General features: G+C 72.9%; 55 protein-coding genes (1 of these 55 cut by a window edge). 27 read left to right on the forward strand and 28 right to left on the reverse strand.

Annotated features, from left to right (window positions below):
* Positions 1-17: 17 nt before the first annotated feature.
* Positions 18-1,256, reverse strand: a complete 1,239-nt coding sequence (locus tag D9599_RS19795) for an amidohydrolase family protein (protein ID WP_198383019.1) — start codon at positions 1,254-1,256, stop codon at positions 18-20.
* 130 nt (positions 1,257-1,386) lie between these two features.
* Here D9599_RS19795 and D9599_RS19800 point away from each other — a divergent pair, with 130 nt between their 5' ends.
* Both D9599_RS19800 and D9599_RS19805 read left to right on the forward strand, forming a co-directional pair.
* Positions 1,387-2,388, forward strand: coding sequence for a tripartite tricarboxylate transporter substrate binding protein (locus D9599_RS19800; RefSeq protein WP_198383020.1), 1,002 nt, complete (start codon positions 1,387-1,389; stop codon positions 2,386-2,388).
* A 5-nt stretch (positions 2,389-2,393) separates the two neighbouring features.
* Positions 2,394-2,801, forward strand: coding sequence for a nuclear transport factor 2 family protein (locus D9599_RS19805; protein WP_198383021.1), 408 nt, complete (start codon positions 2,394-2,396; stop codon positions 2,799-2,801).
* 71 nt (positions 2,802-2,872) lie between these two features.
* Here the strand turns inward: D9599_RS19805 and D9599_RS19810 are convergent, their stop codons facing one another.
* Both D9599_RS19810 and D9599_RS19815 read right to left on the reverse strand, forming a co-directional pair.
* Positions 2,873-3,493: a DUF992 domain-containing protein gene (locus D9599_RS19810; protein ID WP_198383022.1), complete on the reverse strand. Its 621-nt coding sequence runs from the start codon at positions 3,491-3,493 to the stop codon at positions 2,873-2,875.
* A gap of 47 nt (positions 3,494-3,540) precedes the next feature.
* Positions 3,541-4,365, reverse strand: coding sequence for a class I SAM-dependent methyltransferase (locus D9599_RS19815; protein WP_198383023.1), 825 nt, complete (start codon positions 4,363-4,365; stop codon positions 3,541-3,543).
* Between the two features lie 39 nt (positions 4,366-4,404).
* Here D9599_RS19815 and gloB point away from each other — a divergent pair, with 39 nt between their 5' ends.
* From gloB to D9599_RS19835, 4 genes are all read left to right on the forward strand, one after another.
* Positions 4,405-5,154: a hydroxyacylglutathione hydrolase gene (gene gloB, locus D9599_RS19820; protein WP_198383024.1), complete on the forward strand. Its 750-nt coding sequence runs from the start codon at positions 4,405-4,407 to the stop codon at positions 5,152-5,154.
* A gap of 4 nt (positions 5,155-5,158) precedes the next feature.
* The gene (locus tag D9599_RS19825) at positions 5,159-5,800 is read left to right on the forward strand and encodes a flavin reductase family protein (RefSeq protein ID WP_198383025.1); all 642 of its coding nucleotides are present in this window, start codon (positions 5,159-5,161) and stop codon (positions 5,798-5,800) included.
* Positions 5,797-6,246 carry a cupin domain-containing protein gene (locus D9599_RS19830; RefSeq protein ID WP_309228667.1) on the forward strand — a complete coding sequence of 150 codons (450 nt, stop codon included), beginning with the start codon at positions 5,797-5,799 and terminating at the stop codon, positions 6,244-6,246. The genes D9599_RS19825 and D9599_RS19830 overlap by 4 nt, the downstream gene beginning before the upstream one ends.
* A gap of 82 nt (positions 6,247-6,328) precedes the next feature.
* Positions 6,329-6,646: a hypothetical protein gene (locus D9599_RS19835; RefSeq protein ID WP_198383026.1), complete on the forward strand. Its 318-nt coding sequence runs from the start codon at positions 6,329-6,331 to the stop codon at positions 6,644-6,646.
* A 233-nt stretch (positions 6,647-6,879) separates the two neighbouring features.
* Here D9599_RS19835 and D9599_RS19840 read toward each other — a convergent pair whose 3' ends face one another.
* On the reverse strand, positions 6,880-7,191 hold the full coding sequence (locus D9599_RS19840; RefSeq protein WP_198383027.1) for a hypothetical protein: 312 nt from the start codon (positions 7,189-7,191) through the stop codon (positions 6,880-6,882).
* Positions 7,188-7,865 (reverse strand): AzlC family ABC transporter permease, encoded by a 678-nt coding sequence (locus tag D9599_RS19845; protein ID WP_198383028.1) that lies wholly within the window; start codon positions 7,863-7,865, stop codon positions 7,188-7,190. Before D9599_RS19845 ends, D9599_RS19840 begins: the two co-directional genes overlap by 4 nt.
* Before the next feature lie 98 nt (positions 7,866-7,963).
* Here D9599_RS19845 and D9599_RS19850 point away from each other — a divergent pair, with 98 nt between their 5' ends.
* Positions 7,964-9,268, forward strand: coding sequence for an NAD(P)/FAD-dependent oxidoreductase (locus tag D9599_RS19850; RefSeq protein ID WP_198383029.1), 1,305 nt, complete (start codon positions 7,964-7,966; stop codon positions 9,266-9,268).
* A gap of 232 nt (positions 9,269-9,500) precedes the next feature.
* On the opposite strand, the gene D9599_RS19855 is transcribed toward D9599_RS19850, so the two are convergent.
* From D9599_RS19855 to hslV, 3 genes are read right to left on the reverse strand one after another with little or no spacing between them, the layout of a single operon-like run.
* Complete coding sequence (locus D9599_RS19855) at positions 9,501-9,659, reverse strand: hypothetical protein (protein WP_198383030.1); 159 nt, start codon at positions 9,657-9,659, stop codon at positions 9,501-9,503.
* 44 nt (positions 9,660-9,703) lie between these two features.
* On the reverse strand, positions 9,704-11,041 hold the full coding sequence (hslU, locus tag D9599_RS19860; RefSeq protein WP_198383031.1) for an ATP-dependent protease ATPase subunit HslU: 1,338 nt from the start codon (positions 11,039-11,041) through the stop codon (positions 9,704-9,706).
* A gap of 2 nt (positions 11,042-11,043) precedes the next feature.
* Entirely contained in the window at positions 11,044-11,607 is a 564-nt protein-coding gene (hslV, locus tag D9599_RS19865) for an ATP-dependent protease subunit HslV (protein WP_198383032.1), read from the reverse strand.
* Between the two features lie 206 nt (positions 11,608-11,813).
* On the opposite strand from hslV, the gene D9599_RS19870 reads away from it, so the two are divergent.
* From D9599_RS19870 to D9599_RS19900, 7 genes are read left to right on the forward strand one after another with little or no spacing between them, the layout of a single operon-like run.
* On the forward strand, positions 11,814-13,076 hold the full coding sequence (locus D9599_RS19870; RefSeq protein WP_198383033.1) for an energy transducer TonB: 1,263 nt from the start codon (positions 11,814-11,816) through the stop codon (positions 13,074-13,076).
* 58 nt (positions 13,077-13,134) lie between these two features.
* Complete coding sequence (gene hisB, locus D9599_RS19875; RefSeq protein ID WP_198383034.1) at positions 13,135-13,740, forward strand: imidazoleglycerol-phosphate dehydratase HisB; 606 nt, start codon at positions 13,135-13,137, stop codon at positions 13,738-13,740.
* Positions 13,740-14,105 carry a DUF2628 domain-containing protein gene (locus D9599_RS19880; RefSeq protein WP_198383035.1) on the forward strand — a complete coding sequence of 122 codons (366 nt, stop codon included), beginning with the start codon at positions 13,740-13,742 and terminating at the stop codon, positions 14,103-14,105. The genes hisB and D9599_RS19880 overlap by 1 nt, the downstream gene beginning before the upstream one ends.
* A complete protein-coding gene (gene hisH, locus D9599_RS19885; RefSeq protein ID WP_198383036.1) occupies positions 14,102-14,752 on the forward strand; it encodes an imidazole glycerol phosphate synthase subunit HisH in 651 nt (216 codons plus the stop codon). Before D9599_RS19880 ends, hisH begins: the two co-directional genes overlap by 4 nt.
* A complete protein-coding gene (locus tag D9599_RS19890) occupies positions 14,749-15,324 on the forward strand; it encodes a GNAT family N-acetyltransferase (RefSeq protein ID WP_198383037.1) in 576 nt (191 codons plus the stop codon). Before hisH ends, D9599_RS19890 begins: the two co-directional genes overlap by 4 nt.
* A gap of 28 nt (positions 15,325-15,352) precedes the next feature.
* On the forward strand, positions 15,353-16,069 hold the full coding sequence (gene hisA, locus D9599_RS19895) for a 1-(5-phosphoribosyl)-5-[(5-phosphoribosylamino)methylideneamino]imidazole-4-carboxamide isomerase (RefSeq protein ID WP_198383038.1): 717 nt from the start codon (positions 15,353-15,355) through the stop codon (positions 16,067-16,069).
* 7 nt (positions 16,070-16,076) lie between these two features.
* Positions 16,077-17,468 (forward strand): MFS transporter, encoded by a 1,392-nt coding sequence (locus D9599_RS19900; protein ID WP_309228668.1) that lies wholly within the window; start codon positions 16,077-16,079, stop codon positions 17,466-17,468.
* Positions 17,469-17,667: 199 nt separating this feature from the next.
* On the opposite strand, the gene D9599_RS19905 is transcribed toward D9599_RS19900, so the two are convergent.
* Entirely contained in the window at positions 17,668-18,156 is a 489-nt protein-coding gene (locus D9599_RS19905) for a hypothetical protein (RefSeq protein ID WP_232480704.1), read from the reverse strand.
* Between the two features lie 98 nt (positions 18,157-18,254).
* Positions 18,255-18,761, reverse strand: coding sequence for a polymer-forming cytoskeletal protein (locus tag D9599_RS19910; protein ID WP_198383039.1), 507 nt, complete (start codon positions 18,759-18,761; stop codon positions 18,255-18,257).
* Positions 18,762-19,312: 551 nt separating this feature from the next.
* Between D9599_RS19910 and D9599_RS19915 the strand changes: the two genes are divergently transcribed.
* On the forward strand, positions 19,313-20,308 hold the full coding sequence (locus D9599_RS19915; RefSeq protein WP_198383040.1) for an adenosine kinase: 996 nt from the start codon (positions 19,313-19,315) through the stop codon (positions 20,306-20,308).
* A 132-nt stretch (positions 20,309-20,440) separates the two neighbouring features.
* A complete protein-coding gene (locus D9599_RS19920) occupies positions 20,441-21,049 on the forward strand; it encodes a hypothetical protein (protein ID WP_198383041.1) in 609 nt (202 codons plus the stop codon).
* Positions 21,050-21,098: 49 nt separating this feature from the next.
* Here the strand turns inward: D9599_RS19920 and D9599_RS19925 are convergent, their stop codons facing one another.
* On the reverse strand, positions 21,099-21,329 hold the full coding sequence (locus D9599_RS19925) for a DUF4170 domain-containing protein (RefSeq protein ID WP_198383042.1): 231 nt from the start codon (positions 21,327-21,329) through the stop codon (positions 21,099-21,101).
* Positions 21,330-21,527: 198 nt separating this feature from the next.
* Between D9599_RS19925 and D9599_RS19930 the strand changes: the two genes are divergently transcribed.
* Positions 21,528-22,850, forward strand: a complete 1,323-nt coding sequence (locus D9599_RS19930; protein ID WP_198383043.1) for a putative DNA modification/repair radical SAM protein — start codon at positions 21,528-21,530, stop codon at positions 22,848-22,850.
* Positions 22,843-24,522 (forward strand): UdgX family uracil-DNA binding protein, encoded by a 1,680-nt coding sequence (locus D9599_RS19935; protein WP_232480705.1) that lies wholly within the window; start codon positions 22,843-22,845, stop codon positions 24,520-24,522. The genes D9599_RS19930 and D9599_RS19935 overlap by 8 nt, the downstream gene beginning before the upstream one ends.
* Positions 24,523-24,807: 285 nt before the next feature.
* Here D9599_RS19935 and D9599_RS19940 read toward each other — a convergent pair whose 3' ends face one another.
* The gene (locus D9599_RS19940) at positions 24,808-25,638 is read right to left on the reverse strand and encodes an alpha/beta fold hydrolase (protein ID WP_198383044.1); all 831 of its coding nucleotides are present in this window, start codon (positions 25,636-25,638) and stop codon (positions 24,808-24,810) included.
* A 99-nt stretch (positions 25,639-25,737) separates the two neighbouring features.
* On the opposite strand from D9599_RS19940, the gene rfaE1 reads away from it, so the two are divergent.
* The gene (gene rfaE1, locus D9599_RS19945; protein ID WP_375373060.1) at positions 25,738-27,186 is read left to right on the forward strand and encodes a D-glycero-beta-D-manno-heptose-7-phosphate kinase; all 1,449 of its coding nucleotides are present in this window, start codon (positions 25,738-25,740) and stop codon (positions 27,184-27,186) included.
* A 236-nt stretch (positions 27,187-27,422) separates the two neighbouring features.
* Here rfaE1 and purH read toward each other — a convergent pair whose 3' ends face one another.
* Complete coding sequence (gene purH / locus D9599_RS19950; RefSeq protein ID WP_232480706.1) at positions 27,423-28,997, reverse strand: bifunctional phosphoribosylaminoimidazolecarboxamide formyltransferase/IMP cyclohydrolase; 1,575 nt, start codon at positions 28,995-28,997, stop codon at positions 27,423-27,425.
* Between the two features lie 368 nt (positions 28,998-29,365).
* On the opposite strand from purH, the gene D9599_RS19955 reads away from it, so the two are divergent.
* Both D9599_RS19955 and D9599_RS19960 read left to right on the forward strand, forming a co-directional pair.
* Complete coding sequence (locus D9599_RS19955) at positions 29,366-30,193, forward strand: SDR family oxidoreductase (protein ID WP_198383046.1); 828 nt, start codon at positions 29,366-29,368, stop codon at positions 30,191-30,193.
* A complete protein-coding gene (locus D9599_RS19960) occupies positions 30,193-31,974 on the forward strand; it encodes a glycoside hydrolase family 15 protein (protein ID WP_232480707.1) in 1,782 nt (593 codons plus the stop codon). The genes D9599_RS19955 and D9599_RS19960 overlap by 1 nt, the downstream gene beginning before the upstream one ends.
* Positions 31,975-32,255: 281 nt before the next feature.
* On the opposite strand, the gene D9599_RS19965 is transcribed toward D9599_RS19960, so the two are convergent.
* From D9599_RS19965 to D9599_RS19975, 3 genes are all read right to left on the reverse strand, one after another.
* A complete protein-coding gene (locus D9599_RS19965; protein WP_198383047.1) occupies positions 32,256-33,755 on the reverse strand; it encodes a tripartite tricarboxylate transporter permease in 1,500 nt (499 codons plus the stop codon).
* On the reverse strand, positions 33,755-34,264 hold the full coding sequence (locus D9599_RS19970) for a tripartite tricarboxylate transporter TctB family protein (protein WP_198383048.1): 510 nt from the start codon (positions 34,262-34,264) through the stop codon (positions 33,755-33,757). The genes D9599_RS19965 and D9599_RS19970 overlap by 1 nt, the downstream gene beginning before the upstream one ends.
* A 110-nt stretch (positions 34,265-34,374) precedes the next feature.
* Positions 34,375-35,364: a tripartite tricarboxylate transporter substrate binding protein gene (locus D9599_RS19975; protein WP_198383049.1), complete on the reverse strand. Its 990-nt coding sequence runs from the start codon at positions 35,362-35,364 to the stop codon at positions 34,375-34,377.
* A gap of 238 nt (positions 35,365-35,602) precedes the next feature.
* On the opposite strand from D9599_RS19975, the gene D9599_RS19980 reads away from it, so the two are divergent.
* Positions 35,603-37,087 carry a hypothetical protein gene (locus D9599_RS19980; RefSeq protein ID WP_198383050.1) on the forward strand — a complete coding sequence of 495 codons (1,485 nt, stop codon included), beginning with the start codon at positions 35,603-35,605 and terminating at the stop codon, positions 37,085-37,087.
* Positions 37,084-37,938, forward strand: coding sequence for a hypothetical protein (locus D9599_RS19985; RefSeq protein WP_198383051.1), 855 nt, complete (start codon positions 37,084-37,086; stop codon positions 37,936-37,938). Before D9599_RS19980 ends, D9599_RS19985 begins: the two co-directional genes overlap by 4 nt.
* A 296-nt stretch (positions 37,939-38,234) precedes the next feature.
* Here the strand turns inward: D9599_RS19985 and D9599_RS19990 are convergent, their stop codons facing one another.
* The 11 genes from D9599_RS19990 to D9599_RS20040 all read right to left on the reverse strand — a co-directional run bounded on the left by D9599_RS19990 (position 38,235) and on the right by D9599_RS20040 (position 48,200).
* Positions 38,235-38,771 carry an NUDIX hydrolase gene (locus D9599_RS19990; protein WP_198383052.1) on the reverse strand — a complete coding sequence of 179 codons (537 nt, stop codon included), beginning with the start codon at positions 38,769-38,771 and terminating at the stop codon, positions 38,235-38,237.
* Positions 38,768-39,484: a 3-oxoacyl-ACP reductase FabG gene (fabG, locus tag D9599_RS19995; protein WP_198383053.1), complete on the reverse strand. Its 717-nt coding sequence runs from the start codon at positions 39,482-39,484 to the stop codon at positions 38,768-38,770. The genes D9599_RS19990 and fabG overlap by 4 nt, the downstream gene beginning before the upstream one ends.
* Positions 39,481-39,891, reverse strand: a complete 411-nt coding sequence (locus D9599_RS20000; protein WP_198383054.1) for a phosphotransferase — start codon at positions 39,889-39,891, stop codon at positions 39,481-39,483. Before D9599_RS20000 ends, fabG begins: the two co-directional genes overlap by 4 nt.
* Entirely contained in the window at positions 39,888-40,691 is an 804-nt protein-coding gene (locus tag D9599_RS20005; protein ID WP_198383055.1) for a beta-ketoacyl synthase chain length factor, read from the reverse strand. The genes D9599_RS20000 and D9599_RS20005 overlap by 4 nt, the downstream gene beginning before the upstream one ends.
* Positions 40,688-41,878 (reverse strand): beta-ketoacyl-ACP synthase, encoded by a 1,191-nt coding sequence (locus D9599_RS20010; protein WP_198383056.1) that lies wholly within the window; start codon positions 41,876-41,878, stop codon positions 40,688-40,690. The genes D9599_RS20005 and D9599_RS20010 overlap by 4 nt, the downstream gene beginning before the upstream one ends.
* 86 nt (positions 41,879-41,964) lie before the next feature.
* Positions 41,965-44,313: an MMPL family transporter gene (locus D9599_RS20015; RefSeq protein ID WP_198383057.1), complete on the reverse strand. Its 2,349-nt coding sequence runs from the start codon at positions 44,311-44,313 to the stop codon at positions 41,965-41,967.
* Positions 44,310-45,821, reverse strand: a complete 1,512-nt coding sequence (locus tag D9599_RS20020) for a LolA-related protein (RefSeq protein ID WP_198383058.1) — start codon at positions 45,819-45,821, stop codon at positions 44,310-44,312. Before D9599_RS20020 ends, D9599_RS20015 begins: the two co-directional genes overlap by 4 nt.
* On the reverse strand, positions 45,818-46,105 hold the full coding sequence (locus D9599_RS20025) for a hypothetical protein (RefSeq protein WP_198383059.1): 288 nt from the start codon (positions 46,103-46,105) through the stop codon (positions 45,818-45,820). The genes D9599_RS20020 and D9599_RS20025 overlap by 4 nt, the downstream gene beginning before the upstream one ends.
* Positions 46,102-47,442 carry an AMP-binding protein gene (locus tag D9599_RS20030; protein WP_198383060.1) on the reverse strand — a complete coding sequence of 447 codons (1,341 nt, stop codon included), beginning with the start codon at positions 47,440-47,442 and terminating at the stop codon, positions 46,102-46,104. Before D9599_RS20030 ends, D9599_RS20025 begins: the two co-directional genes overlap by 4 nt.
* Positions 47,435-47,902: a hypothetical protein gene (locus tag D9599_RS20035; RefSeq protein WP_198383061.1), complete on the reverse strand. Its 468-nt coding sequence runs from the start codon at positions 47,900-47,902 to the stop codon at positions 47,435-47,437. The genes D9599_RS20030 and D9599_RS20035 overlap by 8 nt, the downstream gene beginning before the upstream one ends.
* Positions 47,903-47,924: 22 nt before the next feature.
* Positions 47,925-48,200, reverse strand: coding sequence for a phosphopantetheine-binding protein (locus tag D9599_RS20040; protein ID WP_309228669.1), 276 nt, complete (start codon positions 48,198-48,200; stop codon positions 47,925-47,927).
* 92 nt (positions 48,201-48,292) lie between these two features.
* Here D9599_RS20040 and D9599_RS20045 point away from each other — a divergent pair, with 92 nt between their 5' ends.
* A complete protein-coding gene (locus tag D9599_RS20045; RefSeq protein ID WP_198383062.1) occupies positions 48,293-49,321 on the forward strand; it encodes a DUF3473 domain-containing protein in 1,029 nt (342 codons plus the stop codon).
* A 48-nt stretch (positions 49,322-49,369) separates the two neighbouring features.
* Positions 49,370-51,133 carry a DEAD/DEAH box helicase gene (locus tag D9599_RS20050; RefSeq protein WP_198383063.1) on the forward strand — a complete coding sequence of 588 codons (1,764 nt, stop codon included), beginning with the start codon at positions 49,370-49,372 and terminating at the stop codon, positions 51,131-51,133.
* A 20-nt stretch (positions 51,134-51,153) separates the two neighbouring features.
* Here the strand turns inward: D9599_RS20050 and D9599_RS20055 are convergent, their stop codons facing one another.
* Positions 51,154-52,554, reverse strand: coding sequence for an efflux transporter outer membrane subunit (locus D9599_RS20055; RefSeq protein WP_198383064.1), 1,401 nt, complete (start codon positions 52,552-52,554; stop codon positions 51,154-51,156).
* Between the two features lie 166 nt (positions 52,555-52,720).
* Between D9599_RS20055 and D9599_RS20060 the strand changes: the two genes are divergently transcribed.
* On the forward strand, positions 52,721-53,611 hold the full coding sequence (locus D9599_RS20060; protein ID WP_198383065.1) for an FkbM family methyltransferase: 891 nt from the start codon (positions 52,721-52,723) through the stop codon (positions 53,609-53,611).
* Between the two features lie 42 nt (positions 53,612-53,653).
* Positions 53,654-54,958 carry the 5' portion of a peptidase domain-containing ABC transporter gene (locus tag D9599_RS20065; RefSeq protein ID WP_198383066.1) on the forward strand. Its footprint extends 864 nt past the window's final position, so only the first 1,305 of its 2,169 coding nucleotides appear in the window; it begins with the start codon at positions 53,654-53,656; the stop codon falls past the right edge of the window.

Raw genomic sequence — 54,958 nt, forward strand, 5'->3', positions numbered from 1 at the left:
CGCTAAGAGCCAGCGCCTCAGGCAGGCGGGCGCCGGTCCAGGACCACTGCGCCCGCCGCCATGACGAAACCCGGCCGGCGCACCAGCGCGATGTCGTGCCGGGGGTCGCTGGGCACCGCCACGATATCGGCCGCCCGCCCGGGCAGGAGGCTGCCCGTCACCTCCGCGAGGCCCAGCAGCGCCGCGCCCTCCGCCGTGCCCGCCAGCAGCGCCCGCTCCGGCGGCATGCCGGCCTCCACCAGCAGCTCCATCTCGCAGGCATCCGGCCCCAGCGGCGTGAAAGGCGGGCCGACGAAGTCGGTGCCGGCCGCGATCCGCACGCCGTGCCGCATGGCCAGTTCCAGGGAGCGCCGCTGCACGTCCCGGTGCCGCTGCCAGTGGGCGGCCACCGCGGGCGGCGCGCGCTCCGCCCGCAGCGCCGGCAGGGCGAGGGTCGGGACGAGCCAGATCCCCTCCCCCGCCATCCGCCGCACCGTCTCCTCCGAGGCGCCGTGGCCGTGCTCCACGCTGTGCACGCCGGCGGCCACCGCCTGGGCCACCGCCGCCTCGCCGATCGCGTGGGTCGCGACGCGGAGGCCGTTGCGCCGGGCCTCCTCGACCACGACCCGAACCTCCTCGTCCGAGTAGGAGAGGCGCAGCCGGCCGGGATCGTCGCCCCAGGGGCGGAGCGTGTCGGCGTGCTCGCCCACGGAGCCGCCGATCTTGATGAAGTCGGCCCCCTGGCGGACGCGCTCGCGCACGCGGCGGCGGCACTCCTCCGGCCCGTCCGCGAGCATCCCCAGTTCCTCCGCCCAGCGCTGCGGGAAGGCGACATGGTCCCAGGTGCCGGCGCGGGAGCAGATGAATTCCCCGGCCGCGACGATCCGCGGGCCGGCCACCACGCCCTCCCTCACCGCGCGGGCGAGGGAGGGGCCGAGCGGCCCGCCGCAGCAGCGCACGGCGGTGATGCCGCCCGCGAGCAGCGCGCCGAGATCGGCCACCGCCCGCGCGGCGCGATAAGCCTGTGGCCAGTTCCAGAGCGCCGCGGGCTCGGACAGATCCAGGCCCCAGAGGTGCAGGTGCGCGTCCACGAAGCCAGGCAGCAGCCATTGGGCGCCGAGATCGACCACGCGCGCCCCCTCGGGCACGGGGCGCTCGCCCTGCCGGCCGAGCCAGGCGATGCGGCCGGCCTCCACATGCAGCTCCGCCGCCTCGACGGGCGGCGCGCCGGTCCCGGTCCAGGCGGACGCTGCCCGCAACACCACCCCAGCCGGCATCGGCCCCTCATTTCTTTGCTGGTCCGTCGCTAACGGACCTTCCCCATCTCCCTGGATAGGGCATCTTCCCCGGCGAAGACGAGTCAACCGGCCCCCCCTGCGGGCCGGACCATCGCCAGAGGAAACGAGAATGACCCCTACCCGCCGCCGCCTGCTCCAGGCCGCGCCCGCGCTGGCCGGCGCTGCCTCGCTGCCCATGGGCGTCGCATGGGCCCAGGGCCGGGACGCCGCGGCCTGGCCGAACCACGCCGTCTCCGTGATGGTGCCCTTCGCGCCCGGCGGCTCCACGGACTTCATCGCCCGCCTTCTCGCGCAGGAACTCTCCACCGCGCTCGGCCAGCAGTTCGTGGTGGACAACCGCGCGGGCGGCAGCGGCACGGTCGGCATGGCCTTCCTCGCCCGCGCCCGGCCGGACGGCTACACGCTCGGCGTCGTGCCGAACGGCACCTTCGCCATGGCGCCCGCCATGTACGACCGCCTGCCCTACGACAACAGCAACGCCTTTGCGCCGATCGGCCTGCTGGCCACGAACGCGATGTTCCTCTGCGTCGAGCCGAACTCGCCCCACAAGACGCTTGCGGCGCTCATCGAGGCCTCCCGCGCGCGGCCCGGCTCGATCACCTTCGCCTCCGCCGGATCGGGGGTGGCCAACCACCTCGGGCCCGAGCTGCTGCAGGACATGGCGGGGGTTCAGTGGCTGCACGTGCCCTACCGCAGCGGGGCGGCCGGGGTGCAGGCGGTGATCGCGAAGGAGACCACCCTCTCCTTCGTCGACTCCGTGACCGCCATCCCCTACCTGCGCGACCGCACGCTGCTCGCCCTCGGCTATTCGGGCGCCGAGCGCAGCCCGCAAGCGCCGGATGTCCCGACCATCGCCGAGCTGGGTTATCCCGGCTACCGCGCGAGCACCGACTTCGGCCTTTTCGCACCCGCGGGCACGCCGCAGCCGATCCTCCAGCGGCTGTCCGAGGAATCGCGGCGCATCATGCTCTCGGCCACCACCAAGGCACGGCTGGAGCCGCTGGCCATCGACCCCGTAGGCGGCACGCCGGAGCAGTTCGCGCCCTACGCCGCCGGGGAACGGACCAAGTGGGGCGAGCTTATCCGGAAGCGGAACATTAAGCCGGAATAGGCCGCGTGCCAGGGGGAGCGTTGGAGAGCGCGGAGGAAGCGGCGCGGGCGGCGCTCGACCGCTTCCTCGCCGCCTTCACGGCCGCCGATCCCGCGGCCATCCTTGCGCTGTTCTGGCCGGACGCCCTCGTCTGGGGCACGGCCATGCCCGACCTCGCGACGGAACCGGAGGCGGTGCGCGCCTATTTCGCGCCGCTCGGCCGGCGCGGGCCGGGAGAGCGGCGGGCGGCCTGGCGGTCCGGGAGGGTCCTCGCCCTATCGGACTCCGTCGCCCTGGTCTCAGGTCACTGGGAGGTGGGGCCGGGTTCCGGCAGCGTGACGGAGGTGCTGCCGCTACGCCTCAGCATCGCCGTCGCCCGCCGTAGCAGCGAGTGGCGCATCCTGCAGTTCCACAGCTCGCCCCTGCCGGGCTGAGCGACCGGGCGGGGCACCCCGGCCCCTGATCCGGCAGGAACCGAACCGGCGAGGCCAGGGCGCGGTTACCGTTACCCCGCCGGGCGCAGCGACAGCTCGGCGATGCCGGCCGCGAGATTCACGCCCGTGCTGCTCTCGATCGAGAGCGGCTGGAGCGCCACCTGGTCACCGCTGCCGCCGATCAGCGCCGCGCTGCCCAGGCCAAGGCCCGCCGCAATGTTGGAGGAGGCGCCGCCGTAATTCCCGGCCAGGCTGCCCGGCGCGATGTCGGAGCCGGTGCTGATCACCGTCCAGACGATCGTGCTGCGGCCGGTGAAGCCGATATCCACGCCGAAGCGGCGGATCTCGCCGGCGTAGAGCTCGACCGGCCCGTTGGAGGGCCGGAACTCGCAGGTGAGGGAGCGGGTGGAGCCGAAGACCCAGCTGATGCCGCCCGCCACGTCGCAGCGAAGCTGGCCGGTGCGCGTGTTGCCGCGGGGCGAGCCGGGATCGGTCTGGATGATGGTGGCGCCGGGCATCAGCGGCTGCGGTGCCGTGCCGGGCGGGAGCGCGCTTTGCGGCACCATCGGCTGCACGAGGACGGGCGGGCCGGCGGGGACCATGCGCGTCGTGGCATCCTGAGCCAGGGCGGGGCCGCAGCCGGCCAGGAGGGCCCCTGCCAGGGCGGTGGCGGTCAGGAGGGCACGTGTCATGGGGGAACTTCCTCTATCCTCCGGCCCCGGAAAGGCGGCGAGGCCCTTCAGGCCTTCCGCGCCCTCGCGGCCGGGATCGGGGAACGCACCGGCGGCGCGGCGGCTTCATCGGCCACCGCCCAGCCCTGCCGCACCGCGTGGGCGCGCACCGGCCGCCGCAGAGGCCGCGCCGGCGCCTCCAGCGCCGGGATCAGACCCTGCACGGACTTGCGCGCCTCGATCACCGTCACGCCGCCGAGCTGCGGCAGCAGGTTGCGCCCCGCAGCCTCCCACAGCTTGGCGCCGCGCAGCAGCGGGCGCAGGCCGAAGGGCGGGATGAAGAGCGCGGCCTCGCGCCGCTCCACCTCGAACATGGAGCGCTCCAGCAGCCGCGCGAGCTGCCCGGGTGAATAGGGCTGCCCATGCCCGAAGGGGGTGCGCTCGAGATGCGCCCAGACCGAGCGGCGGTTGGCCACGACAGCCAGCAGCCGCCCTTCCGGCCGCAGCACCCGCCAGGCCTCGCGCAGCAGGCGGCGGCCGTTCCCCGCGGCCTCCAGGCCGTGCACGAGGAGCACGTTGTCGAAGGAGACATCGGCGAAAGGCAGCCGGTCCTCCTCCGTCAGCGCGGCGGCGCAGGGGCCGTCCGGCGGCCAGGGCGCCATGCCGTTGCCGACCGCGAGCGACACGGGGGTAGTGGCCACCAGCCGCGCCGCCCCCCGCCGCCAGAGGCGCAGGTAGGGCCCGGCATGGCCGATGCCCAGCACCTCCCGCCCTGTCAGCTCCGGCCAGAGCTGGCGGAGCCGCGCGCGCAGGATCCGGCGCGTGACGGCGCCCAGGGGGGCCTCGTAGAAGCCCTGCAATCCCCAGGCGGTGAAGTGGACCTCGGCGACCATGAGGGGGATATAGAGGTTCCGGACCTCAGGAGACAGCGGATGAGCGGGACGACAGGCTGGACCATCAAGGCCGTGCCCAATCTCTCGGACAACTATGCTTGGCTGCTGCGGGACGAGGCCACGGGGCTGGTGGCCCTCTGCGACCCCGGCGAGGCCCGCCCCAACCTCGCGGCCCTGCAGGAGATGCCCGAGCCCGGTCGGCTCGACTGGATCCTGCTGACCCACCACCACCCCGACCACATCGACGGCGTGCCCGAGGTGGTGCGCGCGACGGGCGCCAAGGTGCTCGGCGCCTCGGCCGATGCCCATCGCCTGCCGAAGCTCGACCTCGCCGTGAAGCCCGGCGACCGCGTGCCGCTGGGCAGCGGCGAGATCGAGGTGCTGGACAGCCCCGGCCATACCATCGGTCACGTCGCCCTCTACATTGCCGCCGCCCACGCCGTGCTGGCGGGGGATACGCTCTTCTCCCTCGGCTGCGGCCGGCTGCTGGAGGGCACGCCCGCCGACATGTACCGCGCGCTGCGCCTGCTGGACGCCCTGCCCGGCGACACGCTTGTCCTCTGCGGCCACGAGTACACCGAGAGCAACGCTCGCTTCGCCCTGACCGTGGAGCCGGACAACGCCGCGTTGAAGGATCGTGCGGCGGAGGTGCGGGAGCTGCGCAAGGCCGGCCTCGCCACCGTGCCGACGACCCTCGACCAGGAGCGCGCGACCAACCCCTTCCTGCGGGCAGCGACCGTGGAGGAACTGGCCGAGCGACGGGCGGGAAAGGACGTGTTCAAGGGCTGAGGGCGTGTTCTACGAGCCCCGGAACGGCCACGGCCTTCCCTGGGACCCCTTCAAGGCCATCGTCGCCCCGCGCCCGATCGGCTGGATCTCCACCATCGATGCCGCGGGGCGCGCCAACCTCGCGCCCTACAGCTACTTCGCCATCGTCCACAACGCGCCGCCGATGGTCGCCTTCGGCAGCGAGGGGCTGAAGCACTCCGCCGCCAACGCGCGCGCCAGCGGGGAATTCGTCTTCAGCCTCGCCACGCGCGACCTCTTCGAGGCGATGAACGCATCCTCCGGCAACCAGCCGGCCGATGTGAGCGAGTTCGAGGCAGCGGGGATCGAGGCGGCGCCCAGCCGGATGGTCCGCCCGCCGCGGGTCGCGGCCAGCCCGGCCGCGCTGGAGTGCCGCGTGGTCCACGCGCTGGAGTTGCACGACCAGCAGGGCCGGCCGAGCAGCGGCTTTCTCACCATCGGGCAGGTGGTCGGCGTGCATATCGACGAGCGCTGCCTGCGCGACGGCCGCTTCGACATGGTGGAGGCCGGCACCATCGCCCGCTGCGGCTACCGCGACTACGCCCAGGTGACGGAACTCTTCGAGGCGCTGCGCCCGACCGATGGCGGCGCCTTTCCGCCGGCGCCGGCCAGCAGGCCGCCCCCGTGACGCCCGGCATCGATCTCCGCAACCCCTCGCTGGAAGCGGCCGCCGTCATCGCGGCCCTCGGCCTGCTCCCGCACCCGGAGGGCGGGCACTACCGCGAGACCTGGCGCGACACGCCCCCGAGCGGCGGCCGCGGCGTGGGCACCGCCATACTCTTCCTCCTCGCCGCCGGGGAGCGGAGCCATTGGCACCGTGTGGACGCGGCCGAGGGCTGGCACTGGCAGGCCGGCGCGCCGCTCCTCCTCCAGATCTCGGAGAGCGGCGCGCCCATTCCCCACCGGCTGGGCCCCGACCTCGGCGCGGGCGAGGGCCTCTTCGCCACCGTGCCCGCCGGCGCGTGGCAGGCGGCGGAGAGCCTCGGCGCCTGGTCGCTCGTCGCCTGCACCGTCAGCCCCGCCTTCACCTTCGAGGGCTTCGAGATAGCGCCCCATGGCTGGGAGCCCGGGTAGATTTCCCGCGCGCGCCCGACCACGCGGGCAACCTCCCGCCGCGCCGGGGACTGAACCATTTTCGATGGGGAAGGGGCAGCGGATGCGGGCAAACGACGCGGCGAAGCTGGCGCGGGTGCTGGCGCTGCTCGGCTCCGAGCACGACGGGGAAAGGGCCTCGGCTGCCCTCGCGGCGCACCGGCTCATGCATCGCCTCGGCCTCACCTGGCAGGACGTGCTGATGCCCAAGGCCACGCCCGAGCCGCACGCGCCCCCGCCGCCGCCCGACCTGCTCCGCGCGGCCGAATCGCGGCTGCGCCAGAGCCAGCGGGAGAACGACGACCTACGGCGTCAGATCTCGACACTCCGGCGGCGGATGGAGGCACGGATCCAGCAGCCGGAGCGGTGGGATGAGGACTGATGGCGTTGGCGGCTCCCGAAAGGGCGCTGCCCTCTCCGGACCTCACCCGCCAAGGGCCTGAGGCGCCTGGACCCCCATCTGGCTGTCGCGGAACCTTCCTGAACACGCCGTCGCCTCGGGTCATCGACCCGAGACGCACCGACCACTCCAGTGTCTCCAACAGAGAGAAAAAGATGAGTGAAGGTCCGGGGGAGAGAATTCATTCTCTCCCCCGGAGTCACCAGTGCCGCCCCTCACCGCAGCAGCCAATCCGCCACCCAGATCGCCGCCAGCCCCGTCGCCATTCCCGGCAGCAGCCGCCGCCCCGTCAGGAAGAAGGTTCCCAGCGCCACCCCCGCCCCGACCAGGCGTACCGCGACCGGAAAAGCCCCGGGCGAGACGAGGGCCAGCACCACCCAGGCCGAGAGCGCGGCCTCGCTGACCGCCGCGGCCCAGGCGATGGCGGGGTGGGTGGCCGGCAGCCGCCACGCGAGGGCGAGGCCGGTCGCGCGCAGAAGCAGCGTGGCCAGTGCCGCGACGAGCAGCGGTCCCCAGCCCTCGGTCATGGCCGCTTCCGCAGGAGGAAGGCCGCGGTGCCCCCGATCAGGGAAGCGCCCAGCAGTCCCCAGGCCGGCGGCACTCCCTCCGGCAGCAGCAGCGCGAAGGGCGCGACGACGGCACCGGCAAGCGAGGCGCGCCAGGGCCCGCCGCGCGCCACTCCCGCCGCGATCAGCAGCGCGAAGTAGAGCACGTTCAGCATCAGCAGCAGCCGCAGCACGGGCGGCGAGAGGTAGCCCGCGATCGAGTGGCCGACCGCGGTGGTGACAAGCCCCACCGTCCAGACCGTCACCCCGAAGCCGATGAACCAGCGGGGGCGGTCGGGCGCGGGCAGGTCGGGCAGGCGGCGCATGGCGGCGGCCCAGGGCGTGATCGAGATGAAGGGCACGCAGAGCGGCGCCAGCCGCCCGCGCACGAGCGGCGCGAGGGAGGCTGCCATGGGCAGGAAGCGGGCATTGGCCATCAGCGACCCCGCGACAGCGGCCGCAGAGGCCCCGGGCCGGGCCGTCAGCAGCACCATCTGCCCCGCCATCCCGTAGATCCCGCCGGAGGAGAAGAGGCCCCAGCCGAGGCCGAAGCCCGCCGCGTGCACCGCCGCGCCGAAGGCGATGAAGGTGGCGGCCATGGCGACGGCCTGGGCGCCGAGCGCCTCGCGGACGCCCAGCCGGAAGGCGGGATGCATGGGGCTAGCCTGCCACGGCCCGGCACCCCGCGCGATGCGCCCCCAGGAGATGGCTCGGATGCTTGACGCTCGGCCTGGTCGGCTGGAAATCTCGTGCCATGGAACAGAGCGCCGCACCCGATGTGCTGATTGTCGGCGGGGGCCCCGCCGGCTCCACCGCCGCCGCCCTCCTCGCCAAGGCCGGCCGCGACGTCGTGCTGGTGGAGAAGGAGGCGCATCCCCGCTTCCATATCGGCGAGAGCCTGCTGCCCCGGAACCTCGACATCCTCGAACGCCTTGGCATGCTCGAGGCGGTGCGGGAGATGGGCGTGCACAAGCCGGGCGCCGAGTTCGTCTCGGACCGCACCGGCCGCTCCTGCGCCTTCCCGTTCGCCCACGCGCTGAACAAGGCGCGCACCCATTCCTGGCAGGTGCGCCGCTCGGACTTCGACGCCGCCCTCTTCGCCAACGCAAGCCGCCTCGGCGCGACCACGCTGGAGGAGACGCGTGTCACCGACATCGCCTTCGGCGGGAAGGGGGAGCGCGCGACGGTCACCGCCCGCACGAAGGAGGGCGTGGACCTCGCCTTCCGCCCGCGCTTCGTGCTCGACGCCTCCGGCCGCGACACCTTCCTCGCCGGCAAGATGCAGCTCAAGCGGTCGAACAAGTACAACAACACCGCCGCCATGTACGCCCACTTCCGCGGCGTCGAGCGGCGCGAAGGAGAACTGGACGGCTACATCTCCATCCACCTCGCCGAGGATGGCTGGTTCTGGCTCATCCCCCTGCCCGGCGACGTGATGAGCATCGGCTTCGTCGGCAACCAGTCCGCTTGGAAGGGGCGGAAGGGATCGGCGAAGGACGTGTTCCTCGACCGCATCGCCTCCAGCCCCACCGTCTCCGCCCGCACCCGCCACGCGGAGATCGCCTCCGAGATCTACTCGACCGCGAACTACTCCTACCGTGCCGCCTCCGGCTCGGGGGAAGGCTACCTCATGATCGGCGACGCCTTCGGCTTCGTGGACCCGATGTTCTCGACGGGCGTGCTCATGGCCATGACCGCCGGCGAACTCGGCGCGAAGGCCGCCGACACCTGGCTTGACGACCCCGTCCGCGGCGAGGCCGCCTGCCGCGCCACCAACAGGGAACTCGCCCAGGCGATGGACCGCATCGGCTGGCTCATCTACCGCATCAACGACCCGGTCATGCGCAGCCTCTTCATGGCCCCGCGCAACACGCTCTGGATGCGGGACGGCATCATCAACATGCTCGCCGGCAACCTCGCCGGCGGCCGCTTCGGCGACCCGCGCGCGATCCTGCCGATCCTGTCCTTCAAGGCGGTCTATCACACCCTGTCCTGGCTGCACCGCCACGGCATGGGGCCGGATATGCCGGAGGAGCGGCCGGTGATGGTGGCGGAGTAGGGCCGGCGCTTGTGACTCCGGGGGAGAGAATGAATTCTCTCCCCCAGACCCCCACTCATCTTTTTCTATCTGCTTGAAATGCTTGGCGGTCGGTGCGCCTCGGGTCCTGGACCCGAGGCGACGGCACGTGAAGGAAGGTTCTGCGAAAGCCCGATGCAGGTCCAGGAGCCTCAGGCTCCTGGCGGGAGAGGTCCGGAGAGGGCAGCGCCCTCTCCGGAGCCGCCAGCGCCACCTATTCCCAGAGATCGCCGGAAGGCCGAACCCCAAAGCCGCGGTGGAAATAGTACCGGTCGAACCGCTCATGCCCGCTCCGGTCCGGCCAGGGGTCGGCCGGCGCGGCGCAGGCGAGCAGGCCGAGGAGGGCAAGAAGCGCGGCGATCCGTCCGGGCATGGCGTAGCCGTCTGGGGGAGGCAGGGGCCTCCCCCAGCGCGGGGTCAGAGGATGAAGCGCGACAGGTCGGTGCTGGAGGCCAGCGCGCCCACCTTGTCCCGCACCATCGCCGCGTCCACGCGCACCGTGTCGCCGCGCCGGTCGGAGGCGGTGAAGGACACCTCCTCCAGCAGGCGCTCCAGCACCGTCGCCAGCCGGCGCGCGCCGATGTTCTCGACGCGGTCGTTGATGTCGGCGGCCATCTCGGCGACGGCGTCGATCGCGTCCGGGCCGAAGTCGAGGGTGACGCCCTCGGTGCCCAGCAGCGCGGTGTACTGCGTGGTCAGCGCGTGCTCGGGCTCCGTCAGGATGCGGCGGAAGTCGTCGCGCGTCAGCCCCTTCAGCTCCACCCGGATCGGCAGGCGGCCCTGGAGCTCCGGCAGCAGGTCGGAGGGCTTGGCGAGGTGGAAAGCGCCGCTCGCGATGAAGAGGATGTGGTCCGTCTTCACCGGGCCGTGCTTCGTATTGACGGTCGTGCCCTCGATCAGCGGCAGCAGGTCGCGCTGCACGCCTTCACGTGAAACATCGCCGCCGCGGAAGCCGCCTTCGCTGGTCCGCGCGCAGACCTTGTCGATCTCGTCGATGAAGACGATGCCGTTCTGCTCGGCGTGGGCAACGGCGTTGCGGGTCAGCGCCTCCTGGTCGAGGAGCTTGTCGGCCTCGTCGCGCTGAAGGGCGCTGCGGGCCTCGGCAACTGTCATCTTGCGGGCGCGGGAGCGGCCGCCGAACATCTTGCCCATCATCTCCTGGATGTTCCCGGCGCCGGGTGGCATGCCCGGGATGTCCATGGCGCCGATCGGCGTGGCCTGCTCGGCCACCTGCACCTCGACCTCCTTCGTCTCCAGCGATCCCTCGCGGAGCATGCGGCGGAACTTCATCCGCGTCTCGCCATTCGCCTGCTCACCGACGAGGGCGGTGACGAGCCGCTCCTCGGCGTTCAGCTCGGCCTTGGCCTGCACCTCGGCGCGGCCGCTCTCGCGCAGCTGGGTGATGCTCGCCTCCACGAGGTCGCGCACGATGCTGTCCACGTCGCGGCCGACATAGCCGACCTCGGTGAACTTCGTGGCCTCGACCTTGAGGAAGGGCGCGTTCGCGAGCCGCGCCAGGCGGCGGGCGATCTCGGTCTTGCCGCAGCCGGTCGGGCCAATCATGAGGATGTTCTTCGGCACCACCTCCTCGCGCAGGCCCGGCGCGAGCTGCTGCCGGCGCCAACGGTTGCGGAGCGCGATGGCGACGGCGCGCTTGGCGTCGTGCTGGCCGACGATGTAGCGGTCCAGCTCCGAGACGATCTCGCGCGGGGAGAGGTTGACGGCTTCGTTCACGGCTGTGCTGTCCAGGGGCATATTCAGAGAGTCTCCACCACGAAGCGCCCGTTGGTATAGACGCAGATATCAGCGGCGATGGTCATGGCGCGGCGGGCGATCTCCTCGGCGGAGATGCCGTCCACCGTCATCAGGGCGCGGGCGGCGGCGAGCGCGTAGTTGCCGCCGGAGCCGATGCCGATGACGCCGTCCTCGGGCTCCATCACGTCGCCCTGGCCGGTGATGAGGAGGGAACGGTCCTTGTCGGCCACCGCGAGCAGCGCCTCGAGGCGGCGCAGGCTGCGCTCGGTGCGCCAGTCCTTCGCCAGTTCCACGGCCGCGCGCTCGAGCTGGTCCGGGAAGCGCTCCAGCTTCGCCTCCAGGCGCTCCAGCAGGGTGAAGGCATCGGCGGTGGCACCCGCGAAGCCGGTGATGACCCGCCCGCCGGCGATGCGCCGGACCTTGCGGGCATTGTTCTTGACGACCGTCTGGCCCATGGAGACCTGGCCGTCGCCGGCCATGGCCACGCGGCCGTCCTTGCGAACGCAGAGGATGGTCGTGCCGTGCCAGCCGAGGGGATCGTGTGCGGTGGTGGGTGAGTTATTCATGATGGTTGCCATGTGAAGGCGCCCATGTGGCGACGGGATCGCGCTGTTGCAATCGGGCCGGTTCCGTCCCCGGCGCGGGCGACCTATGTGGTGGGTCAGGACGGGATCGGTGGTGCCGGGGTGGCCTTGAGTTCGGGCAGGGGATGAGTGCCGCGGGGCTTTCCGCGGGAGGGCTGCGACCCCAGGGGGCGCCAAGGGGCGCGCCGTTGGGGGCACCGCTCGGGCGGCCGCGGCGATCCGTCCGCCGCGCAGCGATGCGGCGCGGCTGGCGCGGGCCGGCGCTCGCGCTGTCGCTGCTGCTGCACCTGGCCGCCGGTTGGTGGCTGCTCTTCGGCCTGCCGCCCCGGAAGATGCCCGAGGCCACCTCGCCCTCCGCCGTGGACGTCGTCTTCGAGGGAGGCGCGCCCGAGGACGTGCCGGCCCCACCCTCCGAAGGCCCGCCCGCGCCGCTCGAACCACCCACGCCCGGCGCACTGCCCGCGCCACCCTCGCCCCCGGCGGCCCCACCCATGCCACAGGTCGCGGAGCCAGCGCCGCCGGCCGAGGCGCCCGCCGCCCCGCCGATGCCGCGCGTGGCGGAGGCCCCGCCCCTGCCGGCGCCCTTCGCACCGCCCAGCTTCCTGCCTCCCGCCGCACCTTCCCTGCCGGCGCCCCCGAGTGCCGCGCCCCCGGTGCCGCCGCCCCTCGCCCAGGGCCCGGCGGCCCCGCCGCCGCCTGCGCCGCCCCTGGCCGAACCACCTGTCGCCCGGGCGCTGCCCCTCCCACCACTTGCTTCGCAGCCCGCGCCGTCCGAGTTCAGCGTGCCGCCGCCCCCGCCGCCGGCGGAGACACCGCGTGAATCGGAGGTGGCCGCACTTCCCCTGCCGCCGCCCCCTGCGCCCGAGCCGCCGAGCGCGCCGCCCGAGCCCGCGCAAGCGCGGCCCAGCCCCGTGCCCGCACCCCGGCCGCCGCAGGTGGCCCAGCCGCAGCCTGCGCGACCGCGGTCCTCGCCCCCCGCCAACTCGCCCTTCGCCGGGGCGCTCGATCTCAGCCAGGGTCCGCCCATCACCCTTAGCCGGCCCTCGGCCCCCTCCGCGCCCGGCGGCGCCGGGCTCCGGCGAGACCGGGAGGCCGCGGCGCCCAACCTCACGGCCAATGCCGATGCGCCCAACGCACAGCTGCGCATCCGCGGCGCCAATCTCGGCGCCGACTGGCGCTCCGCCTTCATGGCCTGGCTGCGCGAGCACGGCTACTACCCGCGCCAGGCGGCCGAGGCGGGCGAGGACGGCACGGCGGTCGTGCGCTTCACGGTGGATCGCACCGGCCGCGTCTCCGGCCTGCAACTCATCGGCCGCTCCGGCTCGATCTGGCTCGATGCCGGGGCCCAGGCCCTGCTGCGCGGCCGCTCCGTCCCGCCCTTCCCCGCCAGCACCCGGGAGGACAGCGCGGAGATCGACCTGACGATCAACTACATCCTCCGCCGGCGTTGAGGACCTGCGGCCGCCCCGCCCGCTGGCCGCCATCCCCTCACGGGTCTAAAGAGCCGCCATGGACGCCTTCCCCCGCCGCGCCGAGATCGCCCGCGAGACCTCCGAGACCCGGATCCACCTCAAGCTGGACCTGGACGGCACCGGGCGCGCCGAGATCGCGACGGGCATCGGCTTCCTCGACCACATGCTGACCGCCCTCGCGCGCCATTCCATGATCGACCTCGCGGTGCGGGCGGAGGGCGACCTGCACATCGACTTCCACCACACCACCGAGGATGTCGGCATCGTCCTGGGTCAGGCGATCCGCAAGGCGCTGGCCGACAAGCGCGGTATCCGCCGCTACGGCCAGGCCCTGGTGCCGATGGATGAGGCGCTGGCCGAATGCGCCATCGACATCTCCGGCCGCCCCTTCCTGGCGTGGTCCGCGAGCTTCCCTCGCGACAAGGTCGGCGAGATGGATACTGAGCTCTTCGAGGAGTTCTTCCGGGCGCTTGCCATGAACTCCGCCATGACCGTCCACCTGACGCAGCGCGCCGGCACCAACGCGCACCACATCGCCGAGGGCCTGTTCAAGGCCTTCGCGCGGGCGCTCCGCATGGCGGTCGAGGCCGATCCGCGCGCAGAGGGCACCATCCCCTCCACCAAGGGCATGCTGGAGGCGTGATGCGGCTCTTCACCGTCCACGCCAGAACCGGCGCCAGGCCCGCGACGCGGCTGGTACGGGAGGGCTTCTCCTTCCCCGCCTTCCTCTTCGGCCCGCTCTGGCTGCTCTGGCACGCGCTCTGGCTGGGGCTGCTCGGCTACCTGCTGCTGGCCGCCGCCATTGCCGCCCTCCCGGCCCCCTGGGAGAACCCGGCGGCCCTGGCGCTGCAGATCCTGCTCGGCCTGCACGCGCGCGACATCCAGCGCTGGACCCTCGCCCGCCGCGGCTTCACGACCGAAGGCGTGGTCGCCGGGCGCGACGAGGAGGAGGCGCTGCTGCGGCTGGTTTCCGCCCGCCCCGCCCTCGCGCGCGGGGTGATGGCATGAAGGTCGCAGTCATCGATCCCGGCTCGGGCAATCTCGCCTCCGTCCGCCGCGCCTTTGAGCGCGCGGCGCGGGAGGAGGGCATCCCTCTCGACCTCACCGTCACCACCACGGCCGAGGAGGTGCGCGCGGCGGATCGCGTCGTGCTGCCCGGCCAGGGCGCCTTCGCCGCCTGCGCGCGCGGCCTCGATGCCCTGCCCGGCGTCACGGAGGCGCTGCGGGAATCAGCGATCGACCGCGGCCGGCCCTTCCTCGGCATCTGCGTGGGCATGCAGCTCATGGCCGAGCGCGGGCTGGAGCACGGCGTCACCCCCGGCCTCGGCTGGATCGCCGGCGAGATCGCGCCGATGGATCCGCGAGACGAGGGAGGCACGCCGCTCCCCCTGCCGCAGATGGGCTGGAACGCGCTCGACACCCATGCGGCCCATCCCCTGCTCGCCGGGTTGGAAAGGGGGGCGCATGCCTACTTCGTCCATTCCTACGCCTTGCGGGGCGGCAAGCGCGACGAGCTGCTCGCCAGCACCGCCTATGGCGGGGAGGTCGCGGCCGTGATCGGGCGCGACAACCTCGCAGGCACCCAGTTCCACGCGGAGAAGTCGGGGCCTGTCGGGCTCCGGATCCTGCGGAACTTCCTCCGCTGGAATCCATGACCCAGGCGACCCATACCCTTCTGGTGGAGCGCGTGGACGCGCTATCCGAGCCCGACCTCGCCGATCTCTGCGAGGCGACCGACGCCGCCATCATCGAGGGCGGCGGCTTCGGCTGGGTGGCTGCCCAGGGCCGCGAGGCGCTGACCCGCCACTTCAAGGGCGTGCTGCTGGTGCCCGAGCGCGTGCTCTTCGTTGCGCGGCTGGACGGCCACCCCGTCGGCTCCGCCCAGCTCGTCCGCCCGCCCCGGCACAACGAGGCCCAGGCCTGGTCCGCCCAGCTTACCCACGCCTATATCGCCCCCTATGCCCGCGGCCACGGCCTCGCGCGGCTGATGGTCGCGCGCGTGGAGGAGCACGCCGCCGCCACTGGCCACCGCGTGCTGAACCTCGACGTGCGCGAGACGCAGAGGACCGCGATCTCTCTCTTCGAGGGCCTCGGCTACACCCGCTGGGGCACCCATCCCGCCTATGCCCGCATCGAGGGCCGTACGATCGCGGGCCATTACTACTACAAGGCGCTGGAGCCGGTGCGCGGCCGCCCCAAGGACGCGCTCTTCCCCCCCGAACGCTGACGCCCGAACCCTTAGGCCGATCCCCACGATGAGCTTCACCCCCTATCCCGCCATCGACCTCAAGGGCGGGCAGGTCGTTCGCCTGAAGCGCGGCGACATGGCGCAGGCGACGGTCTACGGCGACCCCGCCACCCAGGCCCGCGCCTTCGACGAGGCGGGCTTCCCCTGGCTGCACGTGGTGGACCTCGACGGCGCCTTCGCCGGCCGCCCCGCCAATGCGGAAGCGGTGCGCGCCATCCTCGGCGCCACCACGCGCCCGGTGCAGCTCGGCGGCGGCATCCGCGACATGGCGACGGTGGAGGCCTGGCTCTCGGCCGGCATCGCCCGCGTCATCCTCGGCTCCGCCGCCGCCAAGGACCCGGACTTCGCCCGCGCCGCCTGCCGCGCCCATCCTGGGCGCGTGGCCATCGGCATCGACGCGCGCGACGGCCGCGTGGCCACCGAGGGCTGGGCGGAAACGGGCACGCTGACGGCGCTCGACCTCGCCCTCATGCTCGAGGACGCGGGGGCGGCCGCCATCATCCACACGGACATCGACCGGGACGGCATGCTCGGCGGCGTGAACGTGGAAGCCACGGCGGCCCTCGCCGGGCGCCTGACCACCCCCGTGATCGCCAGCGGAGGCGTGGCCGGGCCGGCCGACCTCGCGGCGCTGCGCGCCACCGGCACCATCGCCGGCGTCATCATCGGCCGCGCCCTCTACGACGGGCGGCTGACGGCGCGGGACGCGCTGGCGGCGGGGTAAAGCGGCCGTGAGCGACGCCGGCAAAACCGCTCCGTCCTCCGAGCCCTCCGGCGGCGGCCTGCCCATGCCGCGGCGGCTCTGGGCGGTGCTCGGCGTGCTGCTGGGCACCTTCCTCGGCACGCTCGACACCTCCATCGCCAACGTTGCCCTGCCGACCATCGCGAACGACCTCGGCGGCACGCCCGCGGCCTCGGTCTGGGTGGTGAACGGCTACCAGCTCGCCACCGCCATCGCCTTGCTGCCCCTCGCGAGCCTGGGAGAGCGGATCGGGGCCAGGCGGCTCTACCTCTGGGGCACGCTCATCTTCACCATCGCCTCCCTCGGCTGCGCGCTGGCGCCCGATCTCGGCTGGCTGGTGGCCGCGCGCGTGATGCAGGGGCTCGGCGGCGCCTGCTCCTCGGTCGTCGGCGGGGTGCTCATGCAGGCGATCTTCCCCAGGCGGCTCATCGGCCGAGGCATTGCCCTCTTCGGGCTCACGGTCGCGATCTCCACCGCGCTCGGGCCGAGCGTCGCGGCCGGAATCCTGACCGTCGCGAACTGGCGCTGGCTCTTCGCCGTGAACCTGCCGATCGGGGTGCTCGCGCTGGCCGTCGCGCTCGCCTTCCTGCCCGCCAGCCGCACCCAGCACCGGCGCTTCGACGCCCCCGGCGCGCTGCTGAACGCGGCCTCGATCGTGCTGATCGTGCTCGGCGTGGACGCCATCGGCACCTCCATGGCCCTCGGCCTCGCCGCGACGGCGGCGGGGCTGGCGCTGATGGCGGGGCTGCTCCTCCAGCAACGCAACCGCCCGCATCCGCTGGTGCCGCTCGACCTGCTGCGGCTTCCGCTCTTCTCGCTCTCCTTCGTGACCTCCATCCTCTCCTACGCGGCGCAGACCGTCGCCTATGTCTCGCTGCCCTTCTTCCTCCAGCACGGGCTCGGCTACGACGCGGTGCGGACCGGCCTGCTGATCACGCCCTGGCCGCTCGTGATCGTGGTGGTCGCGCCGCTCTCGGGATACCTCTCCGACCGCTACCCCGCGGGCATCCTCAGCAGCATCGGCATGGGCTGCCTCGCCGCCGGGCTGCTCGCGCTGGCCCTCCTGCCGGACGCGCCCTCCGACCTGAACATCGTCTGGCGCATGGTGCTCTGCGGCATCGGCTTCGGCTTCTTCCAGACCCCCAACAACCGCGTCATCCTGACCGCCGGGCCCATGAACCGCGCGGGCGCGGCCAACGGCATGATGGCCCAGGCCCGACTGCTGGGCACCACCCTCGGCGCGGCCGTCGTCGCCCTCGGCTTCAGCCTCCTGGGCGACGCCGCCACCATGCCCCTCCTGCTGGCGGGCGCGGGGTTCGCGGCGGTCGGGGCTGTCGTCAGCCTCAGTCGGCTGGGGCTGCGAGCGCCGGCGAGGAACTGATCGGGCGGAGCAAGCGACTCCGGGGAGAGAAAGAATTCTCTCCCCTAGGCCCCCTCTCATCTTTTCTATCTGTTGGAGATGCCGGGCGGCCGGTGCGCATGCTTAGGAAGGTTCCGCGGCAGCGGGATGGGGGTCCAGGGGCTTCAGGCCTTTGGCGGGCGGCTCACGGAGAGGGCAGCACCCTCTCCGTGAGCCGCCCTCACCCCGCCTGAAGTTCCGAGAGGCACCCGGCCTCCGTCTGCCGCTGGGCGCCGGCCGCACGGGCGGCGGCCCAGGCCACGCGGGGGGTGTTGCTGTCGCGATAGAGCACGACGTCGAGCGCGCAGTTCGACCCCTGATAGAGCCAGATTTCGGCATTGCCTTCCGGTCGGCGGCGGGTGGGCTGGCCGAGGACTGAGATCACCCCCTCGCGCGACTGGCCGATCAGGGCAGCGACGCTGCCGGGGGTGCCACGGCGGGGTGTGCCGGTGGCGTTGGGCAGGGGTTTGGTCGCGGCTGGCGCGCCGTCGAGCGCGGCCATGCTGGCGCGATGGCTCTCCAGCACCTCCTCCAGCACGCGGCTGGCGGTGCGGTCCGGCGCGGGGGTGCATCCGCCGAGCATCAGCAGCAGGGCCGCGGCGGCCAGCCCAGCAGGGGCGGCGCGGCGGCCAGGGATGTGGGCGGAGGGGGTGGGGATGGCCGGTGGCATGGCCGTTCTGGCCTGGCGGAGATGCGGCAAGGAGGCGGGCGCGCGAAGGAATCCCGCGCGCCCGCCGGAATGGGGGTGCCCCGTAATGGGGCCGCCGCTCAGTAGCGCGGCGGCGCCATGTCGGGCTCCGCGTATTGCGGAGCTTGGTTCGACTGGGCGGAGGCGAGGGCCTGCGGCGGCGCGGCGGCCTGGGCGTCCGTCAGCATCTCCATGCTGCCCGAGAGCTGCCCGCCCTCCTCGACCGAGAGGCGGCGGGTGCGGGCAGTGCCGAGCACGCGGCCGGTGGCGCGGATGGTGAGGCTGCCTCGGGCGGTGATGGTGCCGTCGAACACGCCGGCGATCTCCGCGTCCTCCACCTGCACGGCACCCTTGAACACGCCGGAATTGGTGATCTGGAGCTCGGTCGCCTGGATCATCTGGCTCTCGACCGTGCCGTCCACCACGAGCCGCTCGGCATCCGCCACCGTACCCTGGAGGGAGATGCCCTTGCCGACGACGAGAGTGCGGCGCTCGGCGCTCGCCGGGCGCGAGGCGGGGCGGGGCGGCATGGTCACGCCGGGCGCGGTCGGCGCCTGGGGCATGGTGGGCTTGGGCGGCAGGCTCATGAGAGGGTCCTTGGGCGCTTGGCCCTGAGTGGGACGGAAGGGGGGCATCGCCAGGTCCGGATCACGGGAGACCGGAACGGTGGTGGGTTCGGACGGCCCCTGATCGGCGGGGCGGCGGCGGAAGACGGACATGGCAATTCCCCTGCAGGCAGGCGATCTGGTCTGACTCGGCGGACCGCCCGGCAGTTCCGGCGTGCAAGAAGGTTGCAAGCCGCGGAGCAGCGCGGACAGAGGACCCGGCACGGTGGGAACCCCCGGCCCCGCACCTGCGCCCCCCGGCTATCACGGGCGGGAGATCGGGCACAACGGGAGGATGGCGGGAGGGCGCGGATTATTGCGGTGGACGTCCCCCGGGCGTTCAGGAACGGGAGAAAAGCGCTTGCTTCACGGCCATTCCTCTCTCGCACTGAAATCCTGCCCAGGCGGTCCTCCGAGGGGGGCCTGCCGGATATGGCCGCGCGTGCTATGGCGGCGCCGGAAACCGGCACGCCACGGGCGCCGGCCCGGGCCCCACTCGGCGAGCGACGGGCAGAGAGCGAAGGAAGACCAGCATGGCGCAACCCGGCCCGGCAGCGGCGGCCCTCGACATCCTCGGCATCGGCAATGCCATCGTGGACGTGGTCGCCTCCGCCACCGAGGCGACGCTGGCCGAATGGGGCATGGCCAAGGGCAGCATGGCGCTGATCGACACGCAGCGCGCCGAGGCGATCCACGCCTCCCTCACGGCCAGCGTGCAGACGGGCGGCGGCTCGGCGGCAAATACCTGTGCGGTGGCAGCCGCGCTCGGCGCGAAGGTCGGCTATCTCGGCAAGGTGGCGGACGACGAGCCCGGCCGTACCTTCGCCGAGGACCTAAAGGCGCTGGGCATCCACTTTCCCAACGCGCCGCTGAAGGGCGGCGACCCGACGGCGCGCTGCATCATTCTCGTCACGCCCGACGGGCAGCGGACGATGAACACCTATCTCGGCGCCTGCGTGGCCTTCGGGGAGGAGGATGTGGACAAGGCCGCGGTCGAATCCGCCGCCGTGACATACCTCGAGGGCTACCTCTTCGACCCGCCGGCCGCCCAGGCGGCCTTCCGCCGCGCGGCCGCCATCGCCCACGGGGCCGGGCGCCGCGTGGCCCTCACCTTGTCGGACGCCTTCTGCGTCGAGCGGCACCGCAGCGCCTTCCTCGACCTCATCACGCGCGACTGCGACATCGTCTTCGCCAACGAGGCCGAGGCGCTCTCGCTCTTCGGGGTGAACGACGTGGAGGAGGCGACGCGCGCCTTCGCGGCCACGGGCAAGCTCGTCGCCCTTACGCGCAGCGAGAAGGGCAGCCGGATCATCGGTGGCGGGGGCGTGATCGAGGTGCCAGTGGCACCCACCACGGTGATCGACACCACCGGCGCCGGCGACGCCTATGCCGCCGGCTTCCTCGCGGCCCATGCGCGGGCCCTGCCCTTGGCGGAATGCGGCCGCTGGGGCAGCGTGGCGGCCAGCGAGGCGATCTCGCATTTCGGGGCGAGGCCCCAGGCCGACCTGAAGGCGCTGGTCGGAGCCTGATGCCGCGCGGGGCAGATGCGCCCCGCGCTCCCGAAGGCCTCCCGCGGCGCGATCCGCGGGCCCGCCGCCCGGTGCCGTGCCGGCGCGGCGGCACGGCGCACCCCCCATCCTCCACAGGTAGAAGGCAACCTCATGAACCGCCCGACCGGCACCCTCGCCATCGCTCTCGCGGCCCTCGCGTTGGCGGGGCCCGCTCTCGCGCAGTCCGGCCCCTCGTCGAACGCGCCTGATCCGGCAGTGCGCGAGATGCAGCGCGCGCGGGGCAATCCCGCGGCCGTGCCCTACATCCCCGCGCAGGACCGCAACGCCGCCACGGCCGATACCCTCGATGTTCAGACCGCCCGCGGCCTGATGGCCGAGGCGCGCGCGGCCCTTGTCCGCCGCCGCGCAGGCATGGCCGTGGAGGCGCTGGAGCGCGCCGAGTCGCGCCTGCTGACCAACTCGGTGCTCGCGAGCCAGGCGAATGTCCCGCAGAGCAGCGCAGCGCTCAGCCAGCTCGCGGCCGCCCGCCGCCTGGCCGGCCAGGGCGACACGCGCTCGGCCCTGCAGGCGCTCGACCGCGCCGAGGCGGCTCTGCCGGCGAGCCCCACGGGCCCCGGTGCCACCCCCCTGCCGGAGGGCGTGCCGACGGCCATCGACGTCCAGCCGCCGGTGCCGCCCGCCGTCCAGCCGCGGCCGGTCCGTCCCCGTGCGGCGCCCGCCCCTGCCCTACCCGGCGAGGCCGTGCCGCCGCGGGGCTAGGCTCCGCCGGAGAGAAGCGGGAGGGACGGCGCGCCGCCCCTCCCCGCGCTCAGCCCGCCTTGCCGCCGGGCCGCGGCACGCTGATCACGAAGAGACGGTGGTTGGCGATGTCGATGTTGCGCCGCGCCTTCTCGTTCCAGATGCGATCCGCGGTGCGCTCGTCGTGGTAGGGGCCGTAGGCCTCCTCCGTTCCAGGCTCGAGCGTGGTGAAGCTCGCGTCGGTAAAGACGCCGCCCCAGATGAAGTGGAGCTTGGAGGAGGTGGCAGAAGAATCGGGCATGGGTTCCGGCTCGGCGCGTTGCGGTGCAGCACATAATCGCATGGCCGCCATTTCCCAAGCGTAAGCGGGCTGCGGAAACGGGCGGGCAGGCCTGCCAAGCCGCGTGAATCCAACTCTTTCGCTCCCATTTGTTCACTCTTCGTGCTTGTCGCTGGACGGGCTGGGGCCATATCCTGGCACCAGCCCGAAGGACGCCGCATGGAGTTGCGCGAGAAGCTCGAGATCCTCGCCGATGCCGCGAAATACGACGCTTCTTGCGCCTCCTCCGGCACCGAGAAGCGCGATAGTCGTGAGGGCGGGCTTGGCAGCACCGAGGGCATGGGGATCTGCCACGCCTACGCGCCGGATGGACGCTGCATCTCGCTGCTGAAGGTGCTGCTGACGAATGCCTGCGTCTTCGACTGCGCCTACTGCATCAATCGCGCCTCCTCCAACGTGCGCCGCGCTCGCTTCTCGGTGCGCGAGATCGTGGAGCTGACGCTCGACTTCTACCGCCGCAACTACATCGAGGGCCTGTTCCTCTCCTCCGGCATCATCCGCTCCCCCGACTACACGATGGAGCAGCTGGTGCGGGTGGCGCGGGAGCTGCGCGAGACGCACGGCTTCAAGGGCTACATCCACCTCAAGACCATCCCCGACGCCGACCCCGCCCTGCTGGCCGAGGCCGGGCGGCACGCCGACCGGCTTTCCATCAACGTGGAACTGCCCCAGCCCGCCAGCCTGAAGGCGCTGGCGCCGGAGAAGGACGCCGGGCAGATCCGCGTCGCCATGGCCGGGCTCCGCACCCGCATCGACGAGGCGAAGGAGGCCCGGGCGGAGGCGTCGGTCACGCGCGTGGCCCTTGCGGGCGGCCGCCGCGCCGCCGCGCCGCGCTTCGCCCCGGCCGGCCAGTCCACGCAGATGATCGTGGGCGCCGATGCCTCGACGGACGCGACCATCCTCGATGTCAGCTCCAATCTCTACGGTTCGTACCGGCTCAAGCGCGTCTATTTCTCAGCCTATTCCCCCATCCCGGACGCCGCGGCGGCCCTTCCCCCGGCCGCGCCGCCGCTCGTGCGGGAGCACCGGCTGTATCAGGCGGACTGGCTGCTGCGCTTCTACGGCTTCACCGCCCCCGAGGTGATGGCGGGCGGCGAGGGCGGGATGCTGGACCTGGAGGTGGACCCGAAGCTCGCCTGGGCCCTCAAGCACCGCGCCGCCTTCCCGGTGGACGTGAACCGCGCGGATCGGGAGATGCTGCTCCGCGTGCCCGGTCTCGGTGCCAAGACGGTGGACCGCATCATCGCGGCCCGCCGCGTGCGCTCCTTCCGCATGGCCGATCTCGCGCGGCTCCGCGTCAGCCTGCGCAAGGTCGCGCCCTTCATCACGGCGCTGGACCACCACCCGCGCGGCGGGCTGCTCGACCGCGCCGATCTCCGCACCCTGGTGCTGCCGCGTGACGGGCTGGCGGAGCGCAACGCCATCCTACCGGCGGGGCTCCTCGCCCGCCCGGTCCAGCTTCCCCTCTTCGCCCATGTATAGCCTCCGCCTCGCCGCCCCCGATGACTTTGACGGCTGGCGCGAGGCCGCGCGCGGCCTCGTCATGGCGGGCATCCCACCCGAGGAGGTGGACTGGCTGGTGGAGGGCGACCCCGTGCCGCTCTTCGGCGGCGGTGCCCCGCCCGCGCCGCCCGCCGATGCCCTGCAGCCCCGCGCGCCTCGTGACTTCCCGGAACTGGCGCGCCTCGTCTGCCGCCACCGCGACCCCGCGCGCTTCACCCTGCTGCACGGACTGCTCCACCGCCTGCAGCGGGAGCGCGGGCTGCTGGACGACGCCGCCGACCCCGCCGTCGCCCGCGCCAATGCCATGGCCCGGGCCGTGCGGCGCGATGCCCACAAGATGCACGCCTTCCTCCGCTTCCGGGAGGTGCGGGTGGAGGACGGCGCGCCCGCGGCCCCGCTGCCACCCCCGTCGCCCATCGCGGTGCCGAACGATCCCGCGCCCGCCCGCAATGCCCGCAGCGTGGCGCTCGCGCTGCGCGACCTCGGCCGGCTGGAGGAGGCCGGTGAAGCGGAGCCGCTTCCGGAGGCCCCGCCGGTCATCGCCCCCGCGCCCGACAGCCGCTTCGTCGCCTGGTTCGAGCCCGAGCACCACATCCTGCGCGCCGAGGCCGGCTTCTTCGTCCGCCGCTTCGCCATGCTGCGCTGGTCCATCCTGACGCCCGAGCTCTCCGCCCACTGGGATGGGCAGGAGGTGGCCTTCGGCCCCGGCGCCCGCCGCGCCGACGCCCCCGCCGAGGACGCGGCCGAGGGTCTCTGGCGCGCCTATTTCGCCTCCATCTTCAACCCGGCCCGGCTCAAGCCCGACGCCATGCGCGCGGAGATGCCGAAGAAGTACTGGCGCAACCTGCCGGAAGCGCAGGACATCCCTCGGCTGATGGCCGAGGCCCCGAAGCGCGTCGCCGAGATGGTCGCGCGCGGCGCCACCCCACCCGCCGAGCGCCGTCAGCGCACGGTGCACCTGCCCGCGCATCTCCGCGCCCCGCAGCCCGAGGCGCCCGCCGGCGTTGAAGCCGTCATGCCCGCCGATCTGCTCACCGAAACGCTGGACTTCCCCGAGGCGCAGGCCGCCCTTCGCCGCGACCTGTTGGCGCGCAACGACCTGCCGCCCTGGGTCGCCAACGCGACCCAGCCCGTGATGGGCGAGGGCCCGCAGCACCCCCTGCTGATGTTCATCGGCGAGCAGCCCGGCGACGAGGAGGACCTGAAGGGGCAGCCCTTCGTCGGCCCCGCCGGCCGCCTCTGGAACAAGGCGCTGGAGGAGGCGGGCGTCAGCCGCGGCGAGGCCTACGTCACCAATGCCGTGAAGCACTTCAAGTTCACGCCCACCGGCAAGCGGCGCCTGCACCAGTCGCCCGATGCCGGGGACATCACCTTCTACCGCCCCTTCCTGCTGCGCGAGATCGGCTTCGTGCAGCCGCGCCTGATCGTCACCCTCGGTGCCACCGCGCTGCGCGCCGTCTCCGGCCGCGCCATGCCCGTGACGAAGCTCCGCGGTTCCCTGTTGCGCGATCCCGAGGGACGGCCCTTCTACCCGACCGTCCACCCCTCCTACCTGCTGCGGCTGCCCGACCCCGCCAGCAAGGCGCGCGAGTACGACCGCTTCGTGGAGGACCTGGGCCAGGCGGCGGCGACGGCGCGGGGGCTGCCTTAGGAGCGTCGTGGGCGGCTCCCGGAGAGGGCTCTGCCCTCTCCGGACCTCTCCCGCCAAGGGCCTGAGGCCCTTGGATCCCCGTCTGGCTGTCGCGGATACGATGATGGAGGGTCGGGTCCTTCCCGGTGCCCTTCTTGCGCGTGCCGTCGCCTCGGGTCCACGACCCGAGGCGCACCGGCCGCAGAACCGTTCAAACCTGAAGAAGAAGATGATGGTTGGGGTCCGGGGGAGGAAGAATTCCTTCTTCCTCCCCCGGAGTCGCCAGCGCCACCAGTTCAGAAAACCCTACCGCCCCGCTGCCTGGAGCAGCGCCGCGTTCACCGCCTCCGGCGCCTCGAAGGCCACCCAGTGCCCGGCGCCGGGGATCACCAGCGCTTCGGTCCCCCTCGCCCGGAAGAAGGCGATGCGGTCGGCGAGGTGCGGCACGGTGATAGCGTCGTGCTCCCCGTAGATAACGGAGAGGGGCGTGCGCACGGCGTCCAGGGCGTCGCGCAGGCTGGTGGCGGTGGTGACGCGGCGGCTGGGGAAGCGGGCGTGATCGCTGTTCCAGGCCTGCACCGCGAGGGCTTCCGCGTCGATCCGCGCGGGGTCGGCGATCATCAGGCGGGCCAGGTTCTCGCGGTGCGCGGCCACCCGGTCCTCGCCTTTGCGTTCGCGCACCGAGACGAGGGGGATGGGCTGGCGCGGCAGCCCGAGGGCGCCGGCGCCGAGAAGAATGAGGGAGGTGAGTTCCGCCCCCGTGCGGGCCGCGACACGGCCGGCGATGACCGCGCCGAAGGAGAAGCCGGCCAGGGCGTAGGGCGTGCCCGGCCCCAGACGCGCCGAGATCCCGGCGGCAACAAGGGCTGCCAAGCCCCAGAGATCGATCTCCAGTGGTGGAAGGCTGGATTCGCCGAGCCCCGGCAGGTCCGGCGCCAGCACGCGGTGATGGCGGGCGAGGAGCTCGATGTTGCGCAGCCAGTGCCGCCAGGAGCCCGCGCCGCCGTGCAGCAGGACCAGCGGCGGCCCCGCGCCCCATTCGTGCCAGACCATGCGCCCGGCCCCGAGAGGCGTCTCGGCGCGGGTGGCGCTGGCGGCGAGCCGGGAGAGGCGGTCGGTGGCGGTGCCTGTATCCATGGCGGGGTTCTCGGCCGAACGGCGCCGGATGGGAACCTCCTGCCGCGCCGGGCCGATCTCCGCTAAGGGGTCCGGGCGCCGTTGGAGAGGGGACCGATGATCGACTTTCGCGGGCAGCGGATCCTCTGCCTCGGCGACGTGATGCTGGACCGGTTCCAGTACGGCCGGATCGACCGCATCTCGCCCGAGGCGCCCGTGCCCGTGGTGCGGGTGGTGGACAGCCGCGCCATGCTCGGCGGCGCGGGGAACGTGGCGCGCAACATCGTCTCCCTCGGCGGGGAGGCGGTGCTGGTGGGCCTGGTGGGCGAGGACGCGGCGGGGCGCGAGGTCGCCTCCCTGATCGCGGCGAGCCCTGGCCTGGTGGACGCCAACGTGCGCTCGGCCGCGCGCCCGACCATCGCGAAGACCCGCATCATTGCCGGCCACCAGCACGTGGTGCGCCTGGACGAGGAGGTGACGGAGGGCGTCTCGGCGGCCGATGCGGCGGCGGCGCGCGCCCGCGTCTCGGAGATGCTGCCCGGCTGCCGGGCGCTGGTGATCTCGGACTACGCGAAGGGACTTCTCTCGGCCGAGGTGGTGGGTCACGCGATAGCGGAGGCCCGCAAACTCGGCCTGCCCGTGCTGGTGGACCCCAAGCGCGACGACTTCGCCTTCTACCGCGGCGCGACCGTGCTCACGCCCAACCTGCGCGAACTGCGCGCGGCGGCGCGCCGGCCGGTGGAGACGGACGAGGAGGTGGCCGAGGCCGCCCGCGCCCTGATGCTGGAGGCGGAGGCGGGTGCCATCCTCGTCACGCGCTCGGAGAAGGGGATGCTACTGGTGGAGGCCGGGGGCGGCGCGCAGGCCGTGCCCGCCCACGCCCGGGAGGTCTTCGATGTCTCCGGCGCCGGGGACACGGTGATCGCCGTCGTCGCCCTGGCGGTCGCCGCGGGCCAAGCCCTGCCGCGGGCCATGCGCATCGCCAACGCGGCCGCGGGCGTCGTGGTCGGCAAGCTCGGCACCGCGACGCTGGACATCGCGGAGCTGGCCGCCGCCGTCGAGGCCGATGCGGGCGAGGACGCGGAGGTCGCGGGCAAGGTGGTGGCCTCCGCCGGCCAGGCGCTCTCGGTCGTGGAGGGATGGCGGCGGCGCGGGCTGGAGGTGGGCTTCACCAACGGCTGCTTCGACATCCTCCACCGCGGCCACGTGACGATGCTGCAGGCCGCGCGCGCGAAATGCGACCGGCTGGTGGTGGCGCTGAACACGGACGAGAGCGTGGCCCGCCTGAAGGGCCCGGGCCGGCCCGTGAACGCGCTGGAGGACCGGCAGGCCGTGATCGCCGCGCTGCAATCCGTGGACCTCGTGCTCTCCTTCGCGGAGGACACGCCGCTCGATCTCATCACCCGGCTGGGGCCGGACGTGCTGTTCAAGGGCGCCGACTACACGGAGGACCAGGTGGTGGGCGGCGAGGTGGTGCGGGCGCGCGGCGGGCGCGTGGCGCTGATCGACCTCGTGCCGGGGCGATCCACGACGAATATCATTGCGCGCAGCCGGGCGATGGCCGGGTGAGGTGGCCTCCGGAGAGGGCTCTGCCCTCTCCGGACCTCTCCCGCCAAGGGCCTGAGGCCCTTGGATCCCCATCTGGCTGTCGTGGTGCCTTCCTGAACATGCAGTCGCCTCGGGTCTAGGACCCGAGGCGCACCTGCCGCGGAAATTCTCCAAACCTGAAGAAGAAGATGATGGAGAGGGGTCCGGGGAGAGGAAGAATTCTTTCTTCCTCTCCCGGGGTCACTGGCGACGGCCGATCAGTGCCGGAAGTGCCGCATCCCCGTCATCACCATCGCCAACCCCGCCTCATCAGCCGCCGCGATCACCTCGTTGTCGCGCATCGACCCGCCGGGCTGGATGACCGCGGTGGCGCCCGCCGCGGCAGCGGCCTGGAGGCCGTCGGCGAAGGGGAAGAAGGCGTCGGACGCCACGACGGAGCCCTGTGCGAGCGGCGCGTCGAGCCCGGCGGCCTTGGCGGCCTCGGCGCTCTTCCAGGCGGCGATGCGGGCGCTGTCCACGCGGCTCATCTGCCCCGCGCCGATCCCGACGGTGGCGCCGCCCCTGGCGTAGACGATCGCGTTCGACTTCACGTGCTTGCAGACGCGGAAGGCGAAAACGAGGTCGTTCATCTCCTGCGCGGTGGGCTCGCGCTTCGTGACCACGCGGAGGTCCGCCATGGCCACGCGGCCCGCGTCGCGGGACTGCGCGAGGAAGCCGCCGCCGACGCTGCGGAAGACCGTGCCGGGGGCGGAGGGGTCGGGCAGGCCGCGGGTGAGCAGCAGGCGGAGGTTCTTCTTCGTCGCGAAAACCGCGCGCGCCTCGTCGTCGGCGTCGGGGGCGATCACCACCTCGGTGAAGATCGAGGTGATGCGCCGCGCGGCCTCGGCGTCGAGCGGGCGGTTGGCGGCGACAATGCCGCCGAAGGCCGAGACAGGGTCACAGCGCAGCGCCGCATCCCAGGCGGCGTTCAGGTCGCCGGCAGTCGCCACGCCGCAGGGATTGGCGTGCTTGACGATGACGATGGCCGGAGCGTCGAACTCCGCCACGGCCTCGAAGGCGGCGTCGGTGTCGTTGAGGTTGTTGTAGGACAGTTCCTTGCCCTGCACCTGGTCTGCCGTCGCGATGCCCGGACGGTGGGTGCCGTCGAGGTAGAAGGCCGCGCGCTGGTGCGGGTTCTCGCCGTAGCGGAGCGTCTGCTTCAGCAGGCCGGGCACGGAGAGGCGTTGGGGGAACTTCTCCTCCAACTCGGCCGCGAACCAGCGGGAAATGGCGGCGTCGTAGGCGGCGGTGCGGGCATAGGCGGCGGCGGCGAGGCGCTTGCGGGTGGCGAGCGAGGTGCCGCCGGTCTCGGCGATCTCCTTCGCCACCTCGGTCAGCTGCTCGGGCTCGGTCAGCACGGCCACATGGGCGTGGTTCTTGGCGGCGCTGCGGATCATGGCGGGGCCGCCGATGTCGATGTTCTCGACGCAGTCCTCGTAGGAGGCGCCGCGCGCCACCGTGGCTTCGAAGGGGTAGAGGTTGACGCAAACAAGGTCGATCGGGGCGATGCCGTGCTTCTCGACCTGTGCCACGTGCTCGGGCAGATCGCGGCGGAAGAGCAGCCCGCCGTGGACGCCCGGGACGAGGGTCTTCACCCGCCCGTCCAGGATCTCCGGGAAGCCCGTGTGATCGGAAAGCTCGACCACGGGTAGGCCCGCCTCGCGAAGGGCCTTGGCGGTGCCGCCGGTGGAGAGGATCTCCGTCCCCCCCGCGGCCAGGGTGCGCGCAAATTCCACGAGCCCGGTCTTGTCGGAGACCGAGAGGAGGGCGCGGCGGATCGGGAGGGTGGACATGGCCGGGCGGATAGCGCGGGCGGCGGCCCGATGCCAGCACGGCCTTGCGCGGGGCAGGTCCGACATTGCCGGCAGGAGCACGCGACTCGGAGGACCGATCCGGCACAGAAAGCGAACCTTCTTGTGTCCACCGAACCTGGCAACCACAAGGTCTGGTGGTTTATCGCTTGAGAACAGTCGTCAGCGATTCGTTCGCGCGACTCGGGCGAGATCCATGATTTGCCGCCTTTTCGGGAGGTCCCCGTTCGGCACTTGTTCAAGACCGCGACTCGAGGCCGCGGGAACATCGGGTTGCATTGCGACAATCAACTCCCGGGGGGGATGGCACGTTCCGCGCTCTGCCGATCCGGCGAGACGAGGACCGATCCATGACGTCAGGCGCATCCGAGGCCCGAGCGACGCGTCCCCTCCTGGCCGGGCGCCGGGCGCTGGTGACCGGGGCCTCCTCCGGGATCGGCTTTGCGGTGGCACGTGGGTTGGCCGCCGCGGGGGCGGCCGTCGCGGTGAACTACCACTCCCACGGGGAGGCGGCGGAGGGTCTCGCGGAGGAGATCCGCGCGGCTGGCGGGAAGGCGGTCGCCCTCAAGGCCGACGTCTCCAAGGAGGAGGAGGTGACAGGGCTGGTGGACCGCACCGTCGCCGAGTTCGGGGGCCTCGACGTGCTGGTGGCCAATTCTGGTATCCAGAAGGACGCGCCCGTGGGGGAGATGACGCTGGCCGACTGGAACGCCGTCATTTCGCTCAACCTCACCGGCCAGTTCCTCTGCTGCCGTGAGGCGATCCGCGCCTTCCGGGCGGGGCCCGAGCGGCAAGGCGGGGCGCGCGGCTCCATCATCTGCATGAGCTCGGTGCACGAGCTCATCCCTTGGGCGGGGCACGTGAACTACGCGGCTGCCAAGGGCGGCGTGCGGATGATGATGCAGACCCTCGCCCAGGAGATGGCGCCCGAGCGCGTGCGGGTGAACGCGATCGCGCCCGGCGCCATCCGCACGCCCATCAACAAGGAGGCCTGGGGCACGCCCGAGGCACTGGAGAAGCTACTGCACCTCATCCCCTACGGCCGCATCGGCGAGCCCGAGGACGTGGCTCGCGCCGCCACCTGGCTCGCCTCGGACGAAGCGGACTACGTCACCGGCGTCACCCTCTTTGTCGATGGCGGGATGTCGCTCTATCCCGGCTTCGTCGGCAACGGCTGATGGGGGAGCCGATCGAGAACCACGGCATCGTCGGCGACCTTCGCACGGCGGCCCTGGTCGGCTTCGACGGCGCGGTGGACTTCCTCTGCTGGCCGCATTTCGACAGCCCGAGCGTCTTCGTCTCCCTCCTCGACGACGAGAAGGGCGGCCGCTTCGAGCTGGCGCCGGTGCTCGAAGGGGTGCACCACCGCCAGCTCTACCTTCCCGACACCAACGTGCTGCTGACGCGCTTCCTCTCGCATGACGGCGTGGCCGAGATCTCCGACTTCATGGTGATCGGCGGCACGCAGCGCCTGGTGCGCCGCGCCAAGGCCGTGCGCCAGTCCATCCGCTTCCGCCTGCGCTGCGCCCCGCGCTTCGACTATGCCCGCGCCCTGCCCAGCCTGCGGGAGGAGGGAGGAAGCCTCGTCTTCGAGGGGCCGGACGGGATCGCGCTGCGCCTGCGCGCCACCGTGCCGCTTCTCGCCGAGAACGTGGACGGCACGGCGGACTTCGTGCTGCAGGCCGGCGAGTCCGCGGCCTTCGTGCTGGAAGACGCGGCGCTCGGCAACGCGCGCCCGGCCGACCCGCGCGGGGTGGCCGATTGCTTCAAGGCCACCTCTGACTACTGGCGCGGCTGGACGGCGCGCTCGACCTATCGCGGGCGCTGGCGGGACATGGTGAACCGCTCTGCCCTCGTGCTGAAGCTGATGACCTCGGGCGAGCACGGCTCGATCATCGCAGCCCCCACCTTCGGCCTGCCCGAGACGATCGGCGGCGTCAGGAACTGGGATTACCGCTACACTTGGATCCGCGACGCGGCCTTCACCGTCTACGCCTTCCTTCGCCTCGGCCATGTCGCGGAGGCGAACGCCTTCATGCGCTGGCTCGGCATCCGCGGCGCGAGCTCCGGCCACGATGGGCACCTCGACCTCATGTACGGCTTCGACGGGCACCGGCAGCTCGACGAGCAGGAGCTGCCGCACCTCTCGGGCTATCTCGACAGCCGCCCCGTCCGCATTGGCAACGGCGCCGCCGGCCAGCTCCAACTCGACATCTATGGGGAGCTGATGGATGCCGCCTACCTCTCCGACAAATACGGCGAGCAGATCTCCCATGATGCCTGGAAGGGCATCACCCGCTCCATGGACTGGGTGGCGGAGAACTGGGAACAGCCGGACGAGGGCATCTGGGAGGTGCGCGGCGGGCGGCAGCACTTCCTGCACTCCCGCCTGATGTGCTGGGTGGCGCTGGACCGCGCGCTGCGCCTGGCCCGCAAGCGCTCCCTCCCCGCCCCACTGCTCCGCTGGGCGGAGGCGCGGGACACCATCCACGCCGACATCCACGAGAACTTCTGGAACGCCGACCAGCGGGCTTTCGTGCAGACGCGGGGCGGCACGGCGCTCGACGCCTCCTGCCTGCTGATGCCGCTGGTTCGCTTCATCAGCCCGACCGACCCGCGCTGGATCTCCACCCTGCGCGCGGTCGGGGAACGCCTCGTCGTGGACAGCCTCGTGCGCCGCTACGAGGACGAGGCAGTGGACGGCCTCGACGGGATCGAGGGCAGCTTCAACATGTGCTCCTTCTGGTACGTCGAGTGCCTCGCGCGCGCCGGAGACCTCAAGCGCGCGCGCTTCCTCTTCGAGAAGATGCTCGGCTACGCGAACCACCTCGGCCTCTACGCGGAAGAACTAGGACCGGCCGGCGAGCACCTCGGAAACTTCCCGCAGGCCTTCACGCATCTCGCGCTGATCAGCGCGGCCTACTACCTCGACCGGGCGCTATCGGCGGCGGAGATCTGAGAGCAGGTCCTGCAGTGCAGAACTGGTGATTCCGGGGAGAGGAAGAAGGACTTCTTCCTCTCCCCAAGGCTCCTCACCATCATCTTTTTCTATCGGCTTGGGATGCCCTGCGGCCGGTGCGCCTTGGATCACTGATCCAAGGCGACTGCACTCACAGGAAGGTTCCGCGAAAGCAGGATGGGGATTCAAAGGCCTCAGGCCCTTGGCGGGCGCGGGACGAACGCTGCGCGTTCACCCGGCGGTCTGGAGAGGGCAGAGCCCTCTTCAGGAGCTACCAGCGCCTATCCCTCCGCCCGGCGCTGCCGGAATGCCCAGAGCCGCGGCCCCACCAGCGCCACAACGGCCAACACGAGAATCGTGGCCGAGATCGGCCGTGTCAGGAAGGTCGTCCAATCGCCCTGGCTGATCGTCAGCGCCTGGCGCAGCGCCTGCTCCGCCATCGGGCCCAGGATCATGCCGATCACCACGGGCGCGGTTGGGAAGTCGAAGCGGCGCATGAACATCGCGATGATGCCGATGCCGTAGAGCAGCACGAGATCGGTCACGGAATTGCTGATCCCGTAGGTGCCGATCGTCGCGAAGACGAGGATGCCCGCGTAGAGCTGCGGCGTCGGGATCTTCAGGATGCGCGCCCAGAGCCCGACCAGCGGCAGGTTCAGCACCACGAGCATGACGTTCGCGATGTAGAGCGAGGCGATGAGCGTCCAGACGAGCACCGGCTGCTGCGTGAACAGCATCGGCCCCGGCTGGATGCCGTAGGATTGGAAGGCCGAGAGCATGATCGCGGCGGTGGCCGAGGTGGGCAGGCCCAGCGTCAGCATCGGGACGAGGATGCCGGCGGCGGCCGCGTTGTTCGCTGCTTCCGGCCCTGCCACGCCCTCGATCGCGCCCGTGGTGCCGAACTCCTCGCGAAACTCCGGCTTAACCATCTTCCGCTCGGCGTAATAGCTCAGCATCGTCGGCATCTCGGTGCCGCCGGCGGGCAGCACGCCGAAGGGAAAGCCGAGAAGGGAGCCGCGGATCCAGGGGCCGATGCTGCGCCGCCAGTCGGTGGCGCTCATCCAGAGCTTGCCGACCTGGCGCACCTCCTGCCCGCCCTCGACGTGGCGCCAGGCGAGATACATCGTCTCCCCCACCGCGAAGAGCGCGACGGCGACGAGCACGACGTTCACCCCATCGAGCAGCTCCGGCACGCCGAAGGTGAGGCGCGGCTGGCCGGTCTGCAGGTCGATGCCCACGAGGCCGAGCATCAGCCCGAAGGCGAGCGAGGTGAGCCCGCGCAGCGCCGAGCCGCCCAGCACCGCGGAGACGGTGACGAAGCAGAGCAGCATGAGGGAGAAGTACTCCGCCGGCCCAAGCTTCAGCGCCAGATCCACCACGATCGGCCCAATGAAGGAGATGCCAAGCGTGCCGACCGTGCCGGCCACGAAGGAGCCCACCGCGGCCGTGACCAGCGCCGGTCCCGCGCGGCCGTTGCGCGCCATCTTCGCGCCCTCCAGCGCGGTGATGATCGAGCCGGATTCGCCGGGCGTGTTCAGCAGGATCGAGGTCGTCGATCCCCCGTACATCGCGCCGTAGAAGACACCGCAGAAGAGAATGAAGGCGCCCGTCGCCTCCACCTTGAAGGTGACGGGCAGCAGCAGCGCGATGGTCAGCGCGGGCCCGATGCCCGGCAGCACGCCGATCGCGGTGCCGAGGAAGCAGCCGAGCAGCGCCCAGCCGAGGTTGATGGGCGTCAGCGCGTTGGCGAAGCCCAAGGCGAGGCCGGCGACGGAGTCCATCAGATGATTCCCTCCAGCACGCCCGCGCCGATGTTCACGCCGAGCAGCTTCGCGAAAGCGATGTAGGCGCCGAGCGTCACGAGGATTCCGATCACGAGGTCCCGCAACGGCCGTCTCGACCCGAAGGCGGAGCAGACGAGCACGTACTGGATCGTCGCCGCGATGACGAAGCCGAGCCAGTCGATAAGCGCGAGCTGCACGACGAGCCCCGCCCCCAGCAGGCCGAGCGCCCGCCAGTTCGTCGGCGGTGCCGCCATCTCCTCCTCGAGCCCGTGGCTCCAGCCGCCCTTGGCCGCGGTGGCCGAGAGCCCGATGCCGAGCGCCACGAGGATGGCGCCCACGAGATAGGGGACCGCCTTCGCCCCCACCTGCGCATAGAGCGGCGATTCAGGGATCGCCCAGGCGGCGTAGAGCACGAGCAGGCCGAGCACGACGACGCCGAGGCCGACGACGAGGTCGGCCCGCGGCGTCCCGGCTGCCGTTCCTGCCCGGTGGGATAGCTGGTTCATGCGTTCGTTCCTGGCCCTGCCACGCCGGACTGCGGGCCTCAGAGGGGGCGCCTGAATGGCACGGCGGCGTGGGAGAGTGGAAGCCGGGGGGGCCGCCCCCGGCCCGCCGCTCAGGCCAGCCCGATTTCCTTCAGCACCGCGAGCGTCGCCTCGCTGTCCTTGCGCAGGAACTCCTCGAAGGCCGGGCCCTCCATGTAGGCGTCCTCCCAGCCGCGCGTCTGCAGCAGCTCCTTCCAGGCGGGCAGCGCGTGCAGCTCGGCCGCGAAGCGCGCGTGGTTCGCCCGCGCCTCGGCATTGATGCCGGGCGGCGCGAACAGGCCGCGCCAGTTGCCGACGACGATGTCGATCCCGCTCTCCTTCAGGGTCGGCACGTTGGGGTCGATCCGCGTCTCGCCGCTCGTCGCCAGCGCGCGCATCCGGCCGGACTTGATCTGCTCGGCGAACTCCGAATAGCCGGAGATGCCCGCCTTCACCTGCCCGCCGAGGATCGCCGCCTGGGCCGGCCCGCCACCGGCGAAGGCGACGTAGGAGGCCTCCCGCGCGCTGCGCCCCACGGACTTGATCAGCAGGCCGAGCAGGATGTGGTCAATGCCGCCCGCCGAGCCGCCGCCCACCGCGACGGCGCCGGGGCCAGCCTTCAGCGCGTCCATCAGCCCCTTGATGTCCCGGATGTCGGAATTGGCGGGCACGACGATGGCCGCGCTCTCGTCCGTCAGCCGGGCGACCGGCAGCACATCCTTCAGTGTCACCGGGCTCTTGTTGGTCAGCGTGGCGCCGACCATCACGGCGCCGGCCACCATCAGCGCCTCCGGGCGCCCGCGGCGCTGGGCCACGAAGCGCGGCAGGCCCACCGCGCCGCCGGCACCGCCCACGTTCTCGAACTGGATGGAGCCCACCATGCCCGCCGGACGTGCCACCTGCTCGATCGCGCGGCCCAGCCCGTCCCACCCACCGCCGGGCGCGGCGGGGATGAACATGCTCAGCGCGGCGTAGCGCTGCGCTCCCTGCGCCCCCGCCTGATTTGCGAAGGGTGCGGCCGCGAGGGGCAGCGCCGCGGCCCCCGCCAGCAACTGGCGACGGCGGACAAGGTGGCTGTTCATGCGTGCGTTCCTCCCGGAGGTCAGGTCGCGCCCACCTTAGGCCGGCTCCGCCCGGAGATGAATTCGCCCCCGGCACCAAAGCCCTGGATGATCGCGTCGGCTTGAACGAACCAGGAGGGGCAGCCGCGAGACCGCGGGGCAACTGTGTCTTTTCGGCAATTGCGCCGTGGCTTTCATGCGACGATCCTGCACCGCACCACGCCGGGCGGGCCGGCTTGGGACGGACCGGAAGTCTCTCATGCGTGGGTTCCTGCCCGGCTCCTGGCCGGGGTCCAGGGCTGGACTCGGGTTGGTGGCAGGGCTCCTCGCCCTCCTCCTCGGCGCGTTGCCGGCCCCCGCACAGACGCCCGGTCGGGCGGGCGCTGAGCGTGAGGCGGTGATCGCCAACGAGACCGGCATGGCGGTGCGCGAGCTTTATCTCGCCCCCGCCACGGAGACGGATCCGGGCCCGGACCGCCTCGGCGCCGATACCCTGCCGCCCGGCAGCAGCCTTCGCCTTCGCCTCGGGCGCAACCAAGCCTGCGTCTGGTCGCTGCGCGCGATCCTGGCCGACGAGACGGCCGACGAGCGCCGCGTGGACCTCTGCCGCAGCCCCCGCGTCGTCCTCGGCGACCCCTCCGCTCCCTCGCGGGAGGTGGTGGTCAACAACGACACCGACCTCGACCTCCACGAGCTCTACGCAACCCCTGCCGGCGCCCCCCGCGGCCCCGACCGGCTGGGCGCCGAGATCGTGCCCGCCGGCCGCCCCTACCGCCTCCGCCTCGGCCGCCGGCGCGACTGCGTCTTCGACATTACCGCGGTGCTGGCCGACGGCACCGAGGTCGCGCGCCCGCGCACCGATGTGTGCCGCGGCGCGCGCGTGACTCTCGCCGACCCCTCCCTCACCTGGCGGGAGATGACGGTCGCCAACCGCTCCGGCCGCGTGCTCGCCGGCCTGCACGTCGTCCCCGGCGGCCGCTCCCCCGCGCTGAACGCGGAGGAGGGCTGGGGCGTGAACCGGATGGGCAGCGAATCCGCGCCCGACGGCAGCACCTTCCGCCTGCGCCTCCGCCTGCCCGGCTGCACGGCCGATCTCCGCGCCACTTACGCCGACGGCTCGGCCGAGGCGCGGCGCGATGTCGATCTCTGCCGCCAGGCAGACGTCACCTTCGACGGCAGCGGCATTCCCCGCCCGCCCGAGCGGGGCGTCACCTTCGTCAACCGCCACCTCGCCCGCATCGACGAGGTCTACGTCTCCTCCTCCACCGAGGGCGACTGGGGGCCGGAGCGCCTGCCCGGCGGCCTCGGCCGGGGCGAGCGCCAGCTCCTCACCCTACCCGTGGACTGCGTCGTGGATCTGCGCGTCGTCTTCCCAACCGGCGGCGCTGAGGAGCGGCGGGAGGTGAATATCTGCCAGACCGCGGCCATCGTCGTCCGCCCCGGCTGGACGACCGCCGCCCGCCTCGACGAGGGCGAGGAAGATGAGGGCCCCCGCCCCGGCAGCATCCGCCTGCGCAACACTGCCAGCCTGCCGATCGTGGAGCTCTACATCGACGCGCCCGGCGCGCCGCGCGGCCCGGACCGCCTCGGCGCCACCGTGCTCGGCCGCAACGAGACGCTTGACGTCGCCCCGCCCGAGGGCGCCGGCTGCGCGGCCCGCCTGACCGCCGTGCTCCGCGACGGCCGCGAGGCGACGCGCGAGCCCGTGGACCTCTGCGCCGGTATCGAGGTGCCCCTGCCATGATTCGCCTCCTCGCCCTCGCCCTCCTCCTGCCCCTCGCGGCCCGCGCGCAGGGGACGCAGCCTCTCACCCCGGTGCCGGAAGCCCTGCGCGGCGCCTGGTTCGCGGGCGACTGCGCCTCCCCCGCGACCATGCTCGTCCTCTCGGCCCGCGCTGCTGCGCGCGCGCCGTCCGACGGGCCCGCCCGCCTGCTCCGCTTCACCGAGACGCGCTCGGCTGCCGGCTGGACCATCGGCACCGGCCGGGGCGCGGAGGCCCCGCGCCTCCTCCTCCGTGCGGCCGGCGACGCGCTGGAAACCGCCGAGCCCACCAACAAGACCCGCGACGACCGCCTGCCAGGCGATACCCCCGTCACCAGCTGGCGACGCTGCCCCGCCACCCCGCTTCCCTTCGCGGCCCAGGGCGAAGGCATCGCCTTCCTCGGCGCCATCGAGGTGCTGGAAGCCGCCTGCGGACCCGGCACCGGCCCTGGGGCTGGCAGCGTACCGGACTGCGCCGCCGCCATTATCCGGGTGGGCGACGTCTCCGGCGACAACCTCCTCGGCACGGCGGAACTCGCCCGCCTCTTCCGCGGTGCGGCCTGGCTGATCTCCATTCAGTCCGAAGCCACGCCGGAACTCGCGGGCCTCGCCGGCGGCGCCGGCACCCTCGGCGGCCTGGCCGCGGCGAAGGTGGCCCTCGAAAGCCTCGACTACGACGGCGACGGCCGCCTCTCGGCCCGCGAACTCGCCCAGGACCGCACCACCCTCGCCACCACCGGCGATGCTCGCGGACGGCCGCTGGCTCTCGAACGCCTGTCCGAAGGCGTCTCGCTCCTGCGCGGGGTGATCGAGGGGCTGCTGGGGACGGAATAGCGCCCGGCTTTCGGCGGGTAGCGCTTGTGCCTCCGGGGAGAGGAAGAAGGAATTCTTCCTCTCCCCGTACCCCTCGCCATCATCTTCTTTTATCAGTTTGGAACACTTGGCGGCCGGTGCGCCTCGGGTCGTGGACCCGAGGCGACTGCACGCGCAGGAAGGGCGCCCGCAAAGGGAACCAGCCTCAGATCACCGCATCCGCGCCAGCCAGACGCAGGTCCAGGGTTGGACCTATAGGTCCAACCAGGCTGGTCCGGAGAGGGCAGCGCCCTCTCCGGGGGCCGCGAGCGGCGTCTTCAGACCAGTCCCTTCAACCGCAGCAGCCCGAAGGCGGCCATGCTCATCGCGTCGCGGATCACGCCGTCGCGCAGCATGGCTTCGAGTTCCGCCATCGGGAAATCCCGGCAGATAAGGTCCTGCTCCGTCGCTTCGCGGGAGGTCTCGCCGCGCGTCAGTTCGGTTGCCAGGAAGACGTGGCCGCGCTGGTTGCAGTAGCCGGCGCCCTGAAACATCTCCCCGGCATAGGTCATGCGCCCGGCGACGAGGCCGGTCTCCTCGCGCAGTTCCCCGGCGGCAATGGCGGCCGGGTCGGTGCCGGGGCGGGTTTCCCACATGCCCATGACGAATTCCCACAGGCGCTCGCGCACGGGATAGCGGTACTGCTCGACGAGCGTCACGCGGCCGTCCTGCACGGGCACCACCACCACGAAGTCCGAGCGCTCGACGACGCCGTAGAGGCCCTGGCTGCCGTCGGCGCGGCGGATGATGTCCTCGCGCACGCGCGTCCAGGGGTTCTCGTAGGTGATGCGCGTCGAAAGCGTCTCGATGGTCACGCCATTCCCCCGTTGATCGAGATGACCTGCCCGGTGATGTAGGCCGCGCGATCGGAGGCGAGGAAGGCCACCAGCTCCGCCACCTCCTCCGGGCGGCCGGCCCGGCGGGCGGGCACCATCGCGCGGATCTGTTCCTTGGTGAACGCCTCCGCCGCGGGGCTCTCGATCAGGCCGGGGGCGACGGCGTTCACCGTCACCCCGCGTGGCGCGCACTCCATCGACAGCGACTTCACCGCGCCGTGCAGCCCGGCCTTGGCCGCGGCGTAGTTCGCCTGGCCCCGGTTGCCCATGACGCCAGAGACGGAGGAGATGGCGACGATCCGCCCGCGGCGCGTGCCGATCATCGGCAGCAGCAACGGCTGCACGAGGTGGAAGAAGCCGTTCAGCGACACGTCCACCACGGAATGCCACTGGCGCGCGGACATGCCGGCCATCGGCGCGTCGTCATGCGTGCCGGCGTTGTGCACCACGGCCTGAATGGCGCCGCCCTCCAGCAGCCGCGCGAGAGCGGCCTCGCAGGCAGCGGCGTCCGTCAGGTTGAAGGCCACGGCCTCCGCGCTGCCGCCGGCCGCCGCGATCTCCGCCGCGACGGTGCGCGCCCGCTCCGGGTTGCCGCTGCCGTGGACGATAACATGATGCCCGTCCCGCGCCAGCGCACGGGAGATGGCGGCGCCGATCGGGCTCGCGCCGCCGCTGACAAGCGCGCGGATCATGCGGCCTCCGGGATAATGATGGCCGCCTGACCCGAGAGCAGCGCCTCACCCTCGGCCGAGACCTCGAAGGCGTAGACGAAGCCGCGCGCGGCGCGCGACAGCGCGCGCGCCTCCACGCGCAGGTCCGCCACGATGCTGTCCAGCCGCGCGACGCGGAGCGAGACGCCGCGCAGGCTCGCGAGATAGCCCGCTGCCTGCGCCGCCCCGTCGCCCGTCAGCGCCCCGTGCGCGGCCATGGCCTGCAGGGCGTACTCCACGCCGCAAACGGCGGGCAGCATCCCGTCCCGCCGCAGCGGGTTCGCGGGGTCACGGTGCGAGACGGCGGCGCAAAGAATCGAATCGGCGTCGTGCGACAGCACGCGATCCAGCAGCCGCATCGCGCCGGCATGCGGCACCTGCGGCGTCACGCGCCGACCTCAAGCACCACCGCGCCGCCATCGGCGAGCGGCAGCGCGATTCGTGCCGCGCGGCCCGCCGCGAGCGCGCGCAGCAGCGGCAGGGAGCGCGCGGCGGGATTGCCCCGCGCCAGCCCTTCCATCTCACCGGCGGGCGTCACCTCCGCATCCGGCGCCAACTCGACCGAGAGCGGCACGCCACCCTCCGGCACCAGCACCAGCGCCACGGCGAAGGGCGCGTCGGTGGGGCGCTTGGCGTCAAGCGGCGGCGCGAGCGGCGCGTCATAGGCGCAGAACAGCACCGGCACGCCCCTCGCCACCACGGAGGCCACCGCCTGCACCAGCCCCGTCGCGAAGCTGTCGTCATGCCCGCCGAGGCTCACCGAGGCGCGGGTCGAGCCCATGGCGATGCCCCAGTATCCCGCGGCCGCGTTGTGCACGGAGTTGTGGAACTGCGTCGGCGAGATCGCCCCGTCCGGCACTGTCAGCGCCTCAAGGATCGAGCCGACGACCGCGCCATCGCCGTTGGAGGAGGCGAAGACCGTCTCCAGCTCCGCCGCCGGCAGCCCCGATCCGGCCGCTGCCTCGCCCGCTGCGGCGAGGGCGAGCCGCACGGAGGGACTGGTGCGCCGCCGCTCGGTCGGCGGCAGCGCGACCGGCGGCGGCAGGGCGACGGGCGCGGGTTCCCAGGGCACCCCGCCCGCGAGCACCGCGCGGCTCGCCTCCCAACTGGGCAAGCCGGGGCCGAGCAGACCAATACCGGCGATGTCGCACCTCATCGGGCGCCCAGGCCCCTCGCGCTTGCCGGTCACGCCCGACCCATCACCAGCGCGAGGTTGCTGCCGCCGAAGCCGAAGGAATTGCTCAGCACCCGCTCTACCGGCGCGGCACGATTCTTCACGGCCAGATCCACGCCGAACTCCGGGTCGGGCGTCTCGACGCCGAGGCAGCCCGGCACCAGCCCGTCCTCCACGCAGATCGAGGCGATCACCGCCTCCAGCGCGCCCGAGGCCCCGAGCGTGTGCCCCGACCATCCCTTGGTGGAGGAGCAGGGCACACGGTCCGCGAAGAGCGCGCGGATGGCATTCCCCTCCATCGCGTCGTTCGCCCGCGTGCCGGTGCCGTGCATGTTCACGTAGTCGACGGGCGCGTCCCCCGCCGCGTCCAGCGCGGCGCGCATGGCGGCGATGGCGCCCAGCCCCTCCGGATGGGGGGAGGACATGTGGTGCCCGTCCGCGCTCGCCCCGGCGCCGAGGAGCGCCAGGCTGCCGGGCGCGGCGTCCCCGGCCCGCACCAGCAGCACGAGGCCCGCGGCCTCGCCGATCGAAATCCCGTCCCGGTCCGCGGCGCAGGGCCGGCAGGCGCCGCGCGAGAGCAGCTCCAGCGCGCGGAAGCCGTGCAGCGTCATGCGGCAGAGCGTGTCCACGCCCCCCACCACCGCCGCGTCACAGAGGCCGGCGGCGATCATCACCTGCGCCTCCAGGAAGCTCCGCGCGCCCGAGGTGCAGGCGGTGGAAATCGAGACCGCCGGTCCCGAGAGACCGAGGCGCGCGCGGACGTAGCGCGGCAGCGCGTGCAGGTCGTGGGTGTGGGTAAAGTCGAACTCCGTCGGCAGCGCGCCGTCCTCGCCACGCCGAGCATAGGCCGCCTCGGTTTCGGCGATGCCCGCGGTGCTGGTGCCGAGCACCACGGCCACGCGATGCGCGCCGTAGTGATCCGCCGCCGCTGCCACCGCCTCGGCGAAGCCGTCCGTCCCCAGCGCCAGCTCCGCCAGCCGGTTGTTGCGGCAGGCATAGCGGGTCAGCGCCTCCGGCAGCGCGACCTCCTCCAGCCCCGGCACGCGCCCGGTCCAGATCCCCTCCGGCATGCCTGGCAGGTCGCAGGGCGCGAGGCCTCCGCGACGGGCGTGCAGCGCCTCGCGCGTCGCCGCCAGGCCAGTGCCCATGGCACTGACGGCACTGCGGGCGGCGAGGGCGAGAGGGGGAAGCATCAATGACATCTGAAGGCTCTATCGCATCGGGCAAGCCCGCTGTGCAGCGGGGCAGAGGTTGAATTTCATCCCGCGGGCACGGCCGCAAGAGCGTTTCACGGGATGGATCGCCCTGCGTGGGGCGCCAACCCGAGCGCCAACAGGAAGGCCGCCGCCACCCCTACCGAGACCGTCAGCCCGATCCCGTGCAGCACCGGCGTGGCGCAGAGCGCCAGCATCCCGAAGGTGAGCAGCGTCGTCACCGTGCAGGTGAGCACGGCGGCCAGGGTGCGCGCGGCCTCCGCCAAATCGGGCTCCGCCCGGCCGAGGAAGAGGGCGTAATCCAATCCGACGCCGGCCATCAGCAGCAGCGCCACGAGGTGAAAGGGCGTCAGCCGCTCCCCCGCCGCCGAGAGGACCGCCAGCACCACCAGCACCGCGCCCGCGATGGGCGCCGCCCGCAGCAGGGCGGGCAGAGGGCCGCGCAGCCCCGCCGCCAGCAGCGCCAGCACGGCCAGGGCGCCCACCCCGCACCAGAGGAGCGCGCCGCGCGTGGTGGCGGCGATCATCCCCTCCGTCTCGCCCTTCACGTCCACGAAGAGGATCCCGGGGTTGCCCAGCCCGGCCACCGCCGCCCGCACCGAACCCGCATCGGCGACGCCCGAAAGCAGCCCGAGGCCCTGCCACCCCTGCCCCCGCCGCGACAGCATCGGCGAGAGGCGGGCCGAGATCAGCGGCGCCGCCGCCAGCGCATCCAGGTCCAGCAACGGCAGGGTCCGGCTCTCCTCCACCGCCGCCAGGAAGGAAGCGAAGGCCTCGGGGCGGAAGGGAAGCCCCGCCATGGCCTCGGCGAGCCGCGCTGAGAGAACCTCCGGCGCCGGCATCGCCGCCTGGCGTGCTTCCTGCGCGGCGCGGCTCGGCAGGTAGCGGCTGGGCAGGTCCAGCCCGCCCAACCTTCCATCGGCCAGCAGGGGCGCCAAGGCCTCGCCCACCCGCTCGGAGGCACGGAGCACCGCCTCCTCGCTCCGCCCGCTCAGGGCCACGAGGTGCCGCACGTCGGGTGCGCCGAGCTGGGCGCGGAGTTCCCCGTCGAGATTCCGCTCCGTCTCCGGTACCGGGCTCAGCCGGGCGATGTCGTCCTCCCAGCGCGGGAGGCCCGCGGCCGCCAGCCATGCCACCGACAGCGCCATCACACCCCAGGCCAGGGGGCGCCGCCCGCGCAACCGGCCCAGAGCCTGCAGGACGAGCGCCGGCAGCGGCCGCGCCACTACGGACTCCGAGGACAGCAGCCGCGGCAGCCCCCAGCGCGTGACCGCCACCCCCACCAGCAGCCCCGCCGCGCCGAAAAGCCCGAGCTGCGCGAGGCCGGGAAAGCCCGAGGCCATCATCGCCACCAGCCCCATCGCCGCCGCCCCGGCAGCCAGCCGCAGCGTCGGCCAGATCCGCCGCGCGGCCGCCCCCAGCGCTTCCCCAGGCCGGCGGCCCGTCAGCAGCAGGATGGGATAATCCACAGCGACGCCCAGCATCGTCACCCCGAAGCCCAGCGCCGCCCCCTGCACCCGGCCGAAGACGAGCGCGACGGCCATTGCCCCCGCGAGGCTGCCCGCCAGCAGCGGCACCCCCGCCGCCAGCAGCATCGCGCCCGAGCGGTAGCGCCAGACGAGGAAGCCCAGCAGCAGCGCGCCCGAGAGGATCGAGACCCGCTCCACATCCGCCTTCACCGCCGCGGCCGCGCTGGCGGCAAAGACGCCGGGCCCGGAGAGCAGCAGCCGCACCCCCTTCGGCCCGGCGGCGGCGAAGGCGGCGCGCACGGTCTCGGAGGCCTCCCGCTGCCCCTCCATGTCCGTCCCCGCGGCCCGGCTGCGCGCCACCAGCAGCGCGCGCGGCGGCCCCTCGCCGCCCGCGAACCAGGCGCCGTCCTTCATCGTCACGGTGCTGCCGCCGAGCCAGCCGCGCAGCATCTCCAGGAACACCCCCGTGGGGTCGGCGAAGCCAAGGCGCGAGAGCACGTTCGAGAGGGAGGAGCGCAGTCCGTCCAGCAGCGCCTCCAGCCCCCGCCGCAGCGCCGGCACCTCGAAAATCCCCTGAGCGGGGGAGAGGAGATAGCGGTAGCGGAACAGCAGCGCCTGCTCTCCTTCCGTCAGGTCGCCGGTGCCGTTGCCGACGAAGGCGAAGAGCCCACCGTCGCGCAGCGCGGCACCCATCGACTTCGAGACGCGCGCGAGCTCCGGCACCTCGGCCCCTTCAAGCCCGACCAGCAGCAGCGTCGCCGCCGCGCCGTCGCGCAGTTCGCCCAGCAGGAAGGCGGCCTCGGGCGTCGCGGCGGGGGGAAGGAAATCCGCCATGTCCGTGCGGATCTCGACCAGCCGGAACAAGGCGGCGCCGAGCAGGGCGAGAAGCAGCAGCGCGACGGCCGGGCGCAGGGCAGCCCGGCCGCGGGCGGCAACCGTGGAAGGATCGGTCACGAGCGCGGCGTGACCCGCATGACCGAGGATTCGTTCCCCACCGTCTGGAACCAGCGGATGCCGCCCCCGGTGCCGCGAATCTCCACCCGCTGCACCACGGCGCGCACCCGGACCGAGAGAGGGTGCAGCACGATGGTCCAGGCGGGCAGCGCGCCCTCGAAGGACACCTGGTAGAAGCGGCGCAGCGTCACGAGGTCCCCGGCGAGGGTGGAGCGGATCGCCTCCACCAGCGCCCGCACCTCTGGCGCCTGGTCGAGGTTCACCTCCTGCCGTTCCCCGCGCGAGGGGCGCTCGTAGACCAGCCGGTCCCCGCTCACGACCACCCGCTCCTGGAAGGGCTCGGCCACCCGCTTCTCGAGGGTGGAGGGCGCCTGCCAGAGAAGCGTGCCGCTGCTCGGCAGGGTGTCGGCCAGCCCCGCGATCTCCTTTGTCTCGACGAAATCAGCCTCGGTCCGCCGCACGGCGGCCAGGGCGGCCATCACCGCCTCCAGCCCGCCCTCCTGCGCGGCGGCGGGAAGGGCCAGCAGGGGCATGGTCAGCACCGCGCGCCGGGCGACGGCCGGCGCCGGCTGCGTCGCGGCCTCCGAAGCCAGGGCTGGGGCGGGGGCCGGGGCGCCCATCTCCTCCCAGAAGTCGTAGAAGTTGAACCAGTTCGCCGGGTGCTCCCGCGCCACCTCCTCCAGCCGGGCGGCGTAGCGCAGCACCGAGTCCCGCAGGTCCGCCTCGCGTGCCGAGCGCCGCAGCACCACCCGTTCGGCGAATTCCTCGAAGCGGATCTCGTAGCGCCGCGGGCCGCGCCAGATGCCGAAGGCGAGCATCACAGGCGCCCCCAGCACGGCCGCGAGGATATGCGGCCCCGCCGGCAGCGGCGCCGTGGCGCCGAGGAAGGGCACCGGCACCACCCGGTCCTCCCCCACCGCCGGGCGGCGGTCGGCCAGGATGCCCACCAGCCCCCCGCGATCAAGGCACTCCTTCGCGCGCAGCATCGAATCGGGACGGCCGAGGGCCACCACCCGCTCCGCCTTCTCGGGCGAGAGGGCGCTGAAGACGGCGTTGGCGAGGCGCGCGTTGGCCTCGTACATGAAGGCCATCACCTCCACCGGGCAGCCGCGGTCGGCCAGGGCGCGCATCGCCTCGAAGGAGCCGAGATGCGCGCCGAGCAGCACGCAGCCGCGCCCGGCCGCGATATGCGCGTCCAGCGCCTCCAGCCCGGTGACCGTGATCCTGAAGCCCGCCGTGCGGCCCTGGAGGAGGTAGACCCGGTCCAGCATCGTCGCGGCAAAGGCGAAATAGGGGCGCCAGAGGTCGGGCCAGCCAGGCTCGCGCCCCAGCGCCCGCCGCTGGAAGCGCCGCACCGCCTCCCGCTGGTGCGCGGGGGCTGAGAACATGAACCAGGCCGTCACCGGGTAGAGCAGCGCGTGGGAGAAGCGCCAGCCCATGCGCCGCGCGATCCAGGCCATCAGCCGCAGCGCTGCCCCGCCCCGCTCGCGCTCGCGCGTCCAGCTCATGGCGGCGCCACCTCGCCGCGGAAGGCGAGTTCACCGCCCACATGCGCGGTGAAGCCGAGGCGGCCGCCCTCCAGCGGGCGCAGCTCGACCAGCACCTCCTCCCCCGGCAGCACGGGCCGCAGGAATTTCGCCGAGGGTAGCCGCGCCGCGCCCGCGAGCCCCGCCGCCGCCATGACGCGGTCGAGCAGCACGACCCCCGGCACCACGGGGCGGCCGGGGAAGTGCCCGGGCAGGCAGGGGTGCTCCCCCGGAACCGAGAAACGGAAGGCGCGGCTCTCGCTCACGTGCCGCTTCCCGAGGCCTGCGGCAGGCGCTCGCGCAGCGAATCGAGGCTCCGCCGCGTGATCTTGCCCACGGCATCCCGCGGCAGGCGCTCCACCATCACCACCGGGCGGGGCAGGAAGACGTCCTCCACCCGCCCGCGCAGCGCGAGGAGGATCCTAGCGGGGGTGAGCGTCGGCGCCACGACATAGGCGGCCAGGCGGGCGGTGGGATTGGCGTCGAGGTCCTCGGGCGCGAGGAAGACCCCGTCCTCTACCCCCTCGATCTCGCTCAGCACGCGGTTCAGCCCGGCCAGGGAGGCCCGGCGGCCGCCGCGCTTCACGATATCTCCGCGCCGCCCCAGCAGGCGGAAGCGGCCGTCAGGGGCGAGCTCCACGAGGTCCGAGAGCGGCACCGGCGCGGGAAGGCCGGGCACGAGGGCGCTGACGACTTCCTCCCCCTCCGCCCGCAGGGAGACGCCGTTGTAGAGGGTCCAGGCCTCGCCCTCCACGGTGCGGCGGCTGGCGATGGAGCCCATCTCCGTCGCGCCGTAGATCTCCAGCACCGGGATCACGCCGCCGCCGAGCGACGCCTCGGCCGCGGCGGCGAGGGAAGGGGCGAGCGGGGCGGTGGCCGAGATCACCGCCGAGACGCCGGACACACCCCCTGCGACGAGGGCGCGGAGCTGCAGCGGCGTCGTCACCAGCACGCGCCTCCCGGGCGCGGCAGCCACCGCCTCCGCAACCTCGACAGGATAGAAATGCGGGCCGGAATGGATGGCCACCGGTGCCTGCAGCGGCAGCATCATCGTCGTCTCGAAGCCGTACATATGCGCCGCCGGCACGGTGCCGATAACCGTCGCGGTGTCGGCGGGATCGTCCAGCCCGAAGCGCCGCGCCGCCGCACGCGCCCCCGCGACGAGCGCCCCCCAGGGCTTGGCATGCGCCGCCGGCTCCCCCGTGCTGCCGGAGGTGAAGCCGATGGCCGCCTTCGCCTCGGCCGGGATGGCGAAGTTCGTGCCCTCCCCCTCGCCCCAGGCTCCGGCCACGGCGGCGGGGATCGCCGTCTCCGCCCCGTCAGTCAGGGCATAGGTGCCGGGATAGAGGGCCGCCAGCGCTCGCTGCCGGTGCGGCGAGCGATCGGCCGAGAGCAGCGTGACCTGCCCCCGCGCCAGCGCCGCCCCGAACCCCACGAGCGCGAGATAGCGGTCGGCACAGAGGTTCAGCACGCAAACGCCGTCCGGCAGCCGCGCGGCCAGCGCCGCCACATCCGCGAGGAAGCGCGCGGCCGTGACGGCCTCCGCGCCGCGCCGCGCCAGCACTGCGCCCGGCGCGCGGTTGAGGAAGAAGGGGCTATCCATGACGCGCCCGCTCCGCCCGCAGGATGGCGCGGAAGGTCTGGTCGGGCCAGGCAATGCCGCCCGCCGGAAAGCACAGGCTGCGCACCACGTGCTCCCCCAGGAACAGCAGGAGGAGGGCAGCGAGCGGCAGCAGGTGCCAGGCCGGGCCGCCACCGGCCAGGGGCAGAAGCTGCGCGACGGCCGCGAGCGCAAGGGCTACCGCCCAGACCGCGGTGAGACGACGGGCATAAACAGCGCATTCCGCGCCGTCCCGCCGCTCGTCGAAGCGGATGTAGTGGGCGATCAGCGGCTCCCGCCCGCGCCGCAACGTGCGCGCGAAACCCCAGGCGAAGCCGGCGCAGGCCAGGGTGGGCAGGAGCGGCAGCACGGCGCGCGCGGCATCCTGGCCGAAGGCGAGCCAGGCTGCGCCGAGCACCACCGCGGGCGCGAGGCGCGTCCCAAGACGCCCCGCGAGCCGCACCCCCCTTCCGCGAGGCGGCATCTCAGCCCACCCGGTTCTTCTCGATGTGCGCGGAAAGGCTGCGGAGCGAGGCGAAGATCCGCCCGTTGCGCTCGTCGTCCGAGCGGAGCTGGAAGCCGTATTTACGCGAGACGGCCAGCGCCATCTCCAGCGCGTCGATGCTGTCCAATCCCAGCCCCTCCCCGAAAAGCGGCGCTTCCGGATCGATCTCCGCCGGCGCCACTTCCAGTTGCAGGGCGCCGACAATCAGTTCCGCCACCTCCGCCTCAAGGGCCGTCATCGCCGTGATCGAAGCCACTCTTTCGTCTCCACCCTGGGCGCCTCCATCCTGGCCCCCATGTTGTTTCATGGTTAAGCACAAGGAATGTCGCTGCGCTTTATGAAAGCTCCATGACCCGACATGTTACAACATGGAAGGTGCGCGCGCGCCACGCTCCCTGCCCTTTCGCGCCCATTCCGCAACAACTGACCTTCACGGCGGACGTGGAGCCGAGCCCGACCGACCCGACCGGCCGGCGCCACTTGGCCGCGACGGCCGCGCTGCTCGACCTGCTGGACGAGACCGGCGCCCGCGGAACCTTCTTCATTCTTGGCGAGGTGGCGGAGGCGGCGCGCTGGCTGGTGCGCGACATCGCCGCCCGTGGCCACGAGGTCGCCTCGCACAATCAGACGCACCGGCCGCTCAGGGCGCTCGGCCCCGCGGGCCTGCTGGCCGAGGCCACGCGCGCCCGCGCGACGCTGCAGGACCTCTCCGGCCAGGCGGTCGCGGGCTTCCGCGCGCCCTTCTTCTCCCTCACGGCCCGCACCGAATGGGCGGCGCGGGTGATCGCCGAGGCCGGGCACGCCTACTCCTCCTCCGTGCTGCCGGCGCGCTGCTTCGGCCACGGACATCCCCTCGCGCCCCGCCACCCCTTCGCCTGGCGCCTCGGCGACGGCGAGGAACTGCTTGAGCTTCCGGTGCCCCTCGCCCGGCTCGGCCCGGCCCGCCTCCCCTTCCTCGGCGGCATGTATCTCCGCTACCTGCCGGCCTGGGACCTGCGCGCCATGGCCGGGCGGATGGAGGGGCCGCTCGCCTGGATCTACTGCCATCCCTACGATATCGACATCGGCGAGCCCTTCCGCCGCGCGCCCGGCATCGGGCTGCTGAGCGGCGCCTTCCTCTGGGCCAACCGGCGCGTGACCCTCGGCCGTCTGCGCGCCCTGCTGCGCGGCCGCCGCTCCGTCCCGCTGGGCGAGCGGCTCGAGGAAGCGCGCGCCCTCGCCGCCATTGGGGAGGGAGTTCCGCCCCGCCGCAGGGCTGGAATGCGCAGCCGCCGGTTGTGGCTGGCCGGCCGAACACCGATATCTCCGTCTCCGGTGCCGCTTCGACCGCGCCCGGCCCCCGAACGCGCCGCCCCCCCGCGCCACGACGTGCCCTGACGCACGCCGGAGCCGCGATCAGGCGCCCCTTCTTCATGGACGCCTGAGATGTCTTTCGACTCCCTGCCCCAGCCCTTGCGCGACGCCCTGTCCGCCCGCGGCTACGCCACCCCCACTCCCGTCCAGGCCGCCGTGCTGGCCGAGGGCACCGGCGCGCGCGACCTGCTGGTTTCCGCCCGCACCGGCTCGGGCAAGACCGTCGCCTACGGCCTCGCCATGGCCACCGACCTGCTCGGTGAGGCCCCGCGCCTGCCCGCCCCCGGCCACCCGCTGGCCCTGATCGTCGCGCCGACGCGCGAGCTGGCGCTGCAGGTGAAGACCGAACTGACCTGGCTCTACGGCCCCTCGGGCGGCCGCATCGCCTCCTGCGTCGGCGGCATGGACCCGGTGGCCGAACGCCGCGCCCTCTCGGCCGGCGTGCACATCGCGGTGGGCACCCCCGGCCGCGTGCGCGACCACATCGACCGTGGCAACCTCAAGACCGGCGCCGTGCGCGTCGTCGTCCTCGATGAGGCCGACGAGATGCTCGACCTCGGCTTCCGCGAGGAGCTGGAGGCGATCCTCGGCGCCCTGCCCGAGACGCGTCGTACCCTGCTCTTCTCCGCCACCGTGCCGCGGCCGATCGCGCAGATGGCGAAGCAGTTCCAGCGCGACGCGTTGCGGATTGAGGCGACCTCCGGCGACGAGCCGCACGGCGACATCACCTACCGCGCCGCCCTCGTCGCGCCGAGCGACGTGGAGCGCGCCGTGGTGAACGCGCTGCGCCTGGAGGACGCGCCGATCTCGATGGTCTTCTGCGCCACCCGCGCGGCCGTCGCCCGACTGCACGGCAACCTCTCTGAGCGCGGCTTCGCGGCGGTGGCCCTCTCCGGCGAGCTTTCCCAGGCCGAGCGCACCCGCGCGCTGCAGAGCCTGCGCGACGGTCATGTGCGGATCTGCGTCGCCACCGACGTCGCCGCTCGCGGCATCGACCTGCCGGAGCTGGACCTCGTCATCCACGCGGAACTCCCGCGCGACCCGGACACGCTGCTGCACCGCTCCGGCCGCACGGGCCGCGCGGGGCGCAAGGGCATCAGCCTGCTGATCGTTCCGCCCTCCCGCCGCCGGATTGCCGAGCGCCTTCTCTCGGCCGCCCGCGTCGAGGCGAGCTGGGGTCCGGCTCCCTCGGCCGAGGCCGTGCGCGCGAAGGATGCCGAGCGCATCGCCGCCCGCGCCCGCGAGCTGCTGACCGAGGAGGCCGCCGAGGATGACCTGGCGATCGCCCGCACCCTCGTCGGCGGCGGCCTGCCGCTCGCGGCCCTCACCGGTGCCCCCGCGCCGAGCAACGACGACGCTGCCTGGAGCCGCCCCGAGACGGAGACAGCCCCGGACAAGCCCGCCGCCGCCGACCCGCTGGCCCTCGCGGCCGCGCTGGTGAAGCTCATGCGCGCGCCCCTGCCGGCACCCGAGGAGCTCTCCCCCGTCAGCGCCGACCGCGCCCGCCGCACCATGGCGGACGGCCCGCGCGACGGCGGCCCGCCGCCTCCCTCCGAGGGCGTGTGGTTCCGCCTCAGCGTCGGCCGCGATGGCCAGGCGGACCCGCGCTGGCTGCTGCCCTTCCTCTGCAAGCGCGGCGACGTCTCGCGCGCGGAAATCGGGCGCATCCGCATCCTCGGGCGGGAGACGCAGGTGGAGGTGGCCCCCTACGCCGCCGCCCATTTCGCGGCGAATGCCCGCCGTCCCGGCGCCGAGGACGCGCATATCCAGGTGGAGGCCATGCAGCCCCTGCCGCGGAGCGCCGCACCGCGCGCCCCAAGGCACCGCCGGGGCTGAGCCCCCCCGGCGCGGGTGCGTCAGCGGGCTGCCACCCTCGGGTTCGGCTCCGTCTGCCACCCGCCGCCGAGCGCCTTGAACAGGGCCACGACCTGGATCGTCCGCGCCGCCTCCGCCTGGGCGAGCGCGTCGCGGCTTGCCGTCAGGGCGCGCTGGGCGTCGAGCACCTGGAGGAAATCCGTCGCCCCCGCGCTGTAGAGGGAGCGCGCGGTGTCCACCACCTTCCCCGCCGTCTGCACGGCCTGCTTCAGGCCGTCGCGGTACTGCGTGAGGCTCCGCACCTGCGCCATGGCATCCTCCACCTCCCGCAGCGCCTTGAGCACCACGGTGCGATAGGCGTGGCGCGCCTGCTCGGCCTGGGCGCGGCGGATATCCACCGCCGCCTCCCGCTGCCCGCCGTCGAGGACCGGGACCCGGAGGCTCGGCGAGAGAGCGAAGAGCGGCGCCGCCATGACGCTCGACATCGTGCCGCCGCTGAGCGTCAGGCTGCCTGAGAGGCTGAGGCTCGGATAACGTTCGGCCATCGCGGCCCCGACGAGCGCGACGCCCGCCGCCAGCTGCCGCTCCGCCGCGCGCACGTCCGGCCGGCGGCGCAGCAGGTCCGCCGGCACGCTCGGGTCCGGCAGCGGCCCCTGCGGGATGGGGCCGGGCGGCGAGAGCAGCGCGCTGAGCGCGTCCGGCGCCTCCCCGCAGAGGGTGGAGAGGGCGTTGATCAGCAGATCCGCCCGCGCCTGCAGTACCGGCCGCTGCGCCTCCTGTTGCAGCAGCAGCGTCGCGCCCTGGAGGATTTCCAGCCTGCTGCCATCGCCCCCCGCCGCGCGCCGCGCTGCCAATTCGTTCGACCGCTTCTGGTTCTCGATCGTGAGGTTCGTCGTCTCCATCCCTGCCTGGGTGCCGCGCAGCTCCACATAGCTGCGCGCGACGTCGCCGAGCAGCGTCAGCAAGGCGTCGTCCGCCTCCGCCTCGGCCAGCTCGGCATTCGCCGCCGCCGCCTCCACCGTGCGCCGGTTGCGGCCCCAGAGGTCGATCTCCCAGGAGGCATCGAATCCGGCCGTGCTGTAGCCGGCCGTGCGGCCGTAATAATTAGGCGAGGTAAAGGAGCGCCCGTAGCTGGCCGAGGCCCCGGCGTTCAACTGCGGCGTCCCGCCCCCCTGCGCCTGCGCGAGCGCGGCCCGCGCCTCCGCCACCACCGCCTGCGCACGGCCGAGATCCGGATTCGCCCGCCGCGCGCGCTCGATCAGCCCGTCCAGGATCGGGTCGTTCAGCGTGAGCCACCAGGCGGTGGTCGGCAGCACCGGCAGCGTGCCCGCGCGCCCCGCGAAGGAGCCGGGCACGTTGTCGGCCGGCCGCTGGTAATCGGGGCCGATGTTGCAGGCGGCCAGCAGGAAGGCCGTCAGCAGAGGGATGGAGCGGCGTACCATTTTTGCGCCTCGGGACAGGCGGGCAGATTGCTCCCGCCGGGCGAAGGATCGGTTAACCGCGACGGCCCGATCATGCCCCTGCCCGGGCAAAGGGCCCCGCGATCTTCATCTTCTCTGAAGGGACGGGGACTAGCCTTGGCGCGGACCTCTTCAGGAGTCGCTCCTCATGACGCCAAAAAACTTGGCAGGCCCGGGCTTCGCGTCGCTGACCGGAACCTCCGTCCCGCTGCGCATCATCGATGTCGGCGCCAATCCCATCGACGGCACGCCGCCCTACGCGCCGCTGCTCGAATCGGGCGCCGCGACGGTCCTCGGCTTCGAGCCGAACCCAGCGGCCCTCGCACGGCTGCAGGCGATGAAGGGCGCGGGGGACACCTACCTGCCGCACGCCATCGGCGACGGTGCCGCGCACACGCTGCACGTCTGCGCGGCACCGGGCATGACCTCCCTCCTGCAGCCGAATCCGGCGGTGCTGAACTGCTTCCACGGCTTCCCCGAATGGGGCCGTGTGGTCGAGAGGATCCCGGTCGCCACGATGCGGCTGGACGACATCCCCGAGGCGCGCGGCGCCGACATGCTGAAGATCGACATCCAGGGCGGCGAGCTGATGGCCATGCGCCACGGCGAGGCCGTGCTCAGGGATATCGTCGTCATCCAGACGGAAGTGGAGTTCCTTCCCCTCTACCAGGACCAGCCGCTCTTCTCCGACGTCGAGCAGCACCTGCGCGCGCAGGGCTTCGTGCTGCACCGCTTCTTCCCCACCGTCAGCCGCGTGATCGCGCCGATGGTGATGAACAACAGCATCTACGAGGGGATGAGCCAGCTCGTCTGGGCGGACGCCATCTTCGTGCGCGATTTCACCCGGCTCGAGACCTTCTCCGACCGCCAGCTCCTCGCGGCCTCGGCCATCCTGCACGACTGCTACGGCTCGCTCGACCTCGTGCTGCACCTGCTCGGCGAGCACGACCGCCGGACCGGCGGCGGCCTGGCCGGGGCCTATCTCGGCGCCCTGCGCGGCCTTGCCGGCCCCGCGACCGCGGAGCCCCTGGCCGCCTGAAGGCGGGTTCCACCGTGAAAGCCCCACTCCCGGGAGGCCAGGATGCCGAATGACGGACTTGCCGTCGCGGCGGCGACGATCATGTCGCCGCTGCACACGGCACTGCGCTGCCTGTTCATGATCGCCATGTACCACGGCGTCCAGCTCCGCCCCGAGCACTTCTCGGTCGTGGCGGAGACGGACGTGCTCGGCTCCATCCTGCGCATCCTGCGGCAGGTAGGGCTGCGCGGGCGCGTGGTGCGGCGGCGGAAGTGGCGGCACCTCACCGCGCTAAGCCACACCTTCCCTGTCATGGGCCTGATGCGGGACGGGCGATGGGTCATCGTGGTGAAGGCGACGGCGGCGGAGTCCGGCGGTGCCCTCTACGTGATGAACCCCCTGGTGGAGCGCCAGGGCGTGCAGATGGTGGCGCAGGCCGAGTTCCTGCGCGACTGGAGCGGCGTGCTGGTGGTCTGCAAGGCCGACCGCAAGCCGCGCGCCGAGGGCGCCTTCGGCCTGCGCTGGTTCCTGCCGGAGATCCTGCTCCACCGCAGCCTGCTGCGGGACGTGGTGCTGGCCGCGCTCATGTCGGCGCTGATCGCCTTCGCCACGCCGCTGATGTTCCAGATCCTGATCGACAAGGTCATCACCCACCACAGCTACCAGACTCTGCTCGCCCTGGTGGTGATGTTCTGCACGCTGGCGGCCTTCGACGGGCTGTTCGCCTATACGCGGCAGTACCTCATGACGGTGGTCACGGGAAAGATCGACGCCCGGTTGGCCTCGCGCACCTTCCAGCACCTGCTGACCCTGCCGCTCTTCTTCTTCGAGGCCAACACGGCCGGCGTGCTGGCGCGCAACCTGCAGCAGACGGACACGATCCGCCAGTTCCTCACGGGGCGCCTTTTGCAGACAGCGCTGGACGCCGTGTCCCTGCCACTGATGTTGACGGTGATGGTGCTCTACAGCGGCAAGCTCACCACGCTCGTCCTCGCCTTCTCCTTCGTCATGGCGCTGCTGATCGGCTTCATGGTGCCGACCTTCCGCCGCAACCTCGAAGGCCTTTACCAGGCCGAGGGCGCGCGGCAGGGACACCTGGTCGAGACGATCCACGGCATGCGCACGGTGAAGTCGCTGGCGCTGGAGCCGGCGCGCCAGGCCGTGTGGAACGAGAAGATCACCGCGGGAATGGAGCGCCGCGCGACCGTCGGCCGCCTCTCGGCACTCGCCGGCGTGATGATGCAGGGGCTGGAGAAGCTGATGCAGATCAGCGTTCTCTCGCTCGGCGCGATGGAGGTCTTCGACGGCTCGCTCAGCATCGGCGCGCTGGTCGCCTTCAACATGGTTTCGGGCCGGGTCACCGGGCCG

Source organism: Roseomonas sp. KE2513 (assembly GCF_016107305.1).
In the GTDB taxonomy this organism is placed as follows: domain Bacteria; phylum Pseudomonadota; class Alphaproteobacteria; order Acetobacterales; family Acetobacteraceae; genus Roseomonas.

Excerpts from the sequence above, each read along its gene's own strand:
- D9599_RS19795 (WP_198383019.1), bottom strand. The coding sequence starts at position 1,256 with ATGCCGGCTGGGGTGGTGTTGCGGGCAGCGTCCGCCTGGACCGGGACC.
- D9599_RS19800 (WP_198383020.1), top strand. The coding sequence starts at position 1,387 with ATGACCCCTACCCGCCGCCGCCTGCTCCAGGCCGCGCCCGCGCTGGCC.
- D9599_RS19810 (WP_198383022.1), bottom strand. The coding sequence starts at position 3,493 with ATGACACGTGCCCTCCTGACCGCCACCGCCCTGGCAGGGGCCCTCCTG.
- D9599_RS19815 (WP_198383023.1), bottom strand. The coding sequence starts at position 4,365 with ATGGTCGCCGAGGTCCACTTCACCGCCTGGGGATTGCAGGGCTTCTAC.
- gloB (WP_198383024.1), top strand. The coding sequence starts at position 4,405 with ATGAGCGGGACGACAGGCTGGACCATCAAGGCCGTGCCCAATCTCTCG.
- D9599_RS19835 (WP_198383026.1), top strand. The coding sequence starts at position 6,329 with ATGCGGGCAAACGACGCGGCGAAGCTGGCGCGGGTGCTGGCGCTGCTC.
- D9599_RS19840 (WP_198383027.1), bottom strand. The coding sequence starts at position 7,191 with ATGACCGAGGGCTGGGGACCGCTGCTCGTCGCGGCACTGGCCACGCTG.
- D9599_RS19845 (WP_198383028.1), bottom strand. The coding sequence starts at position 7,865 with ATGCATCCCGCCTTCCGGCTGGGCGTCCGCGAGGCGCTCGGCGCCCAG.
- D9599_RS19850 (WP_198383029.1), top strand. The coding sequence starts at position 7,964 with ATGGAACAGAGCGCCGCACCCGATGTGCTGATTGTCGGCGGGGGCCCC.
- D9599_RS19855 (WP_198383030.1), bottom strand. The coding sequence starts at position 9,659 with ATGCCCGGACGGATCGCCGCGCTTCTTGCCCTCCTCGGCCTGCTCGCC.
- hslU (WP_198383031.1), bottom strand. The coding sequence starts at position 11,041 with ATGCCCCTGGACAGCACAGCCGTGAACGAAGCCGTCAACCTCTCCCCG.
- hslV (WP_198383032.1), bottom strand. The coding sequence starts at position 11,607 with ATGAATAACTCACCCACCACCGCACACGATCCCCTCGGCTGGCACGGC.
- hisB (WP_198383034.1), top strand. The coding sequence starts at position 13,135 with ATGGACGCCTTCCCCCGCCGCGCCGAGATCGCCCGCGAGACCTCCGAG.
- D9599_RS19880 (WP_198383035.1), top strand. The coding sequence starts at position 13,740 with ATGCGGCTCTTCACCGTCCACGCCAGAACCGGCGCCAGGCCCGCGACG.
- hisH (WP_198383036.1), top strand. The coding sequence starts at position 14,102 with ATGAAGGTCGCAGTCATCGATCCCGGCTCGGGCAATCTCGCCTCCGTC.
- D9599_RS19890 (WP_198383037.1), top strand. The coding sequence starts at position 14,749 with ATGACCCAGGCGACCCATACCCTTCTGGTGGAGCGCGTGGACGCGCTA.
- hisA (WP_198383038.1), top strand. The coding sequence starts at position 15,353 with ATGAGCTTCACCCCCTATCCCGCCATCGACCTCAAGGGCGGGCAGGTC.
- D9599_RS19905 (WP_232480704.1), bottom strand. The coding sequence starts at position 18,156 with ATGCCACCGGCCATCCCCACCCCCTCCGCCCACATCCCTGGCCGCCGC.
- D9599_RS19910 (WP_198383039.1), bottom strand. The coding sequence starts at position 18,761 with ATGAGCCTGCCGCCCAAGCCCACCATGCCCCAGGCGCCGACCGCGCCC.
- D9599_RS19915 (WP_198383040.1), top strand. The coding sequence starts at position 19,313 with ATGGCGCAACCCGGCCCGGCAGCGGCGGCCCTCGACATCCTCGGCATC.
- D9599_RS19920 (WP_198383041.1), top strand. The coding sequence starts at position 20,441 with ATGAACCGCCCGACCGGCACCCTCGCCATCGCTCTCGCGGCCCTCGCG.
- D9599_RS19925 (WP_198383042.1), bottom strand. The coding sequence starts at position 21,329 with ATGCCCGATTCTTCTGCCACCTCCTCCAAGCTCCACTTCATCTGGGGC.
- D9599_RS19930 (WP_198383043.1), top strand. The coding sequence starts at position 21,528 with ATGGAGTTGCGCGAGAAGCTCGAGATCCTCGCCGATGCCGCGAAATAC.
- D9599_RS19935 (WP_232480705.1), top strand. The coding sequence starts at position 22,843 with ATGTATAGCCTCCGCCTCGCCGCCCCCGATGACTTTGACGGCTGGCGC.
- D9599_RS19940 (WP_198383044.1), bottom strand. The coding sequence starts at position 25,638 with ATGGATACAGGCACCGCCACCGACCGCCTCTCCCGGCTCGCCGCCAGC.
- purH (WP_232480706.1), bottom strand. The coding sequence starts at position 28,997 with ATGTCCACCCTCCCGATCCGCCGCGCCCTCCTCTCGGTCTCCGACAAG.
- D9599_RS19955 (WP_198383046.1), top strand. The coding sequence starts at position 29,366 with ATGACGTCAGGCGCATCCGAGGCCCGAGCGACGCGTCCCCTCCTGGCC.
- D9599_RS19960 (WP_232480707.1), top strand. The coding sequence starts at position 30,193 with ATGGGGGAGCCGATCGAGAACCACGGCATCGTCGGCGACCTTCGCACG.
- D9599_RS19965 (WP_198383047.1), bottom strand. The coding sequence starts at position 33,755 with ATGGACTCCGTCGCCGGCCTCGCCTTGGGCTTCGCCAACGCGCTGACG.
- D9599_RS19970 (WP_198383048.1), bottom strand. The coding sequence starts at position 34,264 with ATGAACCAGCTATCCCACCGGGCAGGAACGGCAGCCGGGACGCCGCGG.
- D9599_RS19975 (WP_198383049.1), bottom strand. The coding sequence starts at position 35,364 with ATGAACAGCCACCTTGTCCGCCGTCGCCAGTTGCTGGCGGGGGCCGCG.
- D9599_RS19980 (WP_198383050.1), top strand. The coding sequence starts at position 35,603 with ATGCGTGGGTTCCTGCCCGGCTCCTGGCCGGGGTCCAGGGCTGGACTC.
- D9599_RS19985 (WP_198383051.1), top strand. The coding sequence starts at position 37,084 with ATGATTCGCCTCCTCGCCCTCGCCCTCCTCCTGCCCCTCGCGGCCCGC.
- fabG (WP_198383053.1), bottom strand. The coding sequence starts at position 39,484 with ATGATCCGCGCGCTTGTCAGCGGCGGCGCGAGCCCGATCGGCGCCGCC.
- D9599_RS20010 (WP_198383056.1), bottom strand. The coding sequence starts at position 41,878 with ATGTCATTGATGCTTCCCCCTCTCGCCCTCGCCGCCCGCAGTGCCGTC.
- D9599_RS20020 (WP_198383058.1), bottom strand. The coding sequence starts at position 45,821 with ATGAGCTGGACGCGCGAGCGCGAGCGGGGCGGGGCAGCGCTGCGGCTG.
- D9599_RS20030 (WP_198383060.1), bottom strand. The coding sequence starts at position 47,442 with ATGGATAGCCCCTTCTTCCTCAACCGCGCGCCGGGCGCAGTGCTGGCG.
- D9599_RS20045 (WP_198383062.1), top strand. The coding sequence starts at position 48,293 with ATGACCCGACATGTTACAACATGGAAGGTGCGCGCGCGCCACGCTCCC.
- D9599_RS20050 (WP_198383063.1), top strand. The coding sequence starts at position 49,370 with ATGTCTTTCGACTCCCTGCCCCAGCCCTTGCGCGACGCCCTGTCCGCC.
- D9599_RS20055 (WP_198383064.1), bottom strand. The coding sequence starts at position 52,554 with ATGGTACGCCGCTCCATCCCTCTGCTGACGGCCTTCCTGCTGGCCGCC.
- D9599_RS20060 (WP_198383065.1), top strand. The coding sequence starts at position 52,721 with ATGACGCCAAAAAACTTGGCAGGCCCGGGCTTCGCGTCGCTGACCGGA.